Genomic DNA, 54,117 nt, shown 5'->3' with positions numbered 1-54,117 from the left:
GATCCTCTCGGGTGCGATCTTCGGCGACAACCTCGCCCCGGTCAGCGACACGACGATCGTCAGCGCCGTAACCCAGGACGCCGACATCGGCGGCGTCGTTGCTTCGCGGTTCAAGTACGTGTTCGTCGCCGCCGTCGTGGCGTTCGCCGGGTACCTCGTCGCCGGCCAGTTCATGGGTGGCCTCGAGATCGCCGGCGACGCGGCCGAAATCCTGGTCGCCGAGAGCGAGCCGATCGGACTCGTCCATCTCGTTTCGATGGGGGTCGTGATCGGTACCGCGGTCGCCGGCCGCCACATCGTCGAAGCGATCTCGTGGGGGATCGTCGTCGCGATCGCCGTGAGCCTCGTGCTGGGGCTGTTGAGCATCGGCGACGTCGTCGCGTTCAACGCCCCCGAAGACGCGCCGCTGGCCGAACCGCTCGAGTTCCTGCCGATCCTCACGATCGTCGACGATCCCGACGCGGTCGGCGTCGGCGGCAGCCTGCTCGAGGGGGCGGCAGGCTTTTTCGAACTCGCGATCCTCGTCCTGTTAATCATCGCGGCCGCCCAGATCATGATCCGCGGCGGCGCGTTCGACGCAATCCTCGAGTGGTCGATCGAGAACCTCGCGACGAACGTCCGCAACGCCGAACTAACGATGGTCGGCTCCTCGGCGCTGATCAACGCCGTTATCACCATCAACACGGCCGCGGAGGTCGCGATCGGCCCCTACATTTCGAAGATCGGCGAACGATTCAACCTGAACGGTTACCGGCGCGCGAACATCCTGGACGCCCAGACCGCGGCGCTCGGGTACATCTTCCCGTGGTCGGGCGGCGTCCTCGCCGGCTACACGGCGATGCAGGACCTGCCCGGCGAGTACGACTGGTTCACGGCGGACATGCTCGTGACGCCGATCGACGTCGTCCCGTTCGTCTTCCAGGGCTGGCTGCTGGTCGCGGTGTTCGTCATTGCGGCGATCACCGGCTTCGGCCGCGAGTACCTGATCGACCGCGAGAGCGAGGAGGTGGCACGACTATGAGCATTCTGATGAAATACCTGAAGGGATGGCGATTCCGGAGTTCCACGCCGTCGCTCACCGAGGGCGACGAGATCAACGTCTTCGTCGCCGAATCCGAGGACCGCGACACCGGCCTCGCGTACATCGGCGATACCGAACTGCGTATCGACGGCGCCGGCCCCGAAACCGTCGAGAAGCGCGTCCGGGTCCGCGTCACCGAGTTCGACGCGAGCGACGCGACGGGCCGCGGCGAGTTCCTCGAGGTCGTCGGCGGGAGTTCCTATACGGGGTAACCGTCGTGAACGGGGTGCAAAAGAGGCGGAGGCGAAGGCGGAAGCGGGACAGCCGTGGGTACACGCGCGTGGCGCTCCCGGTCCGTCTATAGCAACCCGGCGATGACGAGGAGTGCAATCGAGATCGCGCTCGCTCCGATAAACCACGGACGTGCTGCTGCTGCAGCGGTTTCCGCCGACAGTTCCGGCGGAATATCCGTGAGATGTCGGGAGCCGAGATAGAGGACGAGCGGGAGGACGAACCACAGTGCAACCATACTCAAGACGAGGTGTCCGCGCTCGGTCGATTGCAATGACTCAGCGGTGTAAAGCGTCCCGGCTAGATGACCGCCGGTCAGCAACAACAGGACGACCGAACCGACGGTGAGGTACCAGAATCGCCGCGTAATCAGTGAGAGCCCGTTCTTCTCGATCAGCCCGTTCCGAGCGGCCGGGATAATCGTTCCCGAAATCAGCAACGCACCGCCCGTCCACGCCGCTGCAAAGATCGTATGGACGACCATGACGAGGCCGAACGTATCCATCATCGAAACCCACCCGCTCGCACACGGTCCGCTCTCGTCCGACCAGGACGACGAACAATCGGAGTACCCAGCTGCTGGCGTCTCGGCGACGAACGCCGATGTGGACGTCTTCTCGGAGACATGGATTCGACGTTCGAACGAGAGGGACAAGAGGGCGAGGAGGCGTTCCAGAATGTGGGACTCGACCCGCTGGCACTAGTCTAATAATGTGGGAATGGCCGGGACCTCTTTGCGTTCGTCTCCGGTACGCAAAGACAACGACAGACGAACCGGGATCGGCAACTATCGGCCTGTCGCCACACCGCCGTATGAACGAGAAGCACATCGATTGGAGTCGATTATGTCTAATTCCGTCCTCGAGTCCCGATACCGAATCAGCCGTTACGATGTCTGACGACGAGTCGGTCGCCCAAGACGAAGCAGACGTATCCACGGTGCTCCGATCACTCGACGATGATAAATGTCGAGTGATTCTACAGTCGTTACACGAGCCAAAATCCGCAAACACGTTGCGCGAGGAGTGCGGGTTCCCGAAATCGACGCTGTATCGGAAACTGGAATTACTCCGCGAGGCAAACCTTGTGAAAGAGTATACCGAAGTTCGACGAGACGGGCCAAACGTGACCCTCTACGAGCGACATTTCTCTAACATCTCGATCGGTATCGACGACTCCGACGAGTTCACACTCGACATCGACCGCCCCGAAGAGAGCCCCGAGGACAGATTAGCCACGTTCTGGTCGGAAATGAAAAAAGAGCCATGATCGGCCCACTCGAGTTGCTACTCGCGGGCGTCAAAGTAGCCGTTCTCGTTCTCGGCGGCGTCGTCTCAGTAATGGCGTACAAAGCGTACGTCCGCACGCAGATCGAAGGGCTCCAGTACTTTGCGGCAGGGTTGTTCGTTATCACGCTCGGGATTTTTCTAGCCGGTATCCTCCACCACGTCGTCGGCATGTCGTCCGTCGCAGGGCTTTTGATAGAAAGCTTGCTCATCTGCGTCGGCTTTCTCATCATGATTTTCGCCCTCTACAGGCAGTAATCCGGCGGTTTTGCGCTCGACTCGAGGCCGAAAGCGCTGACGCCGAAAACGGCTGTCCCAGAGTGTGGGACGCCTCCATCGTTCCTTATCACTGTCGTCCCGAGCGTTCGGTAATGGACACACCTGCAGTGATGGCTGCTCGGTCAGTATCGTCTGCAAAACCGAACGCGACACGGGAGGGCAAAGCGGTACGATGAGCGAACGCATTTCGACTCGGTACGCGAACGCGGTCGTCTCCCGGAGCAAACTGGTGGTCGTCCTCGTCCTCGCACTCACAGCCGTAATCGCGGCTGGAGCGGTGGTTGGTGATCCGGCGGAGGACGACGGCGAGCAGTTCGACGTGGATTCGCCGGAGACGGAAGCCCTAGAGACGATCGACGAACAGTACGCTACGGACGAGGAAGTCATCACACAGATCGTCGTCCGGTCGGAGAACGGTGACGTCCTCACCCGCGATTCGTTACTCGAGAGCTTACGACTCCAACAGGAAATGTACGAGAACGAGTCGATAACCGCAACCCTTTCCGAAGATGGTGCTGTCGGGATCGAGAACAGTGTCGGAACGAGTGCGGTGTTCGAGGACCGGGCTGCAGAAACTGCTGGAGAACACGACACCAGTTCGCCGACGATCGACGAACAAATCGATGCCCTCGAGTCTCGATCAGAAGCAGCCGTTACCGAATTAGTGGAGGGGGTGCTCGATCCGGAGAGGGAGTCCGCCGGCGTCGATCCGGTTTCGTACCTTCCCGCAACGTACGAACCGGGGTCGGCCGAAGCGGAGTCCCGGATCACGTTCGTCGTCCACACCGCCGAAGACCGAGCCGGCGACGACGCGTCGGGAGTGTCTGATGCCCAACTCGAAATCGAGTCGCTGTTCGAGGAGCGCTTCGACGACGGCTTCGTTTTCGGAGAGGGGATCACCGATGCAGCGAGTGCAAGCGCCATCGGCGATAGTTTCGCGATTATCACCCCTGTCGCACTCGTCCTCGTTCTGTCCGTGCTCGCGGTGACGTACCGTGATCTCGTCGATATTTTGATCGGGCTGCTCGGAATCGGCGTGGTGATGGCCTGGGTCTCCGGCATCCAGGGCTGGCTAGAGATCCCGATGGACTCGATGCTACTCGCCGTTCCGTTCCTCCTGATCGGCCTCTCGATCGACTATTCGCTCCACGTCGTGATGAGATACCGAGAGGCGAGAAGCGGCGCAGTAACTGACCGAGACGGAGAGAGTCCCGACGAAAGCCGGCGGTCGCCTCGAGCGGGAATGGCCGTCGGACTCGCTGGCGTCGTCCTCGCACTCGCAGCTGCGACGGTGTCGACGGGTGTCGGGTTTCTCTCGAACGCGCTTAGTCCGTTACCCACGATCCAGAACTTCGCGCTACTGAGCGCAGGGGGGATTCTTGCGACCTTCGTCGCGTTCGGCGTCTTCGTGCCGGCTCTCAAGGTCGAGGTCGACGGGTTCCTCGAACACCGTTTCGACCGTAATCGGGCGAAAGCTCCCTTCGGGATCGGAACTGGAATCGTGAACCGCGCGCTCTCGAACGTGGTTCGGCTCGTGCGGAGAGCACCGGTAGCCGTTATTCTGGTCGCGTTCGTCCTCGCCGCTGGCGGAGCGTACGGCGCGACTGGCCTCGATACCGAATTCAATCAAACCGATTTCCTCCCTGCAGACGCACCCGACTGGACGAAGTCCCTCCCGGGTCCGCTCGCTCCCGATACGTACACGGTCTCCGACGACGTCGCATACTTGGGAGAACACTTCCAGGAGCGCGGTCCCGACTCACAGGCGCAGCTATTACTAGAAGGGAACGTAACCGATCCAGCGACACTCGTCGCGCTCGAACGAGCGTCACGGAACAGTAGCACCGACAGTACGATCGACGTGAGCGCGGATGGAACCGCCGTAACTGATGGGCCACACACGGTTCTTCGAACGCTCGCAGCTGAGAACGAGACGGTAGCCGCTGCGCTAGCAGACCGTGACACGAACGGAAACAACCTTCCGAACCGCGACGTCGCCGGCCTCTACGATGTCGTCTACGACGTCGACCCCGAGCAAGCAGCATCCGTGCTGTCTCGAACGGAGACCGGGGAGTACGAATCTGCTCGAGTGATCGTCTCCGTCCGAAGTGATGCACCGGCCCAAGATATTGCGACCGATATGAGTCGTTTTGGTGGGGAAATTGCAGACGGCGCTCCCGTAACCGCTGTCGCAACTGGCGGACAAGTGACAACCGCAGTAATCCAAGACGCGCTCCTCGAAACGCTCGTCCCGGCGTTTACGGTGACCGTCATCGTCATCTTGGCCTTTCTCACGATTCTGTACTGGGTGCGTCACAGAGCGATCTCACTCGGCGTGGTTACGCTCGCACCCGTCGTTGCAGCGTTGGCCTGGTTGCTCGGAGCGATGGCGCTCCTCGACGTGCCGTTTAACACCGAAACGGTCGTCATGACGAGTCTCGCGATCGGGCTGGGCGTCGATTACAGCATCCACATGAGCGAGCGGTTCATTGCTGAACGGCGGCAACACTCCTCAATCGACGAGACGCTGTCGGCGGCCATCGTCGGAACGGGCGGTGCACTACTGGGGAGTGCAGCGACGACGGCCGGGGGATTCGGCGTACTCGCACTTGCGCTCTCGCCGCCGCTTCAGCGGTTCGGCATCGTAACTGGATTGAGTATCGTGTTCGCGTTCGTCGCCTGCCTAGTCGTGCTACCGTGTCTGTTGGTGGCCCGTGAACGATTCCTCACCGGTAGACAGTAACGGAGCGACTGAGCGTCACTGCACACCCGATCGCCGGACTGCGTTACGATCGGTGTACAACTCGTTTCGGGGACGACGAAAGTACGGCGTCGGTCTCGACCGAAGTGAGACGCCGAACCGCTGCGTTCGATACGCCGCTTCGAAACCGAACGAGAGGTGACCCTTTATACCACCGGGGAAACCACTCGAGGGTATGGCAGACGACGGCGACGGCGGCGGTGACCGACACCGTCAGAGTCGGCTCTTCACCGACGACGATGGCGGGTTCGACGCCGAGCGCGCGAAGGCGGAATCGCTCCCGGTGGAAGACGGCGAGGTGATCGACACCGACGAACTGGCCGACCACCAGCGCTACCTCGAGGGGCGGGGGATCTACGATGAGCGAAATCGCGTCAACGACCTCACGGGCAAGGAGTGGAAGTACGCCACGAAGTCGGTGATTGCGGAGGGGTATCCGCCGGCCCTCCAGCACGACCTGCGCAGCGAACACGGCGGCCAGAAGCCGCCGCGACTCTGTGCTGAACTCATCGATCGATTCAGCAAGACCGGCGACACCGTCCTCGACCCCTTCGCGGGCGTCGGCGGCACCTTGCTCGGGGCGAGCCTCTGTGAACACGAGGGAACGGGACTGCGCGAGGCGATCGGCTTCGAACGGACGCGCCGCTGGGTCGAGATCTACGAGACCGTCCACAAACGCGAGAACGAAGACCGCCGGGAACGCGGCGACCCGCCGCTTGCCGACCAGGACATGCGCCACGGCGACTGCGCCGACCTGATCGAAGACGTGCCCGACGACTCGGTCGACCTCCTGCTGACCGACGTTCCCTACTGGAACATGGACGAACTCGAGCAGACGCGCAACGAACGGGCCACGCGGGAGAGCAAACTCGGGTCGTTCGACGCGGGCGAGGAAAACGGACCCGTCGGGAACGTAGAAGACGAGAGCGAAATCGGCGCCGACTCGGACGCCGGTTCCGACGGTGGCGAGCCGTCGGCGGCGAAAACGGAACCGGAACCGGAATCCGAGACGGAAACGCAGTCGAAGGCCGACTGGCTCGAGGGGATGGCTACGAAGTTCGATCGCTTTACCGACGCCGTCGCGCCGGACGGCCATCTCGTCGTCTTCATCGGCGATATGTACCGCGAGCAGTCCTACGAGTTCCTCTCGGCCGACCTCGCGCGGGCGATCGAGTCGGCGGCGCCGGTGACCCTTGCCGCGAACCTGATCTGGTACGATCCGACGAAGGATCTGCACGTCTACGGCTACCCGTTCTCGTTCGTGCCGTCGATGGTCCACCAGAACGTCCTCGTCTTTCGACCGGACGACGAGTGAGGGACGGGATCAACCCCCCGTCATTCGAACGTCTGACGCGGTTTTATTGGGTGGGCGTGCGTCGACTCGAGTGGCGCGCACGTCGCTCCCCATCCCACTCCCACCCCATCCGCGCGCCAGTCTGCTCCCGTTTTCGCGGACGCCATACGGCGCTGTGTTCGCCCGCACTCGTCAGCGATCCCCTGACGGCTTCAGGCACTGGCGGGCGACAGCGTTTCTCGAACGTCATCAGCACGGTCGGTTTCGGCGATGACTGCGACTTCGTCGCCGGCCTCGAGTTCCGTTCCGGGCAGCGGCAGCGTCAGCGACTCGCGCCGGCGACCGTGAGCGTAAATCCGCGCGTCGCCGGGGAGGTCGAGTTCGCTCATGCGCTTGCCGACGGCGGGCGAGTCGTCGCCGATCTCGAGGACGGTCAGTTGCAGGTTCGTCGCGAGGTCCGCGACGACGTTGAAGTCGCCCCCGAGCATGGCCGTCTTCGCGCCGGCGGCGCCAAGGCGTTCGGGGTAGATGATGTCGTCGACGTCCTCGGCGTACCTCTCGTAGATGTCTTCGCGGTAGTCCTCGTCGATTCGCAGAACCGTCCGGCAGTCGTGGTGTTTCCCGACCATGCAGGCCGCGAAGTTGACGTTCAAATCGGGCGTGAAGGCGCCGATCGCGTCGGCGGTATCGATCCCCGCGTCGACGAGTACCGCTTCGTCGTCGCCGCCGCCGCGGACCGTCTCGAATCCGTCGCGTTCCGCGCGATCGGTTCGCTCGGAGTCGTCGTCGACGACGACGACGTCGTGGCCTTCTTCGGCCATAATCCGTGCCGTTCGCGAGCCGACCCGTCCGTATCCCACGATGACGAACTTCATGCACCATGTGTACACGGCCCGTGGTAAATACGTTGGCTCGGAGTGCGACGTGGGTTCAAAACCAGAAGCTGTACACAAACGTGTCTATGGCGCGAACGGAATCGGACGGGAACGCTTAACTAAACGGTATGGCTATGCTCGAACGTCCAAGATGGGGGCTTTAGACACGATCGCGGACTACTTCGATTTCGACGAGCATCAAACCGATTATCGAACGGAAGCAATCGCGGGCGTGACGACGTTTCTGGCGATGGCGTACATCATCGTCGTCAATCCAGCAATCATCGCCCCCGCGATCTTCGGGCGGCCGCCAGCGGAGATCGAACCGGGCGATCAGACGGAGATCGGTGGGTCTCTCTATACCATCGGCGAGATCGAACAGATGCTCGCCGTAGTAACCATTCTCGCGTCGATCATCGCGATCGTCGTGATGGCGTTCTACGCCAAGCGACCGTTCGGCCTCGCACCGGGGATGGGACTGAACGCCTTCTTTACCTTCACCGTCGTCTTGATCCTCGGCGTCCCGTGGCAGGTCGCGCTCGCGGCCGTCTTCGTCGAGGGCCTGCTCTTTATCGCGTTGACCGCCGTGGGAGCACGGAAGTACATTATCGAACTCTTTCCCGAACCCGTCAAGTTCGCCGTCGGGGCGGGTATCGGTGTCTTCTTGCTCTTTCTGGGACTCCAGGAGATGCAACTCGTCGTGGGCTACGAAAGCACGCTCGTGACGCTCGGAAACGTCCTCGAGAGTCCGATCGCGGCCTTCTCGCTCGCGGGACTGGTGCTTACGCTCTTGCTGTACGCTCGCGGCGTCCGAGGCTCGATCGTGATCGGTATTCTGGGAACGGCCGCTGCAGCCTGGCTCGTCACGCTCGCCGGCCTCGTCGACCAGGGAACGATCACGCCGGAACAGGGTATCGAAGGCGCTCAGTACGACTTCACGCCGCTGTTCTGGGGCTTCGTCGACGGCCTCGGCATGATCGGCGAGGACCCGGTCGTCTTCCTGCTGGTCGTGTTCACGTTCTTCTTCGTCGACTTCTTCGACACCGCAGGGACGCTCATCGGCGTCTCACAGATCGCCGGCTTCCTCGACGACGAGGGCGACCTCCCTGAGATCGAGAAGCCGCTGATGGCCGACGCCGTCGGTACCACGGCCGGTGCGATGATCGGCACGTCGACGGTCACGACGTTCATCGAATCCTCGACCGGGATCGAGGAGGGTGGCCGAACCGGCTTTACTGCGCTCGTCGTCGGCGCGTGTTTCCTCGTTTCGCTCGCGTTCGTTCCGCTGATCACCGCGATTCCGACGTACGCGAGTTACCTCGCGCTCGTCGTCGTCGGCATCATCATGTTACAGGGCGTCGCCGACATCGACTGGCAGGACCCCGCCTGGGCGATCGCCGCCGGGTTGACGATCACGATCATGCCGCTGACGACCTCGATCGCCAACGGCCTCGCGGCCGGAATCATCAGCTACCCGCTCGTCAAAGGGGCGATGGGCGAACACCGCGACGTGTCACTCGGCCAGTGGGTGCTCGCGCTCTCGTTTATCGTCTACTTCGTGATCTACTTCGCCGTCGAGGCGGGCGAGTTCACGTTCTGACGGCGAGCGCCGCCAGTTTTGAACTCGATTCCGGCAAGTCGGCGGCCGACCGGTGGTCTCTTAGGCGTTACCTGTTTAGGAACGCCCATGGCTGACATCACGATGTACGACCTTCCCGGCTGTCCGTACTGTGCGAAGGTACGCTCGAAACTCGACGAACTCGACCTCGAGTACGACGTGATCGAGGTGCCGCGGTCGCACAGCGAGCGAACGGAAGTCGAAGAGGTCAGCGGCCAGACGGGCGTTCCGGTTATCTCCGACGAGGCAAACGGCGTCGAAGGAATGTCCGAGAGCGACGATATCGTCGAGTACTTAGAAGAGACGTACGGCGCTTCGGCCTAACCTGTCGGCATCAGGCGGCATCCCGACGGTCCGCTAGTTTTCGACCGACCGGTCCTCGAATGCGTGCGCATCGACGCACGCGAACGGTGCTCAGAAGAGCCGATCGAACAGCACGTCCATGACGGTAAGCGTGAGATATCCCACGACGAGGTAGGCGACCGCTGCGGACGCAACGCCCGTCGGCGTCTCGAACGTGGAACCGTAGTTGAACGCTAACAGGAGCACCGCGACGAACACAGTCAGGAGCACGCGCTGCGTGCTGACGAGCGCAACGTCGGAATCCGTCGTCATCGATCCGACGTGTTCCGACTGCTGAGGCATAGCTGTTGGTGATACCAGCCAGAAGATAGGCGTGAGTCGAGGCCGCAACCTACTCGTGGGTTACGGATCGATCAGGCGGCCTCTTCGCGCTCCGAGCGGTCCGAGCGCTCCCGGATGACCTTCCGAAGCTCTGCGGCGTCGTGGAGTTCCTCGAGTTCGTCGCGTTCGACCAGCGCGGTGCCGTCGACGGCCTCCTGTTTTGCGCGGTCGACGACGTAGACCGACTGCGTGTGAGTGACGTGGCCGATCGAACTCATGATCCGGGCGCGTTTCTCGGCTGCCTTCGTGAACTCGGAGTGGCCCGTCAACACGACGTCATCGTCGTCGGCTTCCTCCTCGTCTCGGCTGACGGCCTTGAACGGGGAGCGGAGGGTCGGGTGGACCTTGTAGCCGGCGCGCGTGAGGACGGCGACGACCTGCTCGTCGTCCGGATCAGCCTCCGGATCGTCGGGCGTCGACTCGGTTTCGTGGACCTCGTCGGCGCCGTCGAGGACCGAAACGGGACTGGTCAGGGGCGCGTCGAACAGTTCCTGTAGCGCCATCGCAACCTCGACGGAGGCGTTCATGCCGTCCTCGTATTTCGAGACCGTTCGGCGGGAGACGCCGAGCTCGTTTGCGAGTCTGCCGAGACTCCAGTCGCGGTCCTCGCGTTGGTCGGCCAGCAGGTCGCCGTCGATGTTGACGTAGAGGCCGCCGGGAGCGGCGTAGATCAGCGGCGGAACGTCTTCGATGAATAGGTTGTACGCCGTATCGGGACTGAGGACGGGGACGCCGTGTCGGAAGTAGACCACGTCCGGTTTCAGATCCTCGTCGCGGCTGCGCAGGCCGAAGACCAGCGGCGTCGCGTTGAGATAGGCCCCCAGCCGACGCATCTCGTGGCCCGTCGCCTCGTTGAACGCGTCGATGTTGCCGAGAATTTTGACCAGAATGAGGTCTTCGCCGCGACGGGCGGCGATATCGAAACTCTTCGGTCGGATCGCACACCGGTCGCTTACCACGAATCCCGCGTCCTCTAACATCGCGGTCACGTTGCCGACCAGTGCGGAACGGGACATAGGGGGATGTAAGCGATTCCTCGTATAAGACGTTTTCCCCGGGGTTCCGGGAGCCGTGTCGCGGTTCGGTTCTGTACCGGCAGTATACTTATATACTGGGTGTCGTCACGATCGACGATATCTCGGTGCAGGTGAAGGGGTCGGGTCGACTGCTCCGACTCGAGGGGAGTCGGGTATGCCGTCGCGAAGGGGTTCCGAAAGGGGTTACTCGCCGCTTCTCCAAACACCGACGATGACCGTCGTCGGTCTCGACGATACGGACTCGCGCGAGCGCGGAATGTGTACCACCTACGTCGCCGCGCAGGTCGCCGAGCGACTGCGCCGCGAGGGCGCCGCCGTCTCGAGACTGCTGTTGATCCGCCTCAATCCAGCCGTCGAGTACAAGACACGGGGCAACGCCGCGCTGGCGATCCACACCGACGCCGATCCCGAACTGGCGTTCGACGTCGCCCGCGACCGACTCGAGACTCTGGCAGAAGCTGCCGACGAGCGGACCAATCCGGGACTCGTCGTGACCGAGCGGGATCCGGACGCCATCTGCGACGACGTTGCCCACTTCACTCGGTCGGCGATCCGAGACCACCTCGAGATTTCGGACGCGACCGACCTACTCAAGCGCCGCGGATATCGCTCGTGGCACGTCGGCGACGGCCGCGGTCGGATCGGCGCGCTGGCCGCCGTCGGCGCGTGGCGGGGTGTCGCGGAGTGGACCTACGAGTACATCTCCTACCGCGAGCCCGGGCGCTGGGGGACGCCGCGCGAGGTCGACCGCGAGAGCGTCTTTGCGGCGGCCGACTGGGGGTATCCCGACGTCTGGGATACGGTCGACCGCGGCGAGGACGAAACCGTCTGCGTCCCCCACACTCCGGGACCTATCCTTCACGGCATCCGCGGGGAGGACCCCGAGAGCGTTCGTGCGGTCGCCCGGCGTATCGACGGCGAGCCCATCGATTCGACGCAGCTGTTTGTGACCAATCAGGGGACCGACGTCCACCTGCGCGACGACGTCTCCGATCTCGAGGCGGTCGCGGACGGTCGCGCCTACCGCCTCGATGGCCGCGTCGCGAGCGACCCCGAAACACGTCGCGGCGGGCACGTGTTCGTCGACCTCGCCGCCGATTCCGAGTCGGTCGACGGCGCCGACGGGACGCCCGCGCGCCTCGAGTGTGCCGCCTTCGAACCGACCAAGCGGTTTCGCGACCGGGTCCGGGCGCTGCGCGTCGGTGACCGCATCACGGCCTGCGGCGAGGTGTCACGGGGAACGCTCAAGCTCGAGAAGTTCGCCGTTCGGGAGCTCGTAACGACCGAGCGCGTGACGCCGACCTGTCCCGACTGCGGGCGAACGATGAAAAGCGCGGGTCGGAACCAGGGCTATCGGTGTCGAGCGTGCGGAACCGACGCGGCGGAGAAAGCGACCCGGGAGGTAACGCGCGACCTCGAGCCGGGCTGGTACGAGGTGCCCCCGTGTGCGCGTCGACACGTCGCGAAGCCGCTCGTTCGAGGGGGCTTCGACGGGTCGACGCATCCGGAACGGTGACTGAGACGGAAAACGGCGGTACGGCAATGCGTCCGACCCGACGCCGAGTTCTCCGGACGACGATCGGTCACTTCGGCGCAACCACAGAACGGGGCGAGGTTGCGGCGGTACATCGGTCTGGCAGGTCGTCTCAGAAGGGGTCCCGACTGCCGGCGCTATCGCTCGACGACGCCAGCGAACCCGAACTCGGTAGCGCCTCGAGACAGTGTGCACAGTACGTGTAGCCGAGTTCGTTCTCCGCGCCGCAGCCGGAACAGCGGATCGTCTCCGGGTCTCGAGCGATCGTCCGCTCGCGGTCCACACCAGCGCCGTTCTCGGTGCCGTTCTCGGTCGATCCGGTGAGCCGATACGCGATGACGAAAAGCAAGAGAAGCGGGGCGACGAACAGGATCAGGGTCCCGAGGGCGACGGTAACTGGATCCATATTCGAAAGCAAATACGGCGAGATGCGACTTGAAGGTGGTGCCGTATACTGTATTTTTACAGCTAACGTTTAAATTCTGGAGAGTTTCACAGAGTATGTCCACTCCATCGATGTTTTCCAGCAATATGGTGCCACTTACTCGGTTTCGACGCGCGCAACGGTTGTAGTCGACGGATACGAATCACACAGCCTCCGTATAGTTATGGCGGTGACCGGTAGTGCGAGAGTCATGCCCGACGTGTTCGCAAAGACGCTCACGAGGAAGACCGTCGTCAGCGCCGACGGCGTCGAGTTCGGACGAGTCCGCGACGTTACGCTGAGCCCGGACTCCGGCGAACTTCACGATCTCATCGTCGAACCCACCAAGCGGTATCGGTCTCGGTCCATCGACTTCGAGACGGACGAGAACGATCGGTTCCTCGTTCCCATCGAGCGCGTCAGGATCGTCAAAGACGCCATCGTCGTCCAGTATTAGCCGCTCGAGCCGCCTCGGAGAGGGCGCTCGGCTCGAAACGTCTGCGGCCGCGGCGATTCGTCATCTCACGCGACCGATTTTCTGAGCCGTCGGTAATTGTTCTTCAGGAGGAGCGTTCCGACGAACCGCGGACTCTTTCGCTGGAGTTCGAGCGAGTAGTACGTCCCGACCGTCTCGGGATCCCACGGCGAGTTGCCGTCCCGGAGGTTCCGAACGCCGTCCGCGTAGACCGCCGAAGACAGCCGAAGGATCTCCCCGCTGACGTCGTCGTAGGTCGCGTGCGTCGGGACGTCAGTGGACGTCATTTCGACGATCGATCCGGCGTCGATCTCCTCGCTCAGCTGCTGAAGCGTGACGGTTACGTGCTCGTTATCGTGGAGGAACGCGATCTGCGGCCCCATACCGCGCGATTTCCGAATATCGCTGCCGTGAACGCTCAACACGCCGTGTTCGGGGGCGGTGAGCACGTCTCCCTTGATCAGTCCGAATCCGAACCGCAGGACGACGTCACAGCGCTGTCCGAGGGTCTCGACGGTCTCGTCCGGAAGGGTTTTCCAGGCACCGTCGCTCTCCGGAACGCAGTCTTCCCGGTCGACGTCCGCGAGACAGTCGACGTCGTCGATCGGCTTCGATCGAAGTAACTCCCGCTGGCGCGTTTCGCCGAAGACGTCCCAGCCGAGTTTCTGATCGGCGTAGAGCGCGGCTTTCAGGCCGTCTTCGGACACCACCCTGTAGAACAGTTTGAGGTCGTCGAGCGAGAACAGACCGTCCCGATTGATCGCGTCTGCCCCATCCGACAGCATCGACGACTGCTCGGCGTTGACGACAGCGTAGTTTACTCGCACGCCATCGAGCGCTCGAACGTTTTCGATCGCCCGTTCGTGCCACGCCGGCACCCGGGGGTTGACGAGAACGCCGACGGTCAGCGGTTCGTCACGCTCGGTGTTCGAACTCGAACTCGAGTGCAACCACTCTCGAGCATCGAGGCGATTCACGATCGATCGATTCCATCGGGCCACCGTATTCAGCACCATTCGTTCACGAATTTGTGATGGTCGTCCGACTATTGTTATCGCGCCCCTACCGTCACGGCTCGGACTCGATACTACCCGAACGAGCCGCGAGACGTACTCCAGACGCTCAGATCGGCCCCTCCCCAGGTAGTATGAGTCGTCCGCTACCGAACGGCGACCGGCGCTACCGCAGGTCAGTCCCGTGCGGTTCTCGAAAGTGTTTTTCGGCCCGGGCGGTTGGATACGGATACATGGGGCTCGAGGAGGAGATCGAGGAGATCGAAGAGGAAATCGCCAACACGCCCTACAACAAGTCGACAGAGGCCCATATCGGGCGTCTGAAGTCCAAGCTCGCGGAGAAAAAGGAGAAACTCGAGACCCAGCAGTCGGGCTCGGGTGGCGGCGGCGGTTACTCCGTCGAGAAACACGGCGACGCGACCGTCGCCCTCGTCGGCTTTCCGAGCGTCGGCAAGTCCTCGCTGCTGAACTCGCTGACCAACGCCGAAAGCGAGACGGGCTCCTACGAGTTCACGACGCTGGACGTCAACCCCGGGATGCTCAACCACCGGGGAGCGAACATCCAGCTGCTCGACGTCCCCGGGCTGATCGAGGGCGCCGCGTCGGGACGGGGCGACGGCCAGCAGGTGCTGGCGGTCGTGCGCAACGCCGATCTGATCCTCTACGTCCTCTCGGTGTTCGAGATTGAACAGTACGACCGGCTCCAGGAGGAGCTGTACGACATCAACATCCGCGTCGATCAGACCGAGCCGCGGGTCACCGTCCGACCGAAACACAAAGACGGCATCAAGATCACCTCGAGCACCGATCAGGATCTCGACGAGCAGACGATCAAGGACGTGTTGCGCGACCAGGGCTACGTCAACGCGGACCTGAACCTGCAGGAGAACGTCTCCATCGACCGGCTGGTCGACGGTCTGATGGACAACCGCGAGTACATCCCGTCGATCACCTGCGTCAACAAGGTCGACCTCATCGAGCCCGACTACAAGGAAACCGTCGACGAGCAACTCCGCGAGCGCGACCTAGACCCCGAGGCGGTTACCTTCATCAGCGCCGAACAGGAGAAGGGCCTCGAGGCGCTCAAGGATCGCATCTGGGACAACCTCGGACTGATCCGGGTCTACATGAACAAGCCGGGCCGCGGCATCGACTGGGAGGAGCCGCTGGTCGTCGAGGAGGGGTCGACCGTCGGCGAGGCCATCGAGAAACTCGGCGGCGAGATGGAAGAGCGATTCCGCTTCGCCCGCGTGACCGGCCCCAGCGCAACCCACGACGAACAGCAGGTCGGGACGGACCACGTCCTCGAGGACGAGGACGTGCTGAAGCTGATTCTGCGGCGATAAGTCGCGTCTGCGCTCTGCGACCCGCGATCCGTGCGTTTCGCCGCTCGAGACTCGAGAACCGAAGAGACTCGAGCGCCGATCGCCTCTCCGAGTCCGCACGGCACGTGCCCCGACGCGACAGTATACTGCCCGAAGTCGCCGTCCCCACGACCGGGAGCAGCGTCCAGCGGCGACTCCCACCGCCTCGAGGATCGACTGTCGGCGCGTCGAACTCACATCAGTTCAGTAACTACAAAATCCCTAGAACTTCTTCGAAAACATCGTAATCAGTAGCGTTATCAGGTCGTCTATCGAGTAAGTACATATGTCTGAGTTTGGAGCGGTTTCGCTCGTCCCGCCGCTGTTGGCGATTGCGCTCGCAATCGTCACTCGGCGGCCGATCCTGTCGCTGTTCCTCGGGATCTGGTCGGGCGGGGTGATCGCGACCGGAAGCCTCGGTATCGGACGGACCTTCGAGTGGATCACCGAATCGATCGGCGACGTGTTCCACGCGAACATCCTCGTGTTCACCCTCCTGTTGGGGTCCGGCGTCGCGCTGATCTGGCGCCTCGGCGGCGCACTGGCCGTCCGCGACTGGGCGACCAGTCGACTCGAGACCCAGCGCAACACCGGGCTGACGACGTGGGTCCTGGGGATGCTCATGTTCTTCGACGACTACGCCAACACGGCCATCGTCGGCTCCACGATGCGCGAGATCTCCGATCAGATGCGAATCTCCCGCGAGAAGCTCTCCTACATCGTCGACTCGACGGCCGCGCCCGTCGCGACGATCGGCCTCTCGAGCTGGGTCGCGTTTCAGCTGTCGATGATCGACGAGGGATACGAGAGCTTAGTCGAGAACCGCGACGGCGTCGCGGCCGGGGACGCGCCCGGCGCGTTCGAGACGTTCGTCGGCTCGATCCCCTTTAACACCTACGCGCTGCTGGCGATCCTGATGGTCGGGATCATCGTCCTCACCCGACGGGACTATGGCGAGATGCTGACCGCCGAACACCGCTCGTGGCAGACGGGGAAGGTGACCCGCGACGACGCCCAGCCGCTCCAGGAGGTCGAGAAAGACCTCGGCGCGCCGATCGAGAAGCGACCGATGCTCCGGACGTTCTTCGCGCCGATCGTCGTGCTGATCACGGTCACCCTCGCCGGCGCGTTCCAGACCGGCTACGGCGCGTGGGTCGACGAACAGGCCGAGGCGGGCGCGCCGACCACGCTCGAGGGAGCCATCGACGACGAGGGGCTCCTCCAGGTGCTCGTCGACGTCGTCGGCGCCGGCGACTTCGCGGCCGCGCTCGTCTGGGGCTCGTTCGCGATGGTGGCGACCGCCATCCTCATCGGGCTCTACTACGACCTCTTCGATCTCGGGAACAGCGTCGAGACGGTCCTCGACGGCTTCAACATCATGCTGACCGCGGTGACGGTGCTCGTCCTCGCGTGGGCGATCAGCGCGGTCGCCGAGGACCTCGGTACTGGCGAGTACGTCGCCGCCGCCGCGGAGGGCGTCGTCTCGCCCGCCGTGTTGCCGATCGTCGTCCTGCTCGTCGCCGCCTTCGTCGCGTTCACAATGGGATCGTCGTGGGCGACGATGGGGATCGTCACGCCGATCGCGATCACCGTCGCCTACGACCTCACCGGAACCTTCGAACTGATGCCCGTGGTCGTCGGCGCGGTGTTCTCGGGCGCGATCTTCGGCGACCACACGTCGCCGATCTCGGACACCTCGGTGCTCTCCTCGACGTTCACTGGAGCCGACCTCATCGACCACATCCGGACGCAGCTGTACTACGCGGCCACCGTACTGGTCGTCGTGCTCCTCTGTTACGCGCTCTACGGCTTCTTCGGCGTCCCGTGGTTCGTGTTCCTCCCGCTGGGGGCTGTCCTGCTGGTCGCGCTCGTCTACGCGCTCTCGGAGCTCGACGCGCGCCGCCGCGGCGTCGATCCGAAGGCGTCCTCGCTCGAGGAGCAGGCGACCGGAGACGCCGGGACCGACCTCGAACGCACCGAGTGAACCGCCTCGGGGTCAAGCCCCGAGGCTTCTGTCTTGGGAACAGCACGAGTCGTTCTTTGAGGAGTATCTGTGGGGCGGTGGATTCTGGGAGCGGTCGTACTACATCGGAACTGCGGAAACCGTCTCAACAGAGACGATCGAGCGGTATATCGAACGAACAGAACACGTCTAAGTGTCGGCTTCACCCTCGGGGTCAAGTGGTTCGAGACGCCTTCGACGTCTCGTCATCACGGAAGACGAAGTCTTCCGTATGACCCCGAGGCACTCGCCTTGCTTTCTCTGTAGACCACGCCTTCGCCACGCTTTTTGAGCCCGCAACCGTCCGTTCGCGTATGGACGGAACGCTCGACCACACGATGATCCGCGTCTCGGATCTCGAGGAGTCGCTCGACTGGTACCAGACCCACCTCGAGTACGAGGAGAAAGACCGGTTCGAGGGCGACGGCTTCACCATCGTCTACCTCGGCCCCGAGGAGATGCACGAGGAGGGTGCGATGCTCGAGATTACCCACAACGAGGGCGAGGACGTCGAGATCGGCGACGCCTGGGGCCATATCGCCGTCCGAGTCCCCGAGGACGAACTCGAGGACTACTACCAGCAACTGATGGACGAGGGCGTCGAGGACTACCGCGACCCCGAATCCTGCGGCGGTCGCTACGCGTTCGTTAAAGACCCCGACGGCCACGAGATCGAGATCGTCCAGCGCGACCCCGACGAGGGCGCGCTCTGGTCGCTCGACCACACGATGATCCGCGTCGAGGACGCCGACGAAGCGCTGGGCTACTGGACCCGCAAGTTCGAGTACGAGTCGACCCGCCGCTGGGAGGCCGACACCTTCGCGAACTACTTCGTCGAACCCGAAGACGCCGCCCCCGAAGCGATGTCACTCGAACTCACCTACAACTACGACGGCCGCACCTACGAGCAAGAAAACGGCTGGGGGCACCTCTGTATCCGCGTCGACAATCTGCAGGAGGACTGGGAAACGCTGCTCGAGCGCGAGGCGCCGGAGTACCGCGATCCCGAGAGCAACGACAACATGTACGCGTTCACGAAAGCTCAAGACGGCCACGAGATCGAACTGATCGAGCGGGACCTCGAGGCGGACTCGCTGTTCCCGTTCTGAGCCGTTTTTGGTACAGGTTTTTCGAGCGAGTCGAGAGCCGCGTCCTCGAGCAGCGGTGGGAGCCGCTATCTCGAGCGAACGCGGTCAGATGTCGACGTCGAGTCGCGCCGATCAGTCGCCGGTCTCGAGCGTGGCCGCGAGATCGTCCCACGTCGCCGAGACGGTTCCGCGCTGACTCTCGTTCTCGTCCCCGAATTCGACGTCGTCGGCGGAGTGACCGAACCCCTCGTCCTCGTCGACATCGCTCTCGCCGCCGTCACCGTCGGTAAAGACCAGTGCGGCCTCGGCGCTCGCACCGCCGTCGCCGTCGAACGTGAGCGCGCTGGCGAATCCGTCGGCCGCGTCGGGTTCGTCGTCCGTTTCAGCGCTGTCGTCCGTCTCGTCGTCGCCGTACTGTGCGAACACGATCTCTCCCTCGCCGACCGTCTCGAGCAGCCAGCCGAAGCGCTCGATTTCGTCGGCGAAGCGGTTGCGCTCGCCCGTTTTGGCTTCGACCACACGAACCACGTCACTCCGAGACGTATCACTGCCGCTCGAATAGACGACCGCGTCCGGACTGACGGCAAACGTCTCGGTCGCGCCGACACCGGCCTCGTCTAGCTCGTAGATCGCGAATTCGCCGATTTCGTCGGTGGGGTCGAACTCCGGATCGTAACTGAACGACGAGGTGGTGAGTTCGGCCTCGAGTTCGTCCGTCTCGACGTCGCCGGTACAGACGATCGTTCCGTTGACGACGAGCAGTCGATCGAGGCTCGTTTCGAGGTCGTCCCGGGCGAGGTCGTCTCGAGCGGAGTCGGCGTCGGTGGCGTCGACGACTCGCCCCAACCCACGACTGGAGTAGTCGACGAGTTGCAGCGTCTGTAGCCCGGACATCGCCCCGGTCGTCGGCAGCGAGAGCAGACCGTCGTCCGCCGCCACGAGAGCGTTCTCGACGTCTTCCGAGCCGTTCCGGCTCGACTCGCCTCGGTCGCCCGCCTCGAACGCCTCGAGGTCCTCGAGGGCGTCCCACTCGATGGACACCAGCATGGCGTCCTCGGCCGCCGGGAGCCACGACCCGTACGACGGGTAGTCGCCGTCGTCCCAGTCGAGACCGTCGGCGTCGTTTTCGTCGCCGGTTTCGGTTGCGCCGTCGTCGTCCCCGCTGAGACAGCCGGAGAGTCCGACCGTTGACGCCGCCGCGGCCGCGGAACCGAATTGCAACACGTCCCGCCGATTCAGATTCATGCTGACGTGAACAAAGTGAACTAATAAATACGTTAGCATTCGGTAACGTGCGAGAGTTCAGCACGATCTATCGTAGTCAGTGAAACGATGTACACACCGATCGCAACGCCATCCTGCGGTCGGGTGTGCAGTGGCGTTCACTGACTACTATATTCGCCGTCCTAGTCGGATCCCGCGAGCGCGTTCTCGTCCCAGGTCGCCGTTGCACTCACGCGGTCGGCGTCGAACTCGAGGTCGGCGTCGGTAGTCGACGTGCCCAGTTCCGCCGAGAGTTCGGCTTCCTGGTCGTCGTCGAGTTCGTCGAAGACGGCCGCGAACGCGAGCGACGACTCCGATTCGCTCTCGACCGACATCGAGCCGAAAAAGCCGGTCGCGCCGGCCAGTTCGTCGTGATCCTCGTCGTCGCCGATCTCGAGGTCCTCTTCGTTCTCGAGATCGCCGAACGCTCCGAACGCGACGTGACCGGACCCGGCCGTCTCGAGAAGCCACGACAGATCGTCGTGTTCGTCGACCGCACGGTCGCCATCGCCGCTGTAGGCCTCGAGAGGGCCACGAAGATCGTCGGTCGGCTCGCCCTCGGACCCCATCGAGAGCGCGATTGCGTCCTCGCCGACGGCGATCGCGTCCTCCGTCGACGTAAAGGCCGAGTCGTCCTCGACGGGTTCGTAGATGTCGAAGCCGCCGATTTCGTCGGTCGGTTCGTAGACGGTCTTCATGCCGAACTCGTCGTCCGGGTCCTCGGTCAGGATCTCGTGGATCTCGTCCGTCTCGACGTCGCCGGTGATCACGTACGCGTCGTTGACCCAGAACACGTCGTCGACGGTCGTCTCGAAGTCGGCGGGGTCCCCGTCCGCATCGTCGGCGGTGGAGTCGTCCTCGCCGCCCGTGTCGTCCTCGCTGTCGAGCAGTTCCTCGAGGCCCGTTCCCAGCAGACCGAGTGTCCCGACCGCGACGAAAAACGTCCCCATCAGCGGTGCGGCCAGCAGCAGGTCTTCTTCATCCTCCAACGGCGTTTCCCCGTCGTCGAGGTCCTGGTCCTCATCGTCGGCGTCCTCGCCGCCGATCACGGACTCGGAGTCGCCGTTCTCGAGGGCCTCGAGGCCGCTCCAGTCGAGGTGCGCGACGAACACCGCGTCGTCGTCGGTCGAGGCGAGCCAGTTTCGGTACGGTGCCGACTGACTGCTGGTCGGGTCGTCGCCGCTTCCGTTCTCGTCGTCCGATCCCCCAAGACAGCCGGCCAGACCCGCGGTCGATGCGACCGCAGCTGCGCCGGTGAGCCGAAGGAGGTTCCGTCGCTCGAGTGCCATCTCAACCGAAAGAAAGGAAGCGGCCCACATATCAGTTCCGTTGACAGTATTCGACGAGTGTCTATCGTCGTACGCTGCCGCGAACGGTTCGGTTACGAACCGTCGAAAGCTATCAGCCAGTCGACTCGAGATTCCCGCTTCTGCGTCCCGACGGTCGGTTCGTCAACGAGAAACAGGCGTCGCTACAGTAGTGGTACTCGAAGACGTCCGCGCCGTCGCGAACCCGCCACGTGAGTCGCCGCTCTCGAGGGCCGATCGTCGCGTCGCAGACGCAACACGAGGTCGTCTCACGCGCTCGTTCGTGAGTCGAGGGCCGTGCCGGCCCGGCAGACTGCTGCTCCATACGGTCGCTGTCGGCTACAGCGTCAAGTGTCGTAGGGTGAATTACGTTTCGCATTATTACGCGATTCGGCGATAGTAGTTCTTGCACCGATTTACACATCGATCCCAACGCAGTCCTTCGATCGGGTGTGCAGTGACGTACAAGAGCTACGATAGCAAGCCGGAATACGACAGACGTTTGCGTCGCCGGCCTGCGGTTCCACACCCCTCATTTTCAGTGAAAGCCGGTCGAATGTCCGTGCGGATTCTTCACAGGACACCCCTCGCTTTCAGTGAAAAATGGCAAGACGGTCGTGCGTCCCTGTGGCAGGACACCCCTCGTTTTCAGTGAAACGCGGCGAGTACGTCGACCGGATCGTCGCGAAACGCACCCCTCGTTTTCAGTGAGGCGTTCGGATGACGCTTTCAGTGAGGCGTTCAGATCGACGACTCTGAGAGAGCGTTCAACACGTTGCGCTGGTCGTCGGCGGACTCGAGGCAGGCGCTCATCACGACGTCGGGATCGTGAAGCAGTCGGTGGGTTCGATAGCTGCCCTGCCCCTTACCGCCGCCGGTGTGGCGGCTCTCGGTGATCTCCGGGAGCGTCCACTTTTTCATCAGGTCCAGCACGCGCTGGTGGGTCAACGACTCGCCGGCGACGACGTCGGCGACGACGCAGTAGGTGTCGTAGACCTCGCCGGTCGAGAACGAGTCGGTGAGCTTCGATTTGGTCAGGTACGCGAGCGCGTAGAGGGCGTACCGCGAGTGGGGCGTCCCGTTTTTGATGACCTGAATCGAGCGGTTGAGGTCGCTGTACTCGTCGGCTTTCCGAACGTGATCCTCGGTCACCCGTTCGCTGTCGTCTTTCTCGGCGAGTTTGCCGGCCGAGCGCAGGATGTCGAGCGCTCGACGCGCGTCGCCGTGATCCCGGGCGGCGAGTGCGGATGCCAGTTCGATCACGCCCGCCTCGAGGACGTCGTCCTCGAAGGCGTCCCGACGCCGCTCGAGGATGGCCTGTAACTGGTTGGCGTCGTAGGGAGGGAAGATGATCGGATCGTCCTGGAAACTCGAGGCGACGCGCTCGTCGGGCGCGTCCGTGTAGTCGGTCTTGTTGCTGATCGCGACGACGGAGATGTAACAGCCGGTCTTGCCGGCCTCTTCGGAGCGAGAGAGTTTCGAGAGAATTTCGGCGGTGTCGTCGCCGAGTTTGTCGATCTCGTCGAGGATAACGATCAGGGAGTCCGAATCGTGGAGGAGGCCGTCGCCGTCCCACAGCGCGTCGTAGTAGCGGCTCGCGCCGACGCCGTCTTTCGGGATGTAGCGGTCGGGATCGACCGCGTCGCGGACCTCGAAGGCCATCTTGCGAGCGGCTCGCGTCTCCGTGTTGTACTGATCGCAGTCGACGTAGGCGGCCGTCAGGTCGGTTCCCTGCATCTGTGCGATGCCGCGGGCGCGGCCGGTGACGTGTTTGGCGACCAGCGACTTCCCGGTCCCCGTCTTGCCGAACAGAAAGCCGCTCTCGGGCGGGTCGCCGAACGCCGCCGGTTTGAGCAGCGCTTCGACGGTCTCGATTTCGCGGTCGCGCCCGACGATGCGATCCTTCTGTGGCACGTGCTGGGGACGGAGGAGTTCCCGACGGCGAAAGATGGAAGTCGAATCGTCCGCCATCGGATCGTCCTGGAGTTCCTCGATCGAGGGCGTCGGGATCGGATCAGTTCCCATTGCGGGTGACTTTCCAGACCGGGATGATAAACGCACCGAACCAGATTTTCAGTGAAAGACTCGAGACGGTAGAAGAGAGCGGACAGATCATCGAACGGATCGAACGAGACGGCGACGCACACACCCCTCGTTTTCAGTGAAACGGTGTACAAGTGGGGGTCCGCGAAGCGCGATTGCAGCGACGACCTTGATCGCATTATTATATTATTTATTGTATCGGTAAAGTAGTAGTGTGGATACCAACAGAGAGTACCCAGAAACCCAACCTAGGATTTCGATAGCTCTACAGATGGTTTCTTTAAATACTCTCTGTAGTTGCTGCGTTCTGCTACGCCAATCGGGGGGAGACGTTCGCCGCTTTCACTGAAAACGAGGGGTGTGCCCGTTCCGCCGGAACGGACTTCTCCGCGCGGATTCGAACCGCTCCCTTCCCTTCTACGCTCTCCGCGCTTTCGCTTTCTTCTCTCTCTCAGCTGGTGACACACCCACTTCAGCGACAGATTGATCGACGAGACACTGCGACTCGAGCCGAGAAGCAGAGAAAGCGGAGACGAAAAGAGCGCAAATTCGACGAACTCGGATGACAATCGACCGTAACCGACTGCAATCGACTGCGATCAACCGCAACTGGCTGCGATCAACCGCAATCGACTGCGATCGATCACACCAAAACCCGAACCAACTTCGGCTCGAGCAGTTCAGTCGTCCGCTGCGGCCGGCTCGGCTTCCTCGACGCTCGAGTCCGCTCGCTCGAGATCCTCGAGGTACTCGTCGGCGTCCAGTGCGGCCTTCGAGCCCATTCCGGCGGCCGTGACGGCTTGCTGGTAGTGGTAGTCGACGACGTCGCCGGCGCCGAAGATGCCGGGGACGTCGGTTTCGGTCTGTCCGCCGCCGTCGCCGCCCTGCGTGCGGAGGTAGCCCTCGTCGTCCATCTCGACGCCGGTGCCCTCGAGGTAGTCCGTGTTCGGCGTGTGACCGATCGCGAAGAAGACCGCGCCGACGTCGAACTCGAACTCGTTGGTTTCGGGGTCGTCCAGTCGATCCGTCGGGTGGCCCTGCTCGTTTTCGACGAGCGTGACGTGGTCGACGCCCTCCTCCTGGGAGCCGTGGAGTTCGATCACTTCGGTGTTTTTCATGATCTCGATCTCGCCCTCTTCGACCTTCTCGTGGACGCGATCGACCCAGTAGTCCTCCGCGCGGAACTCCTCGCGTCGGTGGGCGATGTAGACGGTGTCGGCGAACTTCGTGAGGAAGGTCGCCTCCTCCATGGCGGCGTCGCCGCCGCCGACGACGAGCATGTCCTCGCCGCGGAAGAACGCGCCGTCGCACGTGGCGCAAGTCGAGAGGCCGTAGCCCATGAGTTCGTCCTCACCGGGGATGCCGAGCGTTCGAGCGCTGGCACCGGAGGCCGCGATGACGGCGTCGGCGGTGTAGACATCCCCGTTCGTAAGTTCGACGCGGAACGGCCGCTGATCGGCGTCGACGGTGTCGATGATGCCGTTTTTCAGTTCGGCGCCGAACTGACGGGCCTGTTCTTTCATGTTGTTGACGAGGTCGGGGCCGCTAATGCCCTCGGGGAAGCCGGGGTAGTTCGCGACGTCCGTGGTGAGGGTGAGCTGGCCGCCCGGCTCGTCGCCTTCGATGACCAGCGGATCGTTGTTCGATCGGCCGGCGTAGATCGCCGCCGTCAGCCCGGCGATCCCCGTTCCGGCGATGATCAGTTTGCGGTGTTCGACGACGTCATCGTCGTCGCCGTCGTCCGCGATACCCAGTTTCTCGTCGAGTTCGCCCGTCTCGTCGAGCGCGCTCGTATCGTCCCAGCCGCCGATGAGTTCGTCGTCGATGAAGACCTCAGGGGCGGTCTTGCGACCGTTCGCTCGCTCGACCATCTCCTCGAAGCGGTCGTCGTCGCCCGTGACGTTGTAGGTCTCGTACTCGATTTCTTTCGCATCGAAGAGGTCCTTGGCTTTCTCGCAATAGGGGCAGTCCTCTTTAGTATAGATCTCGACGCGTGGCTGGTCGCTCATACCGACAGGTTGGGACAGAGCGCCTAAACCGCTTGCGTTCTCAGCAAATCATCGACGCATCTATGACGCCGACTCCAGTCAGGAGGGCTCGGGAGACCGGTCGGCGTCGACGTACTCGACGACGATGGCGACGTCCCGATCGGTCCGTTCGCTGACGCTCGACTCGAGGTCGCCTCCCAGATTCGGATAGGGGGCGTCGGCGGGTCGCTGGACGACGACGGTGACTTCGGACTCGTCGCTGCCGACGCCGCCGCCGACGAACTCGGTTCGAACCTCGACGAGCTCGAGGTCGTCGTACTCCTCGTCGTCGAGGACGGTTCGGACTTCGTCGTTGACGGCGTTCTCGTAGAGAACGTACTGACCGAGCGCGACGCCGCCGACGGAGAGGACGACCACGCCCAGGACGACGGCGACGGCGAGCGTGTCGAACCAGTGTCCGGAGCGGTTCTCCCGGACTGAGCCGGGGGTCCAGTCGTCGGGGCGGTAGCCGAGGTACCAGAAGACGGCGAGCCCCGAGAGGAGGATCGACGTGGCGTTGACCGCGACGAGCAAGAACGCGCCGATGGCGACGGGCGCGTCGCCCCAGGCGGCGCCGATGCCGACGGCGGCAGCCGCGGGGATGAGCGCGACGGCGATCATCACGCCGACCAGCGAGACGGGAATTGCCGTCGCGAGCCCGAACGCACCTGCAGCTCCGGCACCAATCCCGACGATAATCGTCAGCAGTCCCGGCGAGATGCGGTTCTGGACCTGCGCGATCGCCGTGATATCGATCGTCGACGGAACGAAGCCGCCGAACTGGACCAGCCACGCGAAGACGAACGCGCTGCCGATCGCGACGCCGAGTCCCAGCACCAACGACGCCAGTCCGTCGACGACCATCTCGCGATCGTCGAGCACGAGGCCGACGGTTCCCGTCAGTGCAGCGCTGACCTGCGGGGCGATTACCATCGAGCCGACGACGATCGCGGGCGAATCGAGCAGCAGTCCCGCGGTCGCGACGATCGCGCTGATGACGGTCATCGCGTAGTAGGTGAGGCGACCCGGCGTCATCTCGAGCGCGCGGGCACGAATCTCGGCGTGGGCGATGCTGTCGTCTTCCGCCCGTCCGTTGACGTACCGATCCTCGAGGTCGTCGATTCGAGGCGTCCGCGCCGTTTCGATCGAGGAGACCACGACGAAGTCGTCGTCGATACCGGCTTCGTCGAGCGCCGTCAACACGGATTCGACCGCCTGCGCCGGCAGCGGGAAGGTGATGAGTTCGCCGTCGACGCCGTCGCCGCTCTCGGCGGTTCGGACGTAATCGATCCCCTCGTCGTCGAGGACGGCGAGCGCGTCGGCGCACCGATCCTCGGGCACGAACACCTCGATTCGTCGCACGTCTCCAGAGGCGAGAGCCAGTGTGATACCTATGTAGGCGTTACCGCTCGACCGGAGCGACGACGCCTCGAGCGCCGAACTGTTTCCGATCGCACAATCGTCGGAACGACACGATCGGCGGAGCGCAGACCGTGTGCGAGCGACCGCGACTCGGAGCCGACGTCCCGAGCGAACGTAACCGGTACGCGCTGGGATGAGGTACCTTCCGGCCCCCTGTCGACGACTTTACGGATGCGCCCGCGGACACTCGAGTATGGCCGCAGAACTCGAGGAGAAGACGGACCGATACGGAGCGCTACTCGCGGAGGCCCTCGAGGAGGCGTCGGTCGCCCCGCCGGCGGGAACGCCGATGGCCGAGGCCGCCGAGGAGTGTTACGAGATGGCGGCGTCGTACCTCGAGGACGGCAGACACTTTCGCGAATCGGACGACCTCGTCAACGCGCTGGCGTCGTTTTCCTACGGACACGCGTGGCTCGACGCCGGCGCACGGATCGGGCTGTTCGACGTTCCGACCGAGGGGCACCTGTTTACGGTGTGATCGACGCTCGGGTCCGGCCGTCGTCCCCTCAGCGATCGGTTCTCGACCGCCGACCCGCCCGTTCCGATAGCGTCCCCGACCGGCACGACCGTTGAACCGTTCAGAACGTCGCGCCAATGTATTTGGACGCTACCTTTCTGTACATTTCCCCGTATAGGTCCGGTTGCGGTGATGCTCGAGTGAACCGAAACACAACCATCGGGCACAAGTCGAATCGACGGCGCGTCCGGAACCCCCCGTGTCAGTCGGAGCCGACGACCTACGATACCAACACGATTAATAGGTATATAACCGGAACATATATAAATACATTCCCGAATAGTTTATAAAGTAGGCGAAACCTTTATATGCGTTACGGCCTTACTCTATGTTAGCCGAGGCAACCGGGTTTCTTCTGGTTACCCCACCCGGGAGCCCCGAGTAACCGACCCGATACGCGAGTCCGATACACCATGACAGACACTACCATCAGAACCTACGAACGCGACGAAGAGCGCGAGGAAACCACCGAACAGGCGGGTGAGAAAGAGCAGTGCCCGGAGTGTGGCGGCCGGCTCATCTCCGACACCGAACACGCCGAGACCGTCTGTGAGGACTGCGGCCTCGTCGTCGAAGAAGACGAGATCGATCGCGGCCCCGAGTGGCGGGCCTTCGACGCCGCCGAGAAGGACAAAAAGTCCCGCGTCGGCGCGCCGACGACGAACATGATGCACGACCAGGGACTGTCGACGAACATCGGCTGGCAGGACAAAGACGCCTACGGCCGCTCGCTCTCGAGCCGCCAGCGCCAGAAGATGCAACGGCTTCGCACCTGGAACGAGCGCTTCCGCACCCGCGACTCCAAGGAGCGCAACCTCAAGCAGGCCCTCGGCGAAATCGACCGGATGGCGAGCGCGCTCGGCCTGCCCGAGAACGTTCGCGAGACCGCGAGCGTCATCTATCGGCGCGCCCTCGAGGAGGACCTGCTCCCGGGCCGATCGATCGAAGGCGTCGCGACGGCCTCGCTGTACGCGTCNAGCGTCATCTATCGGCGCGCCCTCGAGGAGGACCTGCTCCCGGGCCGATCGATCGAAGGCGTCGCGACGGCCTCGCTGTACGCGTCGGCTCGACAGGCCGGCACGCCGCGCAGCCTCGACGAAATTTCGGCCGTCAGCCGCGTCGAGAAGATGGAGCTGACCCGCACGTACCGGTACATCATCCGGGAACTCGGCCTCGAGGTCAAGCCCGCGGACCCCGAACACTACGTCCCGCGGTTCGTCAGCGACCTCGACCTCTCGGACGAGACCGAACGCATGGCCCGCGAACTGCTCGAGTCGGCCCGTCAGGAAGGCGTCCACAGCGGCAAGTCGCCGGTCGGCCTCGCGGCCGCCGCCGTCTACGCCGCCGCGTTGCTGACCAACGAGAAAGTCACCCAGAACGACGTCAGCGAGGTCGCCAGCATCTCTGAGGTCACGATCCGCAACCGCTACAAGGAACTACTCGAGGCGTCCGACACGGCGGCTCCCGCGTAAACGCGATGTTTCGGTTCCTGTCATCGGCGGTATCGGCGTGACTGCGGGCGGTCGTTTTTCGAGCGAACGAGCGACAACACTTTTCAACAGTGGTGTGTACTAGCGTACCATGGACGAGACGACCGTGCAACTGTTGTGTCCAGAGTGTACGAAAGATTGGCAGATTTCTCCGGGCGAACTCCCCGCGGCCGCAGACATGTTTCACTGCCCGGGCTGTCACGCCTCCCGGCGCATGTCCGAATTCATGCGCACGGACCGTGACTTGCAGACGCTAAAGCAACTCGGCTAAGACTCGAGACGACGAACTGATTGTCTCGACCTTGACGAACTGTTCTTCGCGACTCGGGCGAATCGTTCACTTCGGCGATAGTAATCCCTTGGTGGGACTGTCCTCGGTCGCGGCAACTGTCGCCGCATCCGTCAGCAGTAGTGACCGTTTACCGTCCGTGAACAACACTCACTAGCGGTGAGACGAAAGAATCCATTAGCGAAGTAATAGCCGCTTGTACGGGCTTCCTTCGGGTATTTTTGTACCGGTAGGGCGGTCCTTCGTGAGTTTATCGTGGGTGACATCCAGTGTTTCCGACACAGGGTGCATGCTAACGCTACTCAGGATAATAATATAACCCTGCAGTGGGTAGCATTGGATGGTTATGAAGAAGCAGGAGCTCATTCACCTTCACGGCCTTCTCGCGGAGGTATCAAACCAGTGTGCGGAGTGGGACGATTGTCAGATCAATCTCGAGGAGTACGAGTCGCTCGGTATTCGACCGACATCGATTCACAAATCAAAAACCGATCACAAAGCCGCTGTTTTTGCGCTCGCCGGGGGAATCACGTACAACATGCGTGAAGGGGAGCAGGAAGCAGTCGCCGCTACTGCAGACTAACACATCGCGTCTCCTTCGATCACGATACTGTCTGACTGGCGAGACTCGTCTTCGTCCGTTCTACTGAATCTCGACTCAGCTCGACTCGTTCTCCCCGTTCGTTCAACTGTTCATCCGGACTCGAATGCGTTACGTCGGTTCCGGGCTCGATACGCCTCTCCGTTTGTCCGTCTCCAGCCCACAGAATAGCTGTTCACGGACGGTGTGGCGAACCGAGACCGGACGGCGAAACGGGGAAAACCGCGGTGAAGTGTGGAAAAAGACAGCAAAACTGAAAATTATTCCTGCCGAACCGTGTTACCAACACGCATGTTTGATGGGGTCGAGACGAGGTGTGACAGTGGTGATACTGTGACGAGACACCGACAACCGGAACGGCGTTTCCGCCCGAGTGACGGTTCATGCGGACCAGTATCGTTCGTCGACGGTGATCGTCGCCACTGACGGGACAATCTCCCGGTCACCGAAAACGCTCCCTGTATCCGTATCAGGACTCCTCGACGAGATCCTCGAATTCGGGAAGGATTTCCTCGTCGTCATCGTCCGATCGACTCTCCGATTCCGACGACTCGTTTTCCGGCTCGCGTTCGGTTTCGTCGTCCGTTTGCGCTGCTTCGTCGCCGTCGTCTTCTGTTTCGTCGGATTCCTCGTCGTCGTCTTCATCCTCGAGTTCGTCGACGCGTTTGACCTCGAGCGGGATATTCTCGAGGAGCTGGCCGATCTCCTTGCGCGCGATCCGCGAGGCGTGTTCCTCGCGTTCGACGTTGAAGACGGTCATCTCCAGCTCGAGGGCGACAAGGGCCTCGTCGGCCGCGATGAACGCGGGGGGGAGTTCCTCTCCCGATGGAGAGGTGCGCTCACCCATGTTAATCTCGACGTAGTTCAAGTCAGGGTTCAACATCTCGCCCGTCTTCGAAATGGCGATTCTAATCGCCTCGTCTGGCGTTTCCACGTCGAACACCGGCACGGCGGCCTCGACGACAACCCTGCAGTTCATACCGAGATATTGTGTCGCATCCAGTATGAAAGTTCGCCCCAACGGCATCGATCACTCTCGAAAACCGACCGATCGGTCCTCGCACGTCCGCTTCGAAAGGCAAAAGCCCGCGCCGCCGAAGCCACTCCACGAATGGAGACCGGAACGATCCCCCTCGAGGAGTGTGTCGGCGGGCTCGATCTGTATCGCACGCTCGAGAGCGGCCAGAGCTACCTGTGGCGGCGCAGTGACGGCGAGATGTACAGCGACTCGCCAGCACCGGACGCGTGGTACTCCACCGTCGTCGACGGCGAGGTCGTCCGGGCGCGCCTCGACGAGGGAGCGGGAGTCCTCGAGTGGGCGTCGACGACGGACGCCGACGCACTCGTTCGCGAACTGCTATGTCTGGAGGACGACCTCGAGGAGATCGTCGCGAACGCGCCCGACGATCCACTGCTCGAGGACGCCTACGAGGCCCACCGTGGAATGCGCCTGGTCGACGACCCCGCCTTCGGCTGTCTGATCTCCTTTATCTGCTCGACGCAGATGCGCGTGAGCCGCATCCACACGATGGTGTCGACCCTGGCTCGCGAGTACGGGACGCCGATCGAGTTCGACGGCGAGACGTACTCCGCGTTCCCCACGCCGGAGGAACTGGCGACCGCGACCGAAGCGCAACTGCGCGACCTGGGGCTCGGCTACCGCGCCCCCTACGTCGTCCGGACGGCCGAGATGGTCGCAGGCGGCGAGGCCCACCCCGAAGACGCGCGCGACCTCGAGTACGAGGCCGCCCGCGACTTCCTCACGCGGTTCGTCGGCGTCGGCGACAAGGTCGCCGACTGCGTTCTGTTGTTCTCGCTCGGCTTCGACGAGGCCGTGCCGCTGGATACGTGGCTCAAATCCGCCGTCGAGGAGTACTACCCGGACTGTGACAAGGGATCGTACGCCGCGACCTCCCGGGCGATCCGCGAGCGCCTGGGCGGCGAGTACGCAGGATATGCCCAGACGTACATCTTCCATCACCTGCGAACCGGCGACTGACGCCGTGGTGCCCGACTCGAGACGGCACCCCGCCGAACGGTCACAACGGTTTTGTGAAATTGTTATCAATATCGCGTATGGTCGACGGATCGGTCGTCACGCTGTTGTTGGCCGCGGCGTTCGTCGGGGCGCTCGGCGCCCTGATCAAGTACGCCGGAATGGTCCAGTTGATCGCGGGCTACGACCCCGACCGAGTCTCCGACGAGGCGGGACTGGCGGATTTTATCGGGACGAACGCCCTCTACGTCGCCGCGCTAGCGCTTCTTCTCGCGCTCGTCGAACACGCGGAGCCGGCCGTCGGCGCCAACGCCGCTCGAGTCGGGTTTCTCGTCGGCGTTTTCGCCCTCGCCGCCCGAATGTTGTTTGGTGCCCGCCGGTACGAGGAGCCGGCCTGAGCGCAGTTGCCGCGTCTGATCACCCGTTCCGAAGCGGGACTCACCGGTAATCGTCGCGACCCGTAACCGCCCAGTAGGCCTGGGACACGAGCGTGATCGCAAAGATACTCGAGAGTACCGCGACCACGACGAGCGCGGCGGTCTCGCCCGCGACGTAGTAGGTGAGTCCGCTCGCGAGGAGCACGAAGACGACCGCCCCGACGAACAACTCGAGTAGCTCCCGGAGCGTCGTGCGAGTGCTCGAGACGTCGACGTACTCGTCCTCGAAGCGTTCGATGAGTCCCATGTGCGGTGTCGGTTCGACTAGTCGCGCGTTGGCCGGTTAGTTTTCGGGGTCGTACCCGGCCGCGGGCTGCGTTATAGAGCCGGCTTTTTGACGCTCGCTATCGACCACTCGCGTATGTCGGAGAGAACCCGCGCACACGTGTTCGTCACGGGAACGGTACAGGGCGTCTACTACCGCGCGAACACCCGCGATACGGCCCGCGAGAAGGGCGTCGACGGCTGGGTGAAGAACCTCGAGGACGGCCGCGTCGAGGCGATCTTCGAGGGACCCGAAGATGCCGTCGAGTCGATGATCGAGTGGTGTCACACGGGCAGTCCGGCGGCCGAGGTCGAGGACGTCGAGTCGGAGTTCGAGGAGCCACAGGGCGAGGAAGGGTTCGAGATTCGGTACTGACGGGGCTGACGCGTCACGGCACGTCGCGTGCAACCCCGGTCACTTCGGATTGAACCGAGTGGTTCGAGAATCGTCGTCGGACTCGTCGTCCGTTTCGTCTCTACCGCCTCTGTCGCCGTCGGAGCCCAGTCGCTTCCGTTCTTCGTCGTCACTATCGACGTGGTGGACCGCGTGCGGCGAGAGCAGGTGCCCCTCCTCGAGTTCGATCCAGCCGTTGGCGTGGACGACGGTCGATTCGGTGGACGCGATCGGCGGGAACACCGTTGCGATACGCCGACACGAACTGAACTGATAAGCATATCGTAAGCGACAGAATGCAGCGGTTGACGACCCTCGTACAGCCGGTTTCGTTCACTTCACGCGGGTTCGACGCGCGGGCCCGTGCCGTTTCGCCCACGTTACGAGTCCGATTCGCTCGAGAATCAAAGCCGGACTGGCGTCTCACTCTCGGTTGACGTCGAGTTCGTCCAGATACTCGGCGAGCCAGGGCGGTTCGTCGGTGTAGCGCCACTCGGCCCAGTCAGCCTTCTCGCCGGCGTAGTAGGCGCGGTACGCGCCGACGGGATCGTCGGACCGTCTGTACTCGTCGGGCATCGCCTGCGGTCGCGGCGTCGGCTCGTCGGTGGGGAACGCGATTTCGTCGGGGTCGATGCGTTCGATTACCTGCCAGCTCGCGTGGTCGTCGTTTTTCTCGTAGCGTTCGACGAACTCGGCGTTCAGCGCCGCGGCGTGTTCGCGCAGGCGCAGCCAGTTCGCCCGCGACTCGGTCGCCCACTTCGTGACGGGGTGGCCGGTGTGAGTCGGCTGATAGAGAAAGTCCGCCTCGTAGTCGTTCTCGCGGGCGGCGGTACAGAGCACCTGAGCGGCCTCGAGCAGCAGCTTGTTCACGTGCTGGTCGCAGTGATAGCGCGCCGCGAGCCGCGGGTCCTCGTCGAGCCAGAAGACGTTCACAGCGAAACTGGGGCGCCGTCCGGCTTGAGAGTGTCGTCGCAACGTTGAACGGTCAGTCCGTCGAAGGATCGGCCATGATCACAGGCGAGCGAATGGCCGCCGTCGACGAGAACGCCGCGGCGCTTGGCGTACCGCGCAAGCAGCTGATGGAATCGAGCGGAGCCGCCGTCGCCCGCGCGGTCCGCGAGGTCGCCGAACCGGGCTCGAGCGTCGCGATCGTCGCCGGTCGCGGGAACAACGGCGGAGACGCGTTCGTCACCGCCCGGTTTCTAGATGAGTACGACGCGACGACGCTCCTGCTCGGCCGAGCCGAGACCATCGGCACCGAAATCGCTCGCGAAAACTGGGACGCCCTCGAGCGGGCGGGCTACGACGCACGCGAAGTCGCGGACTCGAGTCAGTTCGACCTGCCCGACTGCGACGTGGTCGTCGACGCGATGCTCGGAACGGGGATCAGCGGCGACCTGCGAGAGCCCGCGGCGACCGCAGCCGAGGCGATCAACGCGGCCGACGCGACCGTCGTGGCGGTCGACGTCCCCTCCGGCTTCGACGCAAACGACGGCGACCACGCCGACAACGGCGTCGAGGCCGACCGCGTGGTCACGTTCCACGATACGAAGCCCGGGCTCGGGGCACTCGACGCGGAAGTATCGGTCGCCGACATCGGCATTCCCGCCGCGGCCGAGCGGGACGTCGGTCCCGGCGACATCTCCCTCGCTCGACCTGACGGTCGCGCGGGACGACCCTACGTCATCGGCGGCGGCCCCTACACCGGCGCGCCGGCGCTCGCCGCCCAGGCCGCCCTGCGAGCCAGCGCGGAACTCGCCTTCGTCGCCGCACCCGACACCGTCGCGGGCGAGATTCAGGGCTACAGCGAGGATCTCATCGTGCAATCCTACGCTGCGGACGTGCTCACGCCCGACATCGCCGATGACTTGCTCGAGACGGCCGAACAGTACGACAACGTCGTCGTCCTGGGGCCCGGACTGGGGACGGACGAGGAGACCCTCGAGGCCGCACGGCAGTTCCTGTCCGAGTACACGGGGCAGGTGGTCGTCGACGCCGACGCGCTCGCGGTCGTCCCCGACGTCGAGACCGAGGCGACGCTGGTCTGTACGCCGAATCGCGGCGAACTCGCGCGGATGGGCGGCCCCGACACCGACGATCTGGCGGCCGTCGCCGGCGAGATCGAGGCGTTCGCGGCCGACCTGGGGCACATCGTCCTCGCGAAGGGAGCCAACGACGTGATCACCGATGGCGAACGAACCAGAATCAGCCGCTCCGGCACGGTGGGGATGAAAGTCGGCGGCACGGGCGACACGCTCGCCGGCATCGTCGCCGCGCTGCTCGAGTACGCCGAGCCGATGGATGCCGCCGCTGCTGGTGCCCACGTCAACGGCCTCGCCGGCGAGCGCCTCGCCGAGCGCGACGAGCACGGCTTCCTCGCCTCGGAGATGCTGAGCGAACTTCCTAAGGCGCTCTGGGACGAGCGTGAACCCAATGAGTGACCAGCCCCACCCCACGTCCACGCCACCCTCGGAGCAGTCCGGAGCCGAGTCTCGATCCGAGAGCGAATCAGGCGACGCCGACGACCTGACCCACACCACCGATTCGGGCGACGTTCAGATGGTCGACGTCGGCGACAAACCCGACAGCGAGCGCCGCGCCGTCGCGGCCGGCGAAATCCGTCTGCAGCCGTCGACCGTCGAGGCGATCCGCGAGGACCAGATCGGCAAGGGCGACGTCCTCGCGACGGCCCGCGTCGGCGCGATTCAGGCCGTCAAACACACCTGGGAGACGATCCCGATGTGCCACCAGATCCCGATCACGAACGTCGACACCGACTTTTCGCTCGAGGAAGACCGGGTCGCACTCGAGGTCGCCGTCGAGACCACCGGGAAGACGGGCTGCGAGATGGAGGCGCTCGAGGGCGTCACGACCGGGCTGAACGTCGTCTGGGACATGGTCAAGGCCGTCGAGAAGGACGCGGACGGACAGTATCCGGAGACGGGAATCGAGAACGTGCGCGTCCGCTCGAAGGAGAAACGGCGAACGTAGCAGCGAATTCGGTTCCTGTCTCGGTATGCGGTTTTGGGCGTGAACCGAGTGAGCCAGTTCGAGAACTCGCCCGTTCGTCAGTCCAGCGACTCGAGCAACTCGAGTCGCTCCCCCGCGGGCCCCTCGAAGAAGGCGACTTTCAGATCGCCGAAGACGGTCGGCTCCATGACGAGCCGTACGTGGTCTTCGAGGTCCGCGGCCGCGGCCTCGACGTCGGGGACGACGTAGCCGAAGTGCAAAAAACCGTACGGCAACTCATCGACGAGCCCCGCGGCCTCGTAGGGCGCCCGATCGAAGACGTACACTCGTTTGTCGCCGACCGTCAGCGCGGCGTGCTCGACGTTTTCCGCGCCCGTCGCGTCTTCGGCTGGCTGTTCGTGTTCGAGTAGGTCGCCCTCGAGGTGGTTCCGGTAGAAGGCGACGGCCGCGTCGACGTCCGGCACCTTCAGCGCGACGTGGAAGAACGACTCGGGTGAGACCATACGGCTACCTCGACGCCACTCGTGTTAACAGTCAGCATATCGGTAGAACGAACGTTCTCGGGTCGACCGACCACTCGAGTCGGCGTCAGCGAGCGCGAAAACGAGTCGATCGAATCGGTCGGATCGCGAGCGAGCGCCGACTACCGCTCCTACAGATCCATCCCGCCGTTGACGTCGATCACTTCGCCCGTCACATAGGAGGACTCCTCGCTCGCGAGGAACCGGACTACCGCCGCGATGTCCTCGACCTCGGCCAGGCGCTCGAGCGGGATACCTGCGATGATCCGCTCTAACACCTGATCGGGGACGCTCTCGACCATATCGGTCCGGGTAAATCCGGGCGCGACGCAGTTGGCCGTCGAACCGCCCTTGGCGAGTTCGAGGGCGATCGTTCTGGTGAAGCCGAACATTCCGCTTTTGGCGGCGGCGTAGTTCGCCTGCCCGAAGTTCCCCTGTTTGCCGACGACGCTCGAGATGTTGATCAGCCGTCCTTCCTCGGCGTTCCAGATGTCGTCGAAGAACTCCTGGGTGCAGTTGAACATGCCGCCCAGGTTGACGTCCATGACGCGGTCCCACTCTTCGCGGGTCATCTCTGTGAACTGCTCGTCGGCGGTGATCCCGGCGTTGTTGACGAGCACGTCGGCCGGACCGAACGCCTCGTGGCAGACCTCGCGCATGTGTTCGACCTCCTGTCGGTTGGCGACGTCCGCCTGCGCGGTAACGGCCTCGCCGCCGGCAGTTTCGATCGCGTCGACGGCTTCGAGCGCCGGCCCCTCCGAGGACCGGTAGTTGATCACGACGTTCGCACCCTTCTCTCCGAGGTGTTCCGCGATTCCTCGCCCGATGCCGCGTGCCGACCCAGTGATGACGCAGGTTCGCCCGTCCATAGACATATGCTGCCGGTTCAACGTCCCGCGATAAATAACGACCTGTTAGTTATCGGACTACAAAACGTGAAGAAACCACCGAACCGTTTCCGTCGGCCGAGTTCGCCGCTGCGGGCTCGAGGCCGACCCGCGCCGGGTGCGGGGTCGGTTACCGCTCGCGTGCCTGTTCGACCCAGTTCTCGAGTCGACTGGGTGAGATCCCGGTTTCGGTGGCCAGCTCGGCTACGTCGGCCGCGGCGAGGTCGTCGAACGTCTCGATACCGGCCGCGGCCAGATCGTCGGCGTACGCTTGCCCGATGCCGCTGAGTTCGGTCAGGTCGTCGGTTTCCGCTTCGATCGCGGACGCGGCGTCGACGTCGTCGTCGGTCGTCTCCTCGACGACGTCCTCGTCGACGGTCATCTCGCCGGGCTCGGCGGGTTCGTCCTGGATATTGTCCTCGCCGCGTTCGACGATTTCCTCGTCCGAGCGGTCCTTGCCGTGGCGTTCGCTCGTTTCGGCGTCGAGGTCGGCGTCGGCGCGCTCGGCGGACGACCCGTCGGTTTCCGCCTCGAGGCCGTCGTCCCCGAGGTCCTCGGGACCGCTCTCGTCGCCGGCGACGTCTTCGGCGAGCGCGGCGTCTCCCGATTCGGCCTCGGATTCGGGCGTCTCCGGCTCGGCCGCGACCGACTCGCCGTTCGAACGCTCTTCGAACCACTCACAGACCTGCGGCCACAGTTCGTCGTGGCTCCGCGAGGAAACCGACATGCCGATGTGACCCGTCGCGAACTCGAGGATCTCGGTGTCGTCGGTGCCGATGACCTCGTTGAACGGTTTCGAGGCTCCCGGCGGGATGAGGTGGTCGTACTCCGCGACGATCTGGAGGACGGGCATGTCGATGTTCGCGAGATCGACGTGCTCGCCACCCAGGTGGAGTTCGTTGTTGTAGAGTTTGTTCTCCTGGTAGATGTCGCGGATGAACTCCTCGTAAGCCGTCCCGGCGACGTCGATCCCCTCGTCGAGCCAGCGCTCCATCCGGGCGAAGTTCTCGACGAAGTCCTCGTCCTCGACGTTGTCGTAGAAGCGGACGTACTTCGTGACGTTGTTGGCGACGGGGTCCATCAGCGCGAAGCCGACGTCCAGAAACTCCGCCGGAACGTTGTCGAACGTCTCCGTTACCGCTTCGGGTTCGTAGTAATTCTCGCTGCCCCACAGCTCCAAGACGCCGCCCTCGCCGGCGAAACAGAGTCCGGCGGCCATCAACCCGAGGTTCTTGACCTTCTCGGGGTAGAGCGCGGCGTACATGGCCGACTTCGTGCCGCCCATGCAGTAGCCGAGGATGTTGATCTCGTCCTGTCCCGAGCGCTCGCGGACGACGTCGACGCAGTTGTCGATGTAGCGGTTGACGTAGTCGTCCAGGCTCAGCGAGCGATCGAGTCGCGAGGGCTCGCCCCAGTCGATCAGGTAGACGTCGAACCCGGACTCGAGTAAGGTCTGGACGACCGAGCGATCGGGCTGAAGGTCGAGGATGTAGGGCTTGTTGATCAGCGCGTACGTGACGAGAATCGGCACGTCGTGTTGTTCTTCCGTCAGCGGCTCGTAGTGGAGAAGTTCGAGCTTGTTCTCCTCGTAGACGACCTCGCTGGGCGTCTGTGCGACCTCGACGTTCTGGACGGTCTCGGTCCGCTCGGGAGCGACCTGATTCTTCTGTGCCAGGTTGGCGGTCGCCTCCCAGGCCTGGCGTTGCATGTTCAACGCGGTGGCGAATGGGTTGTTCATTGCTCGTCTTCGACGTGCTCGAGGACGCGGTCGAGTTTCTGCTCGACGGCGTGTTGGCGACGCTCGAGTTCGACGAGGCGGTCGCCGACTTCGACGACGTCGTCGCGCGTCGCGAAGCCGATCGAGTGTAGCGTCTCCTGTGAGGCCTCGTCGGCCTGTTGCTGGAGTTCGAGGACGTCGCCGACGGTTTCGCCGGTCATCTTCGCGAAGGCGGTCGTCGACATGACGTCCTTGAACGCCTCGTTGGCCGTGTTGAGCCAGATGTCACGGAACTCGTCCATGTCGACGTCCTCGCCTTCCATGCTGTCGTTCATCCGCTCGACCATCTGCTGGGAGGCGTTCATCCAGGTCTCGTAGGCCCGGGCGTAGCCTTCGACGCCCTCGGAGAGTTCGTTCTCCTCGGTCGCGTCGCCGACGGCGTCGGACCAACTTTCGACGAACTGGGCCTGTGCTTCCATGTTTTCCTCGAGCGCTTCGAGGAACTGTTCGTTCCACTGTTCGACGACCGCGTTCCAGTTCTGTGACTGGGGCTGTGAGTCTGTCATTGGTAGAAATTGGCTAGCGCCTGTGAAAAGGTTGAGGTCGACTCTCGGTTTACGACGAGATGTCGATCTCTTCGGTGGCCTCTTCGACGTTTGCGGCCATCGAACTGACGTTTTCCTCGACCTGCTCGTGGGCCTCGAGAGCGGCGTCGAAGGAGCTGTCGACGACCTCGGTGTAGCTGGCGGCGAACTCGTCGTAGGCGGCTTCGGACTCGTCGATGGCCTCGAGCATGGCTTCGATCGACTGAGTCTGTGCGTCGGTGGCGGATTCGAAGCTGTCGTCGACGAACTCGCGCAGTTCGTCGAACTCGGCGGCTTCCTCGGGCATCGACGCCTCGAGGGCGTCGAAGTAGGCGTGGACGGCGCCCTTGGTCAGTTCGGCGTTCGACTCGGCGAGCGCGCTCGAGGATTCGACGGCGTCGCCGAAGGCGCCGATCGAGGCCTTCTGGGCGTCGAGGGCGTCGTGGGTGAGTCGCTGGGACTGTTCGAGTGCGGTACGCTGGGCGTCGAAGACGGCGGTGAATGGGTTCTGGGTCATGGGTGGATTGGTGTCGGTTTGATTCGAGTGGATGGGTCGGCCTGGTCTGCGGTCGCGTCGAGCGCGGTCCTACTGGTCGTCTCGATCCCGTTTGACGGGGACGACGATGGTCTGGACGATGTCGCCCTCCTCGATGTCGAGGGCTTCCCGTTCGGGGCCGGGAATGCTGATCCGACCGCCGCTCTGGACGCGGGCCTTGAACGTCGCGGTTCCCATGTTCATCGGGCCGAGACTCGAGCCGACGTCGAAGGGGTTCGAGCCGCTGGCCTGCATCAACTGTTTCATCATCTCCTGCTGGGATTGCGCGACCTGCTCGCCCGCCTCCTGCATCTGTTCGGAGAACATCGCCGGCGGGAACCAGAGCGATCGATCGGAGTCGTCCGTCATCACTAGCAACAATGCGCTCGCCGCACATAAGCGTTTCCACTGTGTACCATTAGATGGTAGGAAATGGTATGAGTTGTTTCTCCCGACCAACAGCGCGTTTTATCTTCAGTCACAGTTCAGTAACGAACTCGTGAGTGTACGTATCGCCAACGGGAATTCCGTCGCGAGAGAGTCTGTAGGTATAAATTACTAGCAGTGTGAGTCAGCACCAGTCACCGCCGAAGCCAAAGAAGTCATAATGACTTCTCACCTACTTTCAAATAGATGTCCCACCAGAACGCTGCGAGACGCAATTTCGCTGCCATGACCAACGCCTGGTCGACGATGACGCAGACCCTCCTCCAGAGTGCAACGGCGGCGAACCGCGCCGCGATGTCGGCGATGGTACCGGCGAACGCGTCGAACGGCTCCGACGGCGACACCGTCGACGCCTCGATTCCGTCGATCGACCACTCTCACCTCGACTGGCAGTTCGACCGCACCGTCGACGACCCCGACCAGATCAGCGTCGGCGACGCCGTCACCTTCGAGAAGGTCCTCAGCGAGGACGACGTTCGGGCGTTCGCCCACGTCAGCGGCGACACGAACCGCCTCCACCTGGACGAGGAATTCGCCGCCGACACCCGCTTCGGCGAGCGCATCGTCCACGGGACGCTCGTTTCCGGGCTCATCAGCGCCGCGCTGGCTCGCCTCCCGGGACTCACGATCTACCTCTCCCAGGACCTCGAGTTCAGCGGCCCCGTCGGCATCGGCGACCGCGTCTCCGCGCGCGTCGAAATCGTCGAGGACCTCGGCAACAGCCAGTACCGCCTCGAGACGGTCATTCGAAACGAAGACGACGACGCGACCGTTATCAACGGCGAAGCCGTCGTCCTCATCGACGACATTCCGGACGCGTAACGTTCGAGCGCGGAACCGACGACGGCCGGTCGGGCTGACGGACAGGTGGTCCCCGTGCCGTCCGAACCGACCGAGTTCACTGCGTTGCAGCGTCGCTTTTCGACGGTCCGATCCGGTTAGCGGATGTTTCGCCGGTATCGACGATTCTCGTCCCGGTCGTCCCATCCCACGCTCTCAGGGGTCTCGCCGGTTTCGCCCACCGTACTCGAGTCGCGAAATCGAAATCCGTGTCCGAAACCACGAACGGCGACGCACCGCACCGCACCGAGGCGCCACTCCCGTCGCGGGACACTGTTGCTAAGTAGTTGGTCGCGCAACGCCCTCACATGACGCTATTCGGGACTGCCGGGATCCGCGGTCCAGTCAGTGAGATTACCCCGTCGCTGGCGCTGTCGGTCGGACAGGCGGCCGGCGAGCGCGGGGCGACGTTCGTCGTCGGTCGCGACGGCCGGGAAACCGGCTCCGCGCTCGCCGCAGCAGTCGAAGCCGGCCTCGAGAGCGCCGGGGCGGACGTCTACCGAGTCGGTCAGGTACCGACGCCTGCACTCGCGTTCGCCTCTCAGGGACGGCGCGGCGTGATGCTCACGGCGAGTCACAACCCGCCACAGGACAACGGGATCAAACTCTTCGCCGACGGCGTCGAGTACGACCGATCCGCCGAACGGGCGATCGAGGACGCCCTCGCGGACGGTTCCGCGCCCGCTCTCGCCCGCTGGGACGAGTGGGGCGACGGCCGAGACCTCACCGTGCTCGAGCGTTATCGCGACGCCGTCGTTTCCTACGTTCGATCGACGTTCGCCGCCGACGAGCAGGCCACCGGTGACGAACCCATCGACAGCGGTTCCGCGACGAGACCGCTCGGCGACCTCTCGGTCGCCGTCGACTGCGGAAACGGAATGGGAACCCTCGCGACGCCGCACGTCCTGGAGCGCCTCGGCGCCGACGTCGTCGCGCTCAACGCCTCCGTCGACGGCCACTTTATCGCCCGTGAGAGCAAGCCGACGCCCGAGACGCTAACCGACTTTTCGGCGTTCCTCGAGGGGAGTTCGTTCGACCTGGGACTGGCCCACGACGGCGACGCCGATCGGCTGGTCGTCCTCGGCCCGGACGGCGACGTGATCCACGAGGACACGATCCTCGCGGTCGTCGCGGCCCACTACACCGAGACGAGCGACGCTGAGGATCCCGTCGTCGTCACGACGCCAAACGCCTCCGCGCGGATCGACGAGCGGGTCCGCGAGGCCGGCGGACGCGTCGAACGCGTTCGACTCGGCGCGCTCCACGAGGGCATCGCTCGCGAAGCCGAACAGGGCGACGAGGGCACCGAGATCGCCTTCGCCGCCGAACCCTGGAAGCACATCCATACCCGCTTTGGCGGCTGGATCGACGGCGTCGTCAGCGCCGCCGTCGTCGCCGCGCTCGTCGCCGACGCGGGCGACGCCGACGCGCTTCGCGCGCCCGTCACCGAACGTCCCTACCGCAAGGTCAGCGTCGACTGCCCCGACGACGCCAAAGCCGACGCCATGGCCGCCCTCGAAGAGGACCTCCCGGACGCGTTCCCCGAGACGACGGTCGACACCGACTACGGCGTCCGCCTCGAGTTCGACGACGCCGCCTGGATCCTGGTCCGTCCCAGCGGCACCGAACCCTACGTCCGCCTCTACGCCGAGAGCGACGACGTCGACGACCTCGTCGCCGACGCTCGCGAGGTCATCGAGTCGGCCGTCGAAACGTCGCGGTAAGGGGCGTCGGACTGGCGCAATCGGCGACCGACGGAACACCTGGTTGCCGGACGACACCGACGACTTTCTTGTTTCGGCTCCCGTCAGCCCATCCATGACCGAACTGCTCGAGGCCGCCCGCAAGATCCAGTCGTCCGCCCACGTCCCCTACTCCGAGTACCCCGTCGGCGCCGCGCTCGAGACCGCAGACGGCGAGGTCTTCGTCGGCTGCAACCTCGAGAACGCGAACTTCAGCAACAGCCTGCACGCCGAGGAGGTGGCGATCGCCGAAGCGGTCAAGAACGGCCACCGCGACTTCTCACGGCTCGCGGTCAGCTCCGGCCGCCGCGACGGCGTCACCCCCTGCGGGATGTGCCGCCAGACGCTCGCCGAGTTCTGCGACGACGATCTGGTCGTGTTCTGCGACGAGGGCGAGGACGAAGACCCCAGCGAGTACACGCTCGGAGAACTGCTGCCGAATACGATTACGGAGGAAATGCTCGAGTGAGCGCACCGTCGGTTTGGCCGCGCTCTCGACGACGCGAGCGATGAGGCCGCGCTCGAGCGAACTCGCTTGCGGCGTGGTCGTCATCGAAACGGAGTCAGTGTCAGTTAGCGCTCTTCGCGCTCGGTGAGGCGCTCTCGTTCGACCGCCGAGTCCTCGTCGCGCTCGGTGTTGTCGGCCGAGAGTTCGCGATCGATCGCCCGTTCCAGTTGCGCCTCCGAGAGTTCGCCCTCGACGTACCGTTCTCGAAGATCCGCGACCGGGTCTGCGGGTTCCGATTCGTCGCGGATGCGTGCCAGCAGCGAGTCGCCGAACAGCACTACGAGGGGGACGACCCCGACGAAAACGAGAATCGAGACGGCGGCCGCCAGCGTGGTGAACCCGAAAACCGCTAGCAACGAGAGCAACACGACGAACGGGATCGAGACAAGTACCAGCAGATCCCCCACGTCCTCGATAGCGTCGCTCGCGTCGAATCTCGAGAGCGTCATCGCTTCGTAACCGTCGCTACGACGGGATCCGAAATAAGTCCCTAGTGGGGTCAGTCCGGCTTTTCTTGCTCGCTGATCGGTTCCCCGTCAGAACTGCCGTTCGAACTCGACGGGATCGGAGACCGTGTAGTACGGCCCGCCGAGTCGGCCGACGGTCGGAAGGTCCCGCATGTCGAGTTTCCCGTCGCCCTCCGCGAGCAGATCCTCGTCGACGTGGACGTGCTGGACGTCACCGAGGATCATCAGCTTGTCGTGGACCTCGAGGGAGTCGTGGAGCGTACACTCCATCGAGATCGGCGCGTCCGTGACTCGCGGCGCGTCCACGGTCCGACAGTCGGCGCGCTCGACGTCGGCGAGGTCGAACTCGCTCTCCTCGGGTGGGAGCGACGCCGAGGTGTGGTCCATGCGCTCGATCTCGGGTTCGGTGACGACGTTGACGACGAACTCCTCGGTGTCGAGTGCGTTTCTGGCCGTGTCCTTCAGTTCGTCGCGGTCGCCGTTGGGCGTGTTGAAGAGGACCGTCGGCTCCTTCAGCGAGACGTAATTGTACGAACTGAAGGGCGCCAGGTTGTCCACGCCGTCCTCGCTGCGCGTGCTGATCCAGGCGATGGGACGCGGGGTGACGACGGTCTTGACGAACCGGGCGATTTCGTCGCTCGAGCGCTCGTCGGGGTCGAATTCGTGCATTACGGGGTTATAGTCGGCCTCGACCTATCAGTGCGGCGAATCCCGTCTGCGCGCGCTGACGTCGGCCCTCGCGAGGACACCCTATCACTTTCCCGCGGCGCGATCCTCGAGCACGTCCCGCAACACCGTCCGGTGACAGCGCTTCTTCTCGGTGTTCTCGTAGCAGACCAGCGCCAGCGACTCGCCGTCGGTTAGCCGCGACTCGAAGGCCTCGAGGGCCGCGCGCGCGTCCTCGTCCTCCTCGAGGTGAGTTCGATACCGCGCCTCGAAATCGACCTCGTCCCAGGCGGCGTTGTGGGCGCCCTCGTCGCAGACGCCGCGCATCTTCAGGTCCTCCTCAGTCTGTCGGAACGACTCGAGGAGGTCGGCGGGTGGTCCCAGTGCAGAAACGTTCTCGTCGACGGCGCCGTGGAACCACGACGTGGGTTTTCGGACGACGCCGACGCGGGTCGCCCCGGCGGGCAGTTCTCCGAGGTCGTGCTGGATGGCGGCGACGTAGGTGTCCGCGAGCGCGCCGTCGAACGGAGTCTCAGCTGCGGACTCGCTGCCGGCGTCGGAATCGGACTCGCTGGCCATGTCCGCGCTACGGCCGCCCTGCAGTTATATACCGCGCCGGACCGAACCCCTCGGTCGCCATGACTGACACCGGACGCGATACGGACGCCGATATCGATACCGACACGGACGCCGATACCAACGCCACCGGCCACAGCGAAGACCCGAACGCCGAGGTCCAGTACCACCTCGAGGTCGGCCCCGACGACGTCGCCGACACCGTGCTCCTCCCGGGGAACCCGGAGCGACTCGAGAAGATCGTCGCCCACTGGGACGACCACGAAATCGCGGCCCACCACCGCGAGTACCGGACGGCGACGGGGACCGCCGAGGGGACGCCGATATCGGTCACCTCGACGGGTATCGGCGGCCCCTCGGCCGCCATCGCCGTCGAGGAACTGGCCCGCGTCGGCTGCGAGACGTTCATCCGGGTCGGCTCCTGCGGGGCGATCCAGCCCGAGATGGACGTCGGCGACCTCGTGATCACGACCGGGGCGGTCCGACAGGAGGGGACGAGCGACGAGTACGTCCGCGAAGACTACCCGGCGACGGCCGACTACGAGGTCGTCAGCGCGCTCGTCGCCGCGGCCGAACGGCTGGGCTACGACTACCACACCGGCATCACGATGAGCGCCGACTCCTTCTACACGGGCCAGGGCCGACCCGGCTTCGAGGGGTTCGAAGCCGCCGGCAGCGACGCCCTGATCGAGCAGCTACAGGCGGCGAACGTAAAGAACATCGAAATGGAGGCCAGCGCGATCCTGACGCTCGCGAACGTTTACGGCCTCCGGGCCGGCGCGGTCTGTAGCGTCTACGCGAACCGCGAGACCGGCGAGTTCCGCACCGAAGGCGAGTCGCGGGCCGCCGAAACCGCGACGCTGGCGACGCACCTGCTCGCGACGATGGACGCCGTCAAACGCGAGGCCGGAGCCGATCGGTGGCACGCGGGACTCTCGCTCGAGGACGCCGACGAGGACGTCTGAGTACGACGATCGATCGGACGGACCTCGAGGCAGACCCGGGCCGCTGGCCACGTTGGCAGACGATTGGAACCGCGACGAGCCGCCTAGGTATCGGCTCGAGCCTGACCGCTATCGGCGCGTTCCTTCTCGCTCTCGTGGAGCGTGCTCATTCGCTCTTTCAGATCGACGCCACGGCGTTCAAACCACCGGACCCGCAACTTGTAGACGACGTAGCCGAGGACGAGCCAGCCGGCGAGGACGGCGACCATGAGCGGCATCTGCGTGGAGACGAGAACCCACAGGAGCAACGCGGAGACGGTCGCCCCGACCGCGACGATCTTCAGGACCACGGGCGGCAGCTTGAACAGCGAGTACTCGTAGCGCTGGGGGTACACCTTCGGGAGGTTCCACAGGGTGACGCCGGCGATCGCGAGTCCGAACAGGATCGTCAGCGAGAGTGCGATCGAGAGCGTGACCGTGTCCGGCGCGACGGGCGCGACGAGCAGCGGCGGAATACCGAGAACGAGCACGGCGACGTGTGGCGACTCGAACCGGTCGTGGACGCGGGCGATCGCCGACGGGATCACGTAGTCGCGTCCCGCTCGCATGAGCTGTCTCGAGTAGGCGGTGTAGGTCATGTTGATCGAGGTGAGCGCGCCCATCGCTGCGGCGGCGAGGACGAGCGCGGTCAGCGGTGCGGGGAAGTTATCCAGCGAGACCTGCGCGACGGCGGCGTCCATGCCGGCCAGATCCTGCCAGTTTGTCACGCCAACGAGGACGGCGATGAGGCCGGCCAGAAGCGTCAACGAAACGGCGGCAGACAGGGCGAGCGCGCGGGGGATATTTCGCGCCGGATCCTCCATCTCCTCGCCGATCTCGACGATGAGTCTGAAGCCCCGAAGCGGGAAGTACAGCGAGACGACGGCGACGATCACCGGGCCGACGCCTTCGGGGAACAGGGGATCGTAGTTCGCCGCGTTGACCTCGAAGAGGCCGGGAACGATGAACGAGAGCATCCCGACGACGATCAACGAGACCATCGCGAACTGGACGATTGCGACCATCTTGATCCCCAAAACGTTCAACACGATAAAGGGGATGAGCAACGCGTAGACGAGGGCGAGTTCGGGAATCTCCGGTATCGCCGCAACCGTTTCGGAGACGAAGCTCACGTACTCGGCGAAGCCGATTCCGATGAACAGCATGCCGGCCCAGACGCCGGGTATCGTGATCCACGGCAGTAAGAACCCCCAGAAGGGGCCGACGAGCCGCGACGCGTACACGTAGCTGCCGCCGGCGACGGGAATCGCGCTCCCGAGCTGGAGCGACAGGAGGATGCCGAAGACCAGCGGGATCATCGCGAGCAACAACGCGACGATGATCCCCGGGCCGGTGTCTCCGGCCAGCGGTCCCGGGAGGACGAACGCGCTGACACCGATCACGTTGCCGATGACGAGCGCCGTCGCACCGAGCACGCCGACTTTCGTATTGATGATTCGATGTTCTGTCATTGGTTTGATTAGCTATTGTATGGGAGACGATACCGGACCGCTAACAATGTTACGATACCCCCTCGGTGATCGTGTCTTCCGTTCGATGATTACCCGACTCCACGTGCGGTCGATGGCGCGTCCGGAACGGAGACGTCGATTCGAGAGGCGCGACGTGTCGGAACGGGCACACCGTAGAGAGGACAGTGCTCACGGCGCGTCGCGTTGTTTCGCTTCTGGGTCGTGGACGCAACGACCGGTTCGTTACTCCCGAATCCGGATGATTCCGTCCTCGAACACTTTTCGGTTGGGAACGATGTACTCCTCGGAGTCGTCTTCGATCTTCGTGACGAACAGATCAACCTCCTGGACGATCCCGGTCTGCTCCCCGATCCGGATTCGGTCGCCGATGCCGTAGGGCTGATTCAACAACAGGTAGATCCCGGCCGCACTCGAGACGAGGAAATCCTTGAACGCCACCGTCCCAACGATAACGATACCGACGGCGTACACCGTCAGCAGAATGAGCAAGGCGACGACGTGGACGCCGATCTGTCCGAGCGCGATGATCAGCGTCACGTAGAGGACGGTGTACTTGACGAGTTTCGGGATCACCGAGACCTCCGGGAGTTTGACGCCGCGGAGGTACTCGCTGACGACGAGTTCCGCCTTGTCGGCGACGATAAATCCGATGATAAGCACGAGGACGGCGATAAACACCTGCGGGATGAACTCCGTCACTCGCAGCCAGAACTGATCCGTATCCAGCAGTTGCGCGATGTGAATCGCCGTCAGCACGGCGATCCCGTAGATGAACCACGAACTCAGCCGGGCGACGATATCGACCGTCGACGTCCCGAGCGACTGGGCGGTCCGCTCGAACGGCGTTCCTTCGACCGCTTCCGGAACCCCCGACGCCGTCAACAACTCCTCGTTGAGCCGCCCGACCAGGTAGCCGACGACGATCCCGAGCGCCAGCACCGCCGCGGCTATCACGGCTGGTTCGTCGATGAGCGTCTGCCAGTCGACCATATCAGTACGCCTCCGGATCGACCTCCAGGATGAGCTCACCGGCCTTGAACGCCCGAACGAGGCCGTCGCTCTCCGAGAGGACGATCGTTATCGCGTTCGTATCACGCGTGATCGCACCGCCGGCCATGTGGCGTGCACCCAGCCCCTTCGGGATGTCGACGCCTTCGGCCGACGGCTCGAGGTACCGATACGCGGAGACGATCTTGCCCGCGTCCGAGATGACGAACGCGCCGTCGAGCCGCGAGAACTCCTTTAGCATGACGTTGACGATCGGATCGCCGACGTGGACGTGGGACTTCTCGAAGGGGTTGTACGAAAGCGGGCGAGACTTGTTCATCACCTTCCCCGCGTCGCCGACGACGAACAGCGCACCGACCGGTTTCCCCTTCTGTCCCTTCTTCCCGAGTTCGATCGCGAGCTCGAGAACCGCCTTGATCACTTCCGGCTCGGCGCGGGATTTGACGAACAGGTCGTAGATGCCCGTGTGTGTCTCCGCGTCGGCTCGCACTCGCGAGATCGTATCGGTTCCGTCGCTGAAGACGCTCGTCGTACAGACGAGTTCGTCGCCGTCTTCGATCACGTTCTGCTCGAGTGCGCCTTCGATGCCAAAACGGATCCGTTCTTTGACGTCGTCGAACGCCAGCGGGAGTTCGACGAACGTCTCGCCGTTGACGGTGTTTTCCGTGCCGACGACGATGACGTCCAGGTCGTCGACGTCGGCGAACCGCTCGTAAAACGAGCCGCTCGGCGAGAAGAGAAACACGGCGTCGACACTCGTATAGAAATCCCCGAACACGTCGTCTAACCCGGCCATTGCTCGTAATAGCTGTTCCCGCGTGAATAAGCGTTGTGGACCGTCTGACGTGTGTCTGCCGTGTGCTACCGATACGACCGTATTTGCCGCTCGAGGCGTCGTTCGTGCACCGAGCGAACGAAGTGAGCGAAGGAGCAGGACCGGATTCGAACAACGCGAAGACGTGCTCGCTTCGCTGCGCGCGTCTTCTCTCGTTCGAATCCGGCCCGATACAGAACCTGCGGCTCGCGGGTTGCTCGCCGCAGAACCATGCGCGGGACCGGATTCGAACCGGCGGACCCCTACGGGACAGCGTCCTAAGCGCTGCGCCGTTGGCCTGGCTTGGCTACCCGCGCTCATCCTACGCTTTTCACGAATCGAGTAAGTACCTGTCGATACGAACTACCGCTGTTTCACTGGCTCCTCGGGCGACCAGTCCGGCGGCACGATAAATGTAATATGCTCCGAATCCCGCAGCTGGTGGAGTTCCGCGGCTTGTTCGGCCAGCGATCGATTCCGATACGGCATCTCGAGGCCGCATCCGGTACAGACGAGCTTGCAGGTTGGCTCTTTCATGACGGGACAGCGTCCACCGCTTGCGAACGGCGCGCGTGTACTCGAACAATCGAAGAGCCGGTGGTTTAGTAGTCGCGTCCTAGTCAATTCATCAGAAATCAGTTAGTAGCCCTAGTCGTTCGTAGCTGAACGTTGCCGGCTGTAGCAACGCATTGGGGTGGCATGAACGGTATTTATTTACGCTAACTGGTAATATTGCGCTGGCCTGAAGCCGGTGCCGTAGGTTTATCCACGCCGGCCGGGTACCGATCGCACATGCACAGTGCTCGAGATCGGATCGAATACGAACAGTGGCTCGAGGAACTCGAGCGGATCGCTGACCGACTGGAGTTGGCGGCCGAGGCGCGATCGTGTGCTGTCGAACTCTTTCTGACGGACGTTCCCGACGACGACCGCTCGAAACGCGCCGTGTTAGCGGCGAGTCTCTACGCCGGCTCGCTCGTCGCCGGCGACGGCAGAACGCAGGGGGCCGTCGCCGACGCGGCGGACGTCTCGCGGCTCTCGATCCAATCCCGATGGAAGGACCTGCTCGAGCGCGCGGGACTCGAACCGCCGAAGTGGTAATTGTTAACACACCTGTCCTTTCGGTCGTTTCGAGCGGATAGTCCCGGACTGGGGCGGCGTAAGTATACGATACGAGAACGAAACGGTCCCCAACTCGGACTCGGCAGTCGACTCGAGCTATCGATCGTAGTTCGCTGTGAGACGAGCGTGAATCAGGCGTCGTCCGACGACGCCTCGTCGAGGACGGTTCCGTGTTCGTTGATCTCGCCGTGAACGATCCGCGTGCTCGAGATGATGTCTCCGTCGTCGGCCCGGAGGTGCGGAACGACGACGACCTCGAGGGGGTCGTGACCCCGTTCGCGGCGAATCTCGTTGATCCGCTCTCCACCGTCTTTGGTCTCCGGTGAGACGACCAGGTAGTCGTACTGTGGTTCTGTCGCGATTCCGGTCGGCTCCTCGAGTTTACGAACCTCGAACTCGCGGTCGTATTCGGTCGCGATCGACTCGAGTTCGTCCTCGAGGGTTGCCTTGCGCTCGTCGAAAGAGTTGACGCGTCGTTCGACGTGTCGCGTCTTCGGCGCGAGTTCGTCGCTCGTCAGCCCCACAGTCACGTCTCCGAGTTCGAACGCCCGTTCGAACAGCCGTCGGTGGCCGTCGTGGACGGGGTCGAACGTCCCACCAAGCGCGACGTCCATACCCCATCTCACTCGGTCGGTGTGTATAAAACGGTCGAATCCTGTGACCGCAGTGACTTGCGGCGTTCGACCGTCGATCGCAGCGAAGTACGACGATCGTCGAAACTCCCCTTCGCATTGTTTTTAGTACTCCCCTGCAGTGTTGCCGGTATGGGATTAGACGAGGACGCACTGGAGTACCATCGGACCGATCCGCCGGGAAAGATCGAGATTTCGACCACGAAACCGACGAATACGCAGCGTGATCTCTCGCTTGCGTACTCGCCCGGCGTGGCCGCCCCGTGTAACGAAATCGACGAAGACCCGAACGACGCCTACACCTACACCGCCAAAGGGAATCTCGTCGGCGTCGTCTCGAACGGTTCCGCGGTGCTCGGATTGGGTGACATTGGCGCCCAAGCATCGAAACCGGTCATGGAGGGGAAAGGTGTTCTGTTCAAACGATTCGCCGATATCGACGTCTTCGATATCGAACTCGACGAGGCCGACCCCGACAAGATCGTCGAGGCGATCAAGATGATGGAGCCGACCTTCGGCGGCGTCAACTTAGAGGACATCAAGGCGCCGGAGTGTTTCACCGTCGAGGAGCGCCTGCGCGAGGAGATCGACATTCCCGTCTTCCACGACGACCAGCACGGGACCGCGATCATCTCCGGTGCAGCGCTGCTGAACGCCGCCGACATCGCCGGCAAGGACCTCGAGGACCTCGAGATCGTCTTCTCGGGCGCCGGCGCGAGCGCGATCGCGACGGCCCGCTTCTACGTCTCGCTCGGCGTTCGCCGGGAGAACATCACCATGTGTGACTCCTCGGGGATCATCACCGCAGACCGCGCAGCGGCGGGCGACGTCAACGAGTACAAACAGCAGTTCGCTCGAGACGTCCCGGAAGGCGACCTCGCGGACGCGATGACGGGCGCGGACGTCTTCGTCGGCCTTTCGATCGGCGGCATCGTCTCCCAGGAGATGATCCAGTCGATGGCCTCGGATCCGATCGTCTTCGCGATGGCCAACCCCGATCCCGAGATCGGCTACGAGGAGGCCAAAGCGGCCCGCGACGACACCGTGATTATGGCGACGGGTCGCTCGGACTATCCGAACCAGGTCAACAACGTCCTGGGCTTCCCCTTCATCTTCCGCGGCGCGCTCGACGTGCGCGCGACGGAGATCAACGAGGAGATGAAAGTCGCCTGCGCCGAGGCGCTGGCGGACCTGGCCCGACAGGACGTCCCCGACGCGGTCGTCAAGGCCTACGGCGACGATCCGATCCAGTACGGGCCCGACTACATCATCCCGAAGCCGGTCGACCCGCGCGTCCTGTTCCGTGTCGCACCCTCCATCGCCGAGGCCGCGATGGAAAGCGGCGCCGCCCGCACCGAGATTGACCTCGAAGCATACGAGGAGGAACTCGAGGCCCGCCTCGGCAAGTCCCGCGAGATGATGCGCGTCGTCCTCAACAAAGCGAAGAGCGATCCCAAGACGGTCGCGCTCGCGGAGGGCGAAAACGAGAAGATGATCCGCGCGGCCTACCAGATCCAGGAGCAGGGAATCGCCCTGCCGATCCTGATCGGTGACGAGAGCGAGATCCGCCAGACAGCGGCGAACCTCGGCCTCGACTTCGAGCCACAGGTTGCGGATCCGGAAGTCGGCGACTACACGACGTACGCCGACCGACTGCACGAACTCCGGGCTCGAAAGGGTATCACCCGAACCGAGGCGGGCGACCTCGTCGAGAGCGATACGAACTACTTCGGCAGCGTGATGGTCGAACAGGGCGACGCGGACGCGCTCCTGACCGGGCTCTCCCACCACTACCCCTCGGCGCTTCGCCCGCCGCTGCAGGTCATCGGCACGGCCGACGACGTCGACTACGCGGCCGGAGTCTACCTGCTCGCGTTCAAGAACCGCGTGATCTTTGTCGCCGACGCGACGGTCAATCAGGCCCCCAACGAGGAGGTCCTCGCCGAAGTCACCAAGCAGACGGGCAAACTCGCCCGCCGGTTCAACATCGAACCGCGCGCGGCCTTGCTCTCGTACTCGAACTTCGGCAGCGTCAACAACGAGGGCACCCGCAAGCCGCGCAACGCGGCGCGGATGCTCCAGAACGACCCCGAGATCGACTTCCCCGTCGACGGCGAGATGCAGGCCGACACCGCCGTCGTCGAGGACATCCTCGAGGGCACCTACGGCTTCTCCGACCTCGACGAGCCGGCGAACGTGCTCGTCTTCCCGAACCTCGAGTCGGGGAACATCGGCTACAAGCTGCTCCAGCGACTGGGCGGCGCCGACGCCATCGGTCCGATGCTGGTCGGCATGGACAAACCGGTTCACGTCCTCCAGCGAGGCGACGAGGTCAAGGATATCGTGAACCTGGCGGGTGTGGCGGTCGTCGACGCACAGCAAGAATAGTACCCGCGAGAGATGCGAACGGATGGGCAGCATCCGTGAGCGAACGAGCGGCTTTTTGGAGGAGATTTTTGCGTGAGCGGTGAGCGAGCACAGCGAGTGAACCCGAGCGGAAAAAGGTCCA

General features: G+C 63.8%; 58 protein-coding genes, 1 tRNA gene and 1 pseudogene (1 of these 60 only partly in view). 29 read left to right on the top strand and 31 right to left on the bottom strand.

Annotated elements, in window-relative coordinates; genetic code table 11:
* On the top strand, nucleotides 1–1,021 hold the 3' portion of the coding sequence (locus tag C493_RS20390; RefSeq protein ID WP_007261389.1) for a Na+/H+ antiporter NhaC family protein. It extends 551 nt beyond the left edge of the window; 1,021 of the gene's 1,572 nt are visible here — the last part of the coding sequence; its start codon lies off the left edge, out of view; the stop codon is at nucleotides 1,019–1,021.
* The gene (locus C493_RS20385) at nucleotides 1,018–1,293 is read left to right on the top strand and encodes a DUF7513 family protein (protein ID WP_007261388.1); all 276 of its coding nucleotides are present in this window, start codon (nucleotides 1,018–1,020) and stop codon (nucleotides 1,291–1,293) included. Before C493_RS20390 ends, C493_RS20385 begins: the two co-directional genes overlap by 4 nt.
* Nucleotides 1,294–1,379: 86 nt before the next feature.
* Here C493_RS20385 and C493_RS20380 read toward each other — a convergent pair whose 3' ends face one another.
* Nucleotides 1,380–1,820 carry a hypothetical protein gene (locus tag C493_RS20380; RefSeq protein ID WP_049889536.1) on the bottom strand — a complete coding sequence of 147 codons (441 nt, stop codon included), beginning with the start codon at nucleotides 1,818–1,820 and terminating at the stop codon, nucleotides 1,380–1,382.
* 383 nt (nucleotides 1,821–2,203) lie between these two features.
* Here C493_RS20380 and C493_RS20375 point away from each other — a divergent pair, with 383 nt between their 5' ends.
* The 4 genes from C493_RS20375 to C493_RS20360 all read left to right on the top strand — a co-directional run bounded on the left by C493_RS20375 (nucleotide 2,204) and on the right by C493_RS20360 (nucleotide 6,953).
* Nucleotides 2,204–2,581 (top strand): winged helix-turn-helix domain-containing protein, encoded by a 378-nt coding sequence (locus tag C493_RS20375; protein ID WP_007261386.1) that lies wholly within the window; start codon nucleotides 2,204–2,206, stop codon nucleotides 2,579–2,581.
* Nucleotides 2,578–2,856, top strand: a complete 279-nt coding sequence (locus C493_RS20370; protein WP_007261385.1) for a DUF7521 family protein — start codon at nucleotides 2,578–2,580, stop codon at nucleotides 2,854–2,856. The genes C493_RS20375 and C493_RS20370 overlap by 4 nt, the downstream gene beginning before the upstream one ends.
* A gap of 193 nt (nucleotides 2,857–3,049) precedes the next feature.
* Nucleotides 3,050–5,620, top strand: coding sequence for an efflux RND transporter permease subunit (locus C493_RS20365; RefSeq protein ID WP_007261384.1), 2,571 nt, complete (start codon nucleotides 3,050–3,052; stop codon nucleotides 5,618–5,620).
* 193 nt (nucleotides 5,621–5,813) lie between these two features.
* A complete protein-coding gene (locus C493_RS20360) occupies nucleotides 5,814–6,953 on the top strand; it encodes a DNA methyltransferase (RefSeq protein WP_007261383.1) in 1,140 nt (379 codons plus the stop codon).
* Nucleotides 6,954–7,144: 191 nt separating this feature from the next.
* On the opposite strand, the gene C493_RS20355 is transcribed toward C493_RS20360, so the two are convergent.
* Nucleotides 7,145–7,807, bottom strand: a complete 663-nt coding sequence (locus C493_RS20355) for a potassium channel family protein (protein WP_007261382.1) — start codon at nucleotides 7,805–7,807, stop codon at nucleotides 7,145–7,147.
* Nucleotides 7,808–7,958: 151 nt separating this feature from the next.
* On the opposite strand from C493_RS20355, the gene C493_RS20350 reads away from it, so the two are divergent.
* Both C493_RS20350 and C493_RS20345 read left to right on the top strand, forming a co-directional pair.
* On the top strand, nucleotides 7,959–9,407 hold the full coding sequence (locus C493_RS20350) for an NCS2 family permease (RefSeq protein ID WP_007261381.1): 1,449 nt from the start codon (nucleotides 7,959–7,961) through the stop codon (nucleotides 9,405–9,407).
* Nucleotides 9,408–9,494: 87 nt separating this feature from the next.
* Complete coding sequence (locus C493_RS20345) at nucleotides 9,495–9,749, top strand: glutathione S-transferase N-terminal domain-containing protein (RefSeq protein ID WP_007261380.1); 255 nt, start codon at nucleotides 9,495–9,497, stop codon at nucleotides 9,747–9,749.
* A 90-nt stretch (nucleotides 9,750–9,839) separates the two neighbouring features.
* Here C493_RS20345 and C493_RS20340 read toward each other — a convergent pair whose 3' ends face one another.
* Both C493_RS20340 and C493_RS20335 read right to left on the bottom strand, forming a co-directional pair.
* A complete protein-coding gene (locus C493_RS20340; protein WP_049889542.1) occupies nucleotides 9,840–10,040 on the bottom strand; it encodes a hypothetical protein in 201 nt (66 codons plus the stop codon).
* A gap of 101 nt (nucleotides 10,041–10,141) precedes the next feature.
* Nucleotides 10,142–11,125 (bottom strand): transcriptional regulator, encoded by a 984-nt coding sequence (locus tag C493_RS20335; protein ID WP_007261378.1) that lies wholly within the window; start codon nucleotides 11,123–11,125, stop codon nucleotides 10,142–10,144.
* Between the two features lie 232 nt (nucleotides 11,126–11,357).
* Here C493_RS20335 and C493_RS20330 point away from each other — a divergent pair, with 232 nt between their 5' ends.
* A complete protein-coding gene (locus C493_RS20330; protein WP_007261377.1) occupies nucleotides 11,358–12,662 on the top strand; it encodes a tRNA(Ile)(2)-agmatinylcytidine synthase in 1,305 nt (434 codons plus the stop codon).
* A 130-nt stretch (nucleotides 12,663–12,792) separates the two neighbouring features.
* On the opposite strand, the gene C493_RS20325 is transcribed toward C493_RS20330, so the two are convergent.
* Entirely contained in the window at nucleotides 12,793–13,086 is a 294-nt protein-coding gene (locus tag C493_RS20325) for a DUF7577 domain-containing protein (RefSeq protein WP_007261376.1), read from the bottom strand.
* 229 nt (nucleotides 13,087–13,315) lie between these two features.
* Between C493_RS20325 and C493_RS20320 the strand changes: the two genes are divergently transcribed.
* Nucleotides 13,316–13,561: a PRC-barrel domain-containing protein gene (locus C493_RS20320; RefSeq protein WP_007261375.1), complete on the top strand. Its 246-nt coding sequence runs from the start codon at nucleotides 13,316–13,318 to the stop codon at nucleotides 13,559–13,561.
* Nucleotides 13,562–13,626: 65 nt separating this feature from the next.
* On the opposite strand, the gene C493_RS20315 is transcribed toward C493_RS20320, so the two are convergent.
* Nucleotides 13,627–14,556: a hypothetical protein gene (locus tag C493_RS20315; RefSeq protein WP_206537603.1), complete on the bottom strand. Its 930-nt coding sequence runs from the start codon at nucleotides 14,554–14,556 to the stop codon at nucleotides 13,627–13,629.
* Nucleotides 14,557–14,825: 269 nt separating this feature from the next.
* Here C493_RS20315 and C493_RS20310 point away from each other — a divergent pair, with 269 nt between their 5' ends.
* The 4 genes and pseudogenes from C493_RS20310 (at nucleotide 14,826) to C493_RS20300 (ending at nucleotide 19,067) form a co-directional block, all read left to right on the top strand.
* On the top strand, nucleotides 14,826–15,938 hold the full coding sequence (locus C493_RS20310; RefSeq protein WP_007261373.1) for an OBG GTPase family GTP-binding protein: 1,113 nt from the start codon (nucleotides 14,826–14,828) through the stop codon (nucleotides 15,936–15,938).
* A 304-nt stretch (nucleotides 15,939–16,242) separates the two neighbouring features.
* Complete coding sequence (locus C493_RS20305; RefSeq protein ID WP_007261372.1) at nucleotides 16,243–17,940, top strand: Na+/H+ antiporter NhaC family protein; 1,698 nt, start codon at nucleotides 16,243–16,245, stop codon at nucleotides 17,938–17,940.
* Between the two features lie 34 nt (nucleotides 17,941–17,974).
* A pseudogene (locus C493_RS22375) lies at nucleotides 17,975–18,112 on the top strand (transposase); the annotation flags it as partial.
* 160 nt (nucleotides 18,113–18,272) lie between these two features.
* Nucleotides 18,273–19,067 (top strand): VOC family protein, encoded by a 795-nt coding sequence (locus tag C493_RS20300; RefSeq protein WP_007261371.1) that lies wholly within the window; start codon nucleotides 18,273–18,275, stop codon nucleotides 19,065–19,067.
* 111 nt (nucleotides 19,068–19,178) lie between these two features.
* Here the strand turns inward: C493_RS20300 and C493_RS23175 are convergent, their stop codons facing one another.
* The 6 genes from C493_RS23175 to C493_RS20270 form a co-directional block, all read right to left on the bottom strand.
* Complete coding sequence (locus tag C493_RS23175; protein WP_007261370.1) at nucleotides 19,179–20,291, bottom strand: hypothetical protein; 1,113 nt, start codon at nucleotides 20,289–20,291, stop codon at nucleotides 19,179–19,181.
* 161 nt (nucleotides 20,292–20,452) lie between these two features.
* Nucleotides 20,453–21,598, bottom strand: coding sequence for a hypothetical protein (locus C493_RS23170; protein ID WP_049889534.1), 1,146 nt, complete (start codon nucleotides 21,596–21,598; stop codon nucleotides 20,453–20,455).
* A 112-nt stretch (nucleotides 21,599–21,710) separates the two neighbouring features.
* Nucleotides 21,711–21,941 (bottom strand): hypothetical protein, encoded by a 231-nt coding sequence (locus C493_RS20285; protein ID WP_007261368.1) that lies wholly within the window; start codon nucleotides 21,939–21,941, stop codon nucleotides 21,711–21,713.
* A 416-nt stretch (nucleotides 21,942–22,357) separates the two neighbouring features.
* On the bottom strand, nucleotides 22,358–23,641 hold the full coding sequence (locus C493_RS20280) for a Cdc6/Cdc18 family protein (RefSeq protein ID WP_007261367.1): 1,284 nt from the start codon (nucleotides 23,639–23,641) through the stop codon (nucleotides 22,358–22,360).
* A gap of 698 nt (nucleotides 23,642–24,339) precedes the next feature.
* Complete coding sequence (locus tag C493_RS20275) at nucleotides 24,340–25,668, bottom strand: FAD-dependent oxidoreductase (protein ID WP_007261366.1); 1,329 nt, start codon at nucleotides 25,666–25,668, stop codon at nucleotides 24,340–24,342.
* A gap of 78 nt (nucleotides 25,669–25,746) precedes the next feature.
* Nucleotides 25,747–27,048 (bottom strand): DUF389 domain-containing protein, encoded by a 1,302-nt coding sequence (locus C493_RS20270; protein ID WP_007261365.1) that lies wholly within the window; start codon nucleotides 27,046–27,048, stop codon nucleotides 25,747–25,749.
* Nucleotides 27,049–27,301: 253 nt separating this feature from the next.
* Here C493_RS20270 and C493_RS20265 point away from each other — a divergent pair, with 253 nt between their 5' ends.
* From C493_RS20265 to C493_RS20250, 4 genes are all read left to right on the top strand, one after another.
* Complete coding sequence (locus C493_RS20265) at nucleotides 27,302–27,586, top strand: DUF357 domain-containing protein (RefSeq protein WP_007261364.1); 285 nt, start codon at nucleotides 27,302–27,304, stop codon at nucleotides 27,584–27,586.
* A gap of 452 nt (nucleotides 27,587–28,038) precedes the next feature.
* Complete coding sequence (locus tag C493_RS20260) at nucleotides 28,039–29,097, top strand: transcription initiation factor IIB (RefSeq protein WP_007261363.1); 1,059 nt, start codon at nucleotides 28,039–28,041, stop codon at nucleotides 29,095–29,097.
* 109 nt (nucleotides 29,098–29,206) lie between these two features.
* Entirely contained in the window at nucleotides 29,207–29,386 is a 180-nt protein-coding gene (locus C493_RS20255) for a DUF7836 family putative zinc-binding protein (RefSeq protein WP_007261362.1), read from the top strand.
* Between the two features lie 364 nt (nucleotides 29,387–29,750).
* A complete protein-coding gene (locus C493_RS20250) occupies nucleotides 29,751–29,987 on the top strand; it encodes a UPF0058 family protein (RefSeq protein ID WP_007261361.1) in 237 nt (78 codons plus the stop codon).
* Nucleotides 29,988–30,474: 487 nt separating this feature from the next.
* Here C493_RS20250 and C493_RS20245 read toward each other — a convergent pair whose 3' ends face one another.
* Nucleotides 30,475–30,984 carry a DUF555 domain-containing protein gene (locus C493_RS20245; protein WP_007261360.1) on the bottom strand — a complete coding sequence of 170 codons (510 nt, stop codon included), beginning with the start codon at nucleotides 30,982–30,984 and terminating at the stop codon, nucleotides 30,475–30,477.
* Nucleotides 30,985–31,116: 132 nt separating this feature from the next.
* On the opposite strand from C493_RS20245, the gene C493_RS20240 reads away from it, so the two are divergent.
* Nucleotides 31,117–32,004 carry a DNA-3-methyladenine glycosylase family protein gene (locus C493_RS20240; RefSeq protein WP_007261359.1) on the top strand — a complete coding sequence of 296 codons (888 nt, stop codon included), beginning with the start codon at nucleotides 31,117–31,119 and terminating at the stop codon, nucleotides 32,002–32,004.
* 77 nt (nucleotides 32,005–32,081) lie between these two features.
* Nucleotides 32,082–32,399 (top strand): DUF3784 domain-containing protein, encoded by a 318-nt coding sequence (locus tag C493_RS20235; RefSeq protein ID WP_007261358.1) that lies wholly within the window; start codon nucleotides 32,082–32,084, stop codon nucleotides 32,397–32,399.
* Between the two features lie 40 nt (nucleotides 32,400–32,439).
* Here C493_RS20235 and C493_RS20230 read toward each other — a convergent pair whose 3' ends face one another.
* Nucleotides 32,440–32,685, bottom strand: coding sequence for a hypothetical protein (locus C493_RS20230; RefSeq protein WP_007261357.1), 246 nt, complete (start codon nucleotides 32,683–32,685; stop codon nucleotides 32,440–32,442).
* A gap of 114 nt (nucleotides 32,686–32,799) precedes the next feature.
* On the opposite strand from C493_RS20230, the gene C493_RS20225 reads away from it, so the two are divergent.
* Entirely contained in the window at nucleotides 32,800–33,078 is a 279-nt protein-coding gene (locus tag C493_RS20225) for an acylphosphatase (protein ID WP_007261356.1), read from the top strand.
* A 39-nt stretch (nucleotides 33,079–33,117) separates the two neighbouring features.
* Here the strand turns inward: C493_RS20225 and C493_RS23270 are convergent, their stop codons facing one another.
* Both C493_RS23270 and C493_RS20215 read right to left on the bottom strand, forming a co-directional pair.
* Nucleotides 33,118–33,339, bottom strand: coding sequence for a hypothetical protein (locus tag C493_RS23270; protein ID WP_007261355.1), 222 nt, complete (start codon nucleotides 33,337–33,339; stop codon nucleotides 33,118–33,120).
* A gap of 180 nt (nucleotides 33,340–33,519) precedes the next feature.
* Entirely contained in the window at nucleotides 33,520–34,029 is a 510-nt protein-coding gene (locus tag C493_RS20215) for a hypothetical protein (protein ID WP_007261354.1), read from the bottom strand.
* A gap of 74 nt (nucleotides 34,030–34,103) precedes the next feature.
* Here C493_RS20215 and C493_RS20210 point away from each other — a divergent pair, with 74 nt between their 5' ends.
* Complete coding sequence (locus tag C493_RS20210; protein ID WP_007261353.1) at nucleotides 34,104–35,537, top strand: bifunctional ADP-dependent NAD(P)H-hydrate dehydratase/NAD(P)H-hydrate epimerase; 1,434 nt, start codon at nucleotides 34,104–34,106, stop codon at nucleotides 35,535–35,537.
* A complete protein-coding gene (gene moaC, locus C493_RS20205; protein ID WP_007261352.1) occupies nucleotides 35,530–36,087 on the top strand; it encodes a cyclic pyranopterin monophosphate synthase MoaC in 558 nt (185 codons plus the stop codon). Before C493_RS20210 ends, moaC begins: the two co-directional genes overlap by 8 nt.
* 77 nt (nucleotides 36,088–36,164) lie before the next feature.
* Here moaC and C493_RS20200 read toward each other — a convergent pair whose 3' ends face one another.
* From C493_RS20200 to C493_RS20175, 6 genes are all read right to left on the bottom strand, one after another.
* Nucleotides 36,165–36,569, bottom strand: coding sequence for a VOC family protein (locus tag C493_RS20200; RefSeq protein WP_007261351.1), 405 nt, complete (start codon nucleotides 36,567–36,569; stop codon nucleotides 36,165–36,167).
* A 149-nt stretch (nucleotides 36,570–36,718) separates the two neighbouring features.
* The gene (locus tag C493_RS20195) at nucleotides 36,719–37,462 is read right to left on the bottom strand and encodes a beta-ketoacyl-ACP reductase (RefSeq protein WP_007261350.1); all 744 of its coding nucleotides are present in this window, start codon (nucleotides 37,460–37,462) and stop codon (nucleotides 36,719–36,721) included.
* 142 nt (nucleotides 37,463–37,604) lie between these two features.
* Nucleotides 37,605–39,212, bottom strand: coding sequence for a class III poly(R)-hydroxyalkanoic acid synthase subunit PhaC (gene phaC, locus C493_RS20190; RefSeq protein WP_007261349.1), 1,608 nt, complete (start codon nucleotides 39,210–39,212; stop codon nucleotides 37,605–37,607).
* Nucleotides 39,209–39,757, bottom strand: a complete 549-nt coding sequence (locus C493_RS20185) for a poly(R)-hydroxyalkanoic acid synthase subunit PhaE (RefSeq protein WP_007261348.1) — start codon at nucleotides 39,755–39,757, stop codon at nucleotides 39,209–39,211. Before C493_RS20185 ends, phaC begins: the two co-directional genes overlap by 4 nt.
* Before the next feature lie 49 nt (nucleotides 39,758–39,806).
* Nucleotides 39,807–40,292 carry a hypothetical protein gene (locus C493_RS20180; RefSeq protein ID WP_007261347.1) on the bottom strand — a complete coding sequence of 162 codons (486 nt, stop codon included), beginning with the start codon at nucleotides 40,290–40,292 and terminating at the stop codon, nucleotides 39,807–39,809.
* A gap of 69 nt (nucleotides 40,293–40,361) precedes the next feature.
* Nucleotides 40,362–40,679, bottom strand: coding sequence for an AbrB/MazE/SpoVT family DNA-binding domain-containing protein (locus tag C493_RS20175; protein WP_007261346.1), 318 nt, complete (start codon nucleotides 40,677–40,679; stop codon nucleotides 40,362–40,364).
* 264 nt (nucleotides 40,680–40,943) lie between these two features.
* Between C493_RS20175 and C493_RS20170 the strand changes: the two genes are divergently transcribed.
* The 3 genes from C493_RS20170 to cdd all read left to right on the top strand — a co-directional run bounded on the left by C493_RS20170 (nucleotide 40,944) and on the right by cdd (nucleotide 43,808).
* Nucleotides 40,944–41,579: a MaoC family dehydratase gene (locus C493_RS20170; protein WP_049889533.1), complete on the top strand. Its 636-nt coding sequence runs from the start codon at nucleotides 40,944–40,946 to the stop codon at nucleotides 41,577–41,579.
* A 326-nt stretch (nucleotides 41,580–41,905) separates the two neighbouring features.
* Nucleotides 41,906–43,321 (top strand): phosphohexomutase domain-containing protein, encoded by a 1,416-nt coding sequence (locus C493_RS20165; protein ID WP_007261344.1) that lies wholly within the window; start codon nucleotides 41,906–41,908, stop codon nucleotides 43,319–43,321.
* A gap of 94 nt (nucleotides 43,322–43,415) precedes the next feature.
* On the top strand, nucleotides 43,416–43,808 hold the full coding sequence (gene cdd, locus C493_RS20160) for a cytidine deaminase (RefSeq protein WP_007261343.1): 393 nt from the start codon (nucleotides 43,416–43,418) through the stop codon (nucleotides 43,806–43,808).
* A gap of 104 nt (nucleotides 43,809–43,912) precedes the next feature.
* Here the strand turns inward: cdd and C493_RS20155 are convergent, their stop codons facing one another.
* The 3 genes from C493_RS20155 to C493_RS20145 form a co-directional block, all read right to left on the bottom strand.
* Nucleotides 43,913–44,296, bottom strand: a complete 384-nt coding sequence (locus C493_RS20155) for a hypothetical protein (protein ID WP_007261342.1) — start codon at nucleotides 44,294–44,296, stop codon at nucleotides 43,913–43,915.
* Between the two features lie 87 nt (nucleotides 44,297–44,383).
* Complete coding sequence (locus C493_RS20150) at nucleotides 44,384–44,983, bottom strand: flavin reductase family protein (protein WP_007261341.1); 600 nt, start codon at nucleotides 44,981–44,983, stop codon at nucleotides 44,384–44,386.
* 84 nt (nucleotides 44,984–45,067) lie between these two features.
* On the bottom strand, nucleotides 45,068–45,559 hold the full coding sequence (locus C493_RS20145) for a DUF488 domain-containing protein (protein WP_007261340.1): 492 nt from the start codon (nucleotides 45,557–45,559) through the stop codon (nucleotides 45,068–45,070).
* A gap of 59 nt (nucleotides 45,560–45,618) precedes the next feature.
* Between C493_RS20145 and C493_RS20140 the strand changes: the two genes are divergently transcribed.
* Nucleotides 45,619–46,521, top strand: coding sequence for a nucleoside phosphorylase (locus C493_RS20140; protein ID WP_007261339.1), 903 nt, complete (start codon nucleotides 45,619–45,621; stop codon nucleotides 46,519–46,521).
* Nucleotides 46,522–46,604: 83 nt separating this feature from the next.
* Here the strand turns inward: C493_RS20140 and C493_RS20135 are convergent, their stop codons facing one another.
* The 5 genes from C493_RS20135 to C493_RS23530 form a co-directional block, all read right to left on the bottom strand.
* Nucleotides 46,605–48,011 (bottom strand): APC family permease, encoded by a 1,407-nt coding sequence (locus C493_RS20135; RefSeq protein WP_007261338.1) that lies wholly within the window; start codon nucleotides 48,009–48,011, stop codon nucleotides 46,605–46,607.
* Nucleotides 48,012–48,254: 243 nt separating this feature from the next.
* The gene (locus tag C493_RS20130; protein WP_007261337.1) at nucleotides 48,255–49,022 is read right to left on the bottom strand and encodes a mechanosensitive ion channel family protein; all 768 of its coding nucleotides are present in this window, start codon (nucleotides 49,020–49,022) and stop codon (nucleotides 48,255–48,257) included.
* Between the two features lies 1 nt (nucleotide 49,023).
* Nucleotides 49,024–49,836: a diadenylate cyclase DacZ gene (gene dacZ, locus C493_RS20125; RefSeq protein ID WP_007261336.1), complete on the bottom strand. Its 813-nt coding sequence runs from the start codon at nucleotides 49,834–49,836 to the stop codon at nucleotides 49,024–49,026.
* Nucleotides 49,837–50,086: 250 nt separating this feature from the next.
* Nucleotides 50,087–50,171 (bottom strand) — tRNA-Leu (locus C493_RS20120).
* 46 nt (nucleotides 50,172–50,217) lie between these two features.
* Nucleotides 50,218–50,391, bottom strand: coding sequence for a hypothetical protein (locus C493_RS23530; RefSeq protein WP_162832298.1), 174 nt, complete (start codon nucleotides 50,389–50,391; stop codon nucleotides 50,218–50,220).
* 255 nt (nucleotides 50,392–50,646) lie between these two features.
* Here C493_RS23530 and C493_RS20115 point away from each other — a divergent pair, with 255 nt between their 5' ends.
* The gene (locus C493_RS20115; RefSeq protein ID WP_007261335.1) at nucleotides 50,647–50,955 is read left to right on the top strand and encodes a transcription initiation factor IIB family protein; all 309 of its coding nucleotides are present in this window, start codon (nucleotides 50,647–50,649) and stop codon (nucleotides 50,953–50,955) included.
* Nucleotides 50,956–51,107: 152 nt separating this feature from the next.
* On the opposite strand, the gene C493_RS20110 is transcribed toward C493_RS20115, so the two are convergent.
* Entirely contained in the window at nucleotides 51,108–51,590 is a 483-nt protein-coding gene (locus C493_RS20110; protein ID WP_007261334.1) for a phosphopantetheine adenylyltransferase, read from the bottom strand.
* A gap of 150 nt (nucleotides 51,591–51,740) precedes the next feature.
* Here C493_RS20110 and C493_RS20105 point away from each other — a divergent pair, with 150 nt between their 5' ends.
* The gene (locus C493_RS20105) at nucleotides 51,741–53,996 is read left to right on the top strand and encodes an NADP-dependent malic enzyme (protein ID WP_007261333.1); all 2,256 of its coding nucleotides are present in this window, start codon (nucleotides 51,741–51,743) and stop codon (nucleotides 53,994–53,996) included.
* Nucleotides 53,997–54,117: the final 121 nt, after the last annotated feature.

Origin of the sequence: Natronolimnohabitans innermongolicus JCM 12255, from assembly GCF_000337215.1 — an archaeon.
In the GTDB taxonomy this organism is placed as follows: Archaea; Halobacteriota; Halobacteria; order Halobacteriales; family Natrialbaceae; genus Natronolimnohabitans; species Natronolimnohabitans innermongolicus.
This window is presented reverse-complemented; position numbering and strand designations above follow the sequence as displayed.

What these genes read in the sequence shown, in the direction of transcription:
- C493_RS20385 (WP_007261388.1), top strand. Translation starts at nt 1,018, where the DNA reads ATGAGCATTCTGATGAAATACCTGAAGGGATGGCGATTCCGGAGTTCC.
- C493_RS20380 (WP_049889536.1), bottom strand. Translation starts at nt 1,820, where the DNA reads ATGATGGATACGTTCGGCCTCGTCATGGTCGTCCATACGATCTTTGCA.
- C493_RS20375 (WP_007261386.1), top strand. Translation starts at nt 2,204, where the DNA reads ATGTCTGACGACGAGTCGGTCGCCCAAGACGAAGCAGACGTATCCACG.
- C493_RS20370 (WP_007261385.1), top strand. Translation starts at nt 2,578, where the DNA reads ATGATCGGCCCACTCGAGTTGCTACTCGCGGGCGTCAAAGTAGCCGTT.
- C493_RS20365 (WP_007261384.1), top strand. Translation starts at nt 3,050, where the DNA reads ATGAGCGAACGCATTTCGACTCGGTACGCGAACGCGGTCGTCTCCCGG.
- C493_RS20360 (WP_007261383.1), top strand. Translation starts at nt 5,814, where the DNA reads ATGGCAGACGACGGCGACGGCGGCGGTGACCGACACCGTCAGAGTCGG.
- C493_RS20355 (WP_007261382.1), bottom strand. Translation starts at nt 7,807, where the DNA reads ATGAAGTTCGTCATCGTGGGATACGGACGGGTCGGCTCGCGAACGGCA.
- C493_RS20350 (WP_007261381.1), top strand. Translation starts at nt 7,959, where the DNA reads ATGGGGGCTTTAGACACGATCGCGGACTACTTCGATTTCGACGAGCAT.
- C493_RS20345 (WP_007261380.1), top strand. Translation starts at nt 9,495, where the DNA reads ATGGCTGACATCACGATGTACGACCTTCCCGGCTGTCCGTACTGTGCG.
- C493_RS20340 (WP_049889542.1), bottom strand. Translation starts at nt 10,040, where the DNA reads ATGACGACGGATTCCGACGTTGCGCTCGTCAGCACGCAGCGCGTGCTC.
- C493_RS20335 (WP_007261378.1), bottom strand. Translation starts at nt 11,125, where the DNA reads ATGTCCCGTTCCGCACTGGTCGGCAACGTGACCGCGATGTTAGAGGAC.
- C493_RS20330 (WP_007261377.1), top strand. Translation starts at nt 11,358, where the DNA reads ATGACCGTCGTCGGTCTCGACGATACGGACTCGCGCGAGCGCGGAATG.
- C493_RS20325 (WP_007261376.1), bottom strand. Translation starts at nt 13,086, where the DNA reads ATGGATCCAGTTACCGTCGCCCTCGGGACCCTGATCCTGTTCGTCGCC.
- C493_RS20320 (WP_007261375.1), top strand. Translation starts at nt 13,316, where the DNA reads ATGCCCGACGTGTTCGCAAAGACGCTCACGAGGAAGACCGTCGTCAGC.
- C493_RS20310 (WP_007261373.1), top strand. Translation starts at nt 14,826, where the DNA reads ATGGGGCTCGAGGAGGAGATCGAGGAGATCGAAGAGGAAATCGCCAAC.
- C493_RS20305 (WP_007261372.1), top strand. Translation starts at nt 16,243, where the DNA reads ATGTCTGAGTTTGGAGCGGTTTCGCTCGTCCCGCCGCTGTTGGCGATT.
- C493_RS20300 (WP_007261371.1), top strand. Translation starts at nt 18,273, where the DNA reads ATGGACGGAACGCTCGACCACACGATGATCCGCGTCTCGGATCTCGAG.
- C493_RS23175 (WP_007261370.1), bottom strand. Translation starts at nt 20,291, where the DNA reads ATGAATCTGAATCGGCGGGACGTGTTGCAATTCGGTTCCGCGGCCGCG.
- C493_RS23170 (WP_049889534.1), bottom strand. Translation starts at nt 21,598, where the DNA reads ATGGCACTCGAGCGACGGAACCTCCTTCGGCTCACCGGCGCAGCTGCG.
- C493_RS20285 (WP_007261368.1), bottom strand. Translation starts at nt 21,941, where the DNA reads ATGGAGCAGCAGTCTGCCGGGCCGGCACGGCCCTCGACTCACGAACGA.
- C493_RS20280 (WP_007261367.1), bottom strand. Translation starts at nt 23,641, where the DNA reads ATGGGAACTGATCCGATCCCGACGCCCTCGATCGAGGAACTCCAGGAC.
- C493_RS20275 (WP_007261366.1), bottom strand. Translation starts at nt 25,668, where the DNA reads ATGAGCGACCAGCCACGCGTCGAGATCTATACTAAAGAGGACTGCCCC.
- C493_RS20265 (WP_007261364.1), top strand. Translation starts at nt 27,302, where the DNA reads ATGGCCGCAGAACTCGAGGAGAAGACGGACCGATACGGAGCGCTACTC.
- C493_RS20255 (WP_007261362.1), top strand. Translation starts at nt 29,207, where the DNA reads ATGGACGAGACGACCGTGCAACTGTTGTGTCCAGAGTGTACGAAAGAT.
- C493_RS20250 (WP_007261361.1), top strand. Translation starts at nt 29,751, where the DNA reads ATGAAGAAGCAGGAGCTCATTCACCTTCACGGCCTTCTCGCGGAGGTA.
- C493_RS20245 (WP_007261360.1), bottom strand. Translation starts at nt 30,984, where the DNA reads ATGAACTGCAGGGTTGTCGTCGAGGCCGCCGTGCCGGTGTTCGACGTG.
- C493_RS20240 (WP_007261359.1), top strand. Translation starts at nt 31,117, where the DNA reads ATGGAGACCGGAACGATCCCCCTCGAGGAGTGTGTCGGCGGGCTCGAT.
- C493_RS20235 (WP_007261358.1), top strand. Translation starts at nt 32,082, where the DNA reads ATGGTCGACGGATCGGTCGTCACGCTGTTGTTGGCCGCGGCGTTCGTC.
- C493_RS20230 (WP_007261357.1), bottom strand. Translation starts at nt 32,685, where the DNA reads ATGGGACTCATCGAACGCTTCGAGGACGAGTACGTCGACGTCTCGAGC.
- C493_RS20225 (WP_007261356.1), top strand. Translation starts at nt 32,800, where the DNA reads ATGTCGGAGAGAACCCGCGCACACGTGTTCGTCACGGGAACGGTACAG.
- C493_RS20210 (WP_007261353.1), top strand. Translation starts at nt 34,104, where the DNA reads ATGATCACAGGCGAGCGAATGGCCGCCGTCGACGAGAACGCCGCGGCG.
- moaC (WP_007261352.1), top strand. Translation starts at nt 35,530, where the DNA reads ATGAGTGACCAGCCCCACCCCACGTCCACGCCACCCTCGGAGCAGTCC.
- C493_RS20200 (WP_007261351.1), bottom strand. Translation starts at nt 36,569, where the DNA reads ATGGTCTCACCCGAGTCGTTCTTCCACGTCGCGCTGAAGGTGCCGGAC.
- C493_RS20195 (WP_007261350.1), bottom strand. Translation starts at nt 37,462, where the DNA reads ATGTCTATGGACGGGCGAACCTGCGTCATCACTGGGTCGGCACGCGGC.
- phaC (WP_007261349.1), bottom strand. Translation starts at nt 39,212, where the DNA reads ATGAACAACCCATTCGCCACCGCGTTGAACATGCAACGCCAGGCCTGG.
- C493_RS20185 (WP_007261348.1), bottom strand. Translation starts at nt 39,757, where the DNA reads ATGACAGACTCACAGCCCCAGTCACAGAACTGGAACGCGGTCGTCGAA.
- C493_RS20180 (WP_007261347.1), bottom strand. Translation starts at nt 40,292, where the DNA reads ATGACCCAGAACCCATTCACCGCCGTCTTCGACGCCCAGCGTACCGCA.
- C493_RS20175 (WP_007261346.1), bottom strand. Translation starts at nt 40,679, where the DNA reads ATGACGGACGACTCCGATCGATCGCTCTGGTTCCCGCCGGCGATGTTC.
- C493_RS20170 (WP_049889533.1), top strand. Translation starts at nt 40,944, where the DNA reads ATGTCCCACCAGAACGCTGCGAGACGCAATTTCGCTGCCATGACCAAC.
- C493_RS20165 (WP_007261344.1), top strand. Translation starts at nt 41,906, where the DNA reads ATGACGCTATTCGGGACTGCCGGGATCCGCGGTCCAGTCAGTGAGATT.
- cdd (WP_007261343.1), top strand. Translation starts at nt 43,416, where the DNA reads ATGACCGAACTGCTCGAGGCCGCCCGCAAGATCCAGTCGTCCGCCCAC.
- C493_RS20155 (WP_007261342.1), bottom strand. Translation starts at nt 44,296, where the DNA reads ATGACGCTCTCGAGATTCGACGCGAGCGACGCTATCGAGGACGTGGGG.
- C493_RS20150 (WP_007261341.1), bottom strand. Translation starts at nt 44,983, where the DNA reads ATGCACGAATTCGACCCCGACGAGCGCTCGAGCGACGAAATCGCCCGG.
- C493_RS20145 (WP_007261340.1), bottom strand. Translation starts at nt 45,559, where the DNA reads ATGGCCAGCGAGTCCGATTCCGACGCCGGCAGCGAGTCCGCAGCTGAG.
- C493_RS20140 (WP_007261339.1), top strand. Translation starts at nt 45,619, where the DNA reads ATGACTGACACCGGACGCGATACGGACGCCGATATCGATACCGACACG.
- C493_RS20135 (WP_007261338.1), bottom strand. Translation starts at nt 48,011, where the DNA reads ATGACAGAACATCGAATCATCAATACGAAAGTCGGCGTGCTCGGTGCG.
- C493_RS20130 (WP_007261337.1), bottom strand. Translation starts at nt 49,022, where the DNA reads ATGGTCGACTGGCAGACGCTCATCGACGAACCAGCCGTGATAGCCGCG.
- dacZ (WP_007261336.1), bottom strand. Translation starts at nt 49,836, where the DNA reads ATGGCCGGGTTAGACGACGTGTTCGGGGATTTCTATACGAGTGTCGAC.
- C493_RS23530 (WP_162832298.1), bottom strand. Translation starts at nt 50,391, where the DNA reads ATGAAAGAGCCAACCTGCAAGCTCGTCTGTACCGGATGCGGCCTCGAG.
- C493_RS20115 (WP_007261335.1), top strand. Translation starts at nt 50,647, where the DNA reads ATGCACAGTGCTCGAGATCGGATCGAATACGAACAGTGGCTCGAGGAA.
- C493_RS20110 (WP_007261334.1), bottom strand. Translation starts at nt 51,590, where the DNA reads ATGGACGTCGCGCTTGGTGGGACGTTCGACCCCGTCCACGACGGCCAC.
- C493_RS20105 (WP_007261333.1), top strand. Translation starts at nt 51,741, where the DNA reads ATGGGATTAGACGAGGACGCACTGGAGTACCATCGGACCGATCCGCCG.